The 45,938-nt window shown below is 68.0% G+C and carries 43 protein-coding genes; 16 read left to right on the top strand and 27 right to left on the bottom strand.

The window, feature by feature from the left end; translation table 11 throughout:
• Positions 1-423: 423 nt before the first annotated feature.
• The 4 genes from ACZ7KI_RS19430 to ACZ7KI_RS19415 form a co-directional block, all read right to left on the bottom strand.
• Positions 424-1,146 (bottom strand): DedA family protein, encoded by a 723-nt coding sequence (locus ACZ7KI_RS19430; protein ID WP_470274507.1) that lies wholly within the window; start codon positions 1,144-1,146, stop codon positions 424-426.
• A gap of 53 nt (positions 1,147-1,199) precedes the next feature.
• Complete coding sequence (locus ACZ7KI_RS19425) at positions 1,200-1,616, bottom strand: hypothetical protein (RefSeq protein ID WP_470274506.1); 417 nt, start codon at positions 1,614-1,616, stop codon at positions 1,200-1,202.
• A 24-nt stretch (positions 1,617-1,640) separates the two neighbouring features.
• Positions 1,641-2,843, bottom strand: coding sequence for an N-acetylglucosamine-6-phosphate deacetylase (gene nagA, locus ACZ7KI_RS19420; RefSeq protein WP_470274633.1), 1,203 nt, complete (start codon positions 2,841-2,843; stop codon positions 1,641-1,643).
• 91 nt (positions 2,844-2,934) lie between these two features.
• Positions 2,935-3,510, bottom strand: a complete 576-nt coding sequence (locus ACZ7KI_RS19415; RefSeq protein WP_061981841.1) for a SigE family RNA polymerase sigma factor — start codon at positions 3,508-3,510, stop codon at positions 2,935-2,937.
• A 140-nt stretch (positions 3,511-3,650) separates the two neighbouring features.
• Here ACZ7KI_RS19415 and ACZ7KI_RS19410 point away from each other — a divergent pair, with 140 nt between their 5' ends.
• Positions 3,651-3,935, top strand: coding sequence for a YciI family protein (locus tag ACZ7KI_RS19410; protein WP_470274505.1), 285 nt, complete (start codon positions 3,651-3,653; stop codon positions 3,933-3,935).
• A gap of 4 nt (positions 3,936-3,939) precedes the next feature.
• Here ACZ7KI_RS19410 and ACZ7KI_RS19405 read toward each other — a convergent pair whose 3' ends face one another.
• The 6 genes from ACZ7KI_RS19405 to ACZ7KI_RS19380 form a co-directional block, all read right to left on the bottom strand.
• The gene (locus ACZ7KI_RS19405; protein WP_470274504.1) at positions 3,940-4,935 is read right to left on the bottom strand and encodes a PDR/VanB family oxidoreductase; all 996 of its coding nucleotides are present in this window, start codon (positions 4,933-4,935) and stop codon (positions 3,940-3,942) included.
• A complete protein-coding gene (locus ACZ7KI_RS19400; protein WP_470274503.1) occupies positions 4,932-5,798 on the bottom strand; it encodes a metal-dependent hydrolase in 867 nt (288 codons plus the stop codon). The genes ACZ7KI_RS19405 and ACZ7KI_RS19400 overlap by 4 nt, the downstream gene beginning before the upstream one ends.
• Positions 5,795-7,267, bottom strand: coding sequence for a flavin-containing monooxygenase (locus ACZ7KI_RS19395; RefSeq protein ID WP_470274502.1), 1,473 nt, complete (start codon positions 7,265-7,267; stop codon positions 5,795-5,797). Before ACZ7KI_RS19395 ends, ACZ7KI_RS19400 begins: the two co-directional genes overlap by 4 nt.
• An 81-nt stretch (positions 7,268-7,348) precedes the next feature.
• On the bottom strand, positions 7,349-7,822 hold the full coding sequence (locus ACZ7KI_RS19390) for a pyridoxamine 5'-phosphate oxidase family protein (RefSeq protein WP_470274501.1): 474 nt from the start codon (positions 7,820-7,822) through the stop codon (positions 7,349-7,351).
• Between the two features lie 6 nt (positions 7,823-7,828).
• Positions 7,829-8,728: an SDR family oxidoreductase gene (locus ACZ7KI_RS19385; protein WP_470274500.1), complete on the bottom strand. Its 900-nt coding sequence runs from the start codon at positions 8,726-8,728 to the stop codon at positions 7,829-7,831.
• A gap of 147 nt (positions 8,729-8,875) precedes the next feature.
• Positions 8,876-9,787, bottom strand: coding sequence for an aldo/keto reductase (locus ACZ7KI_RS19380; protein WP_470274499.1), 912 nt, complete (start codon positions 9,785-9,787; stop codon positions 8,876-8,878).
• A gap of 50 nt (positions 9,788-9,837) precedes the next feature.
• Here ACZ7KI_RS19380 and ACZ7KI_RS19375 point away from each other — a divergent pair, with 50 nt between their 5' ends.
• Together ACZ7KI_RS19375 and fbaA are read left to right on the top strand one after the other, a co-directional pair.
• A complete protein-coding gene (locus tag ACZ7KI_RS19375; protein ID WP_470274498.1) occupies positions 9,838-10,659 on the top strand; it encodes an LLM class F420-dependent oxidoreductase in 822 nt (273 codons plus the stop codon).
• Between the two features lie 83 nt (positions 10,660-10,742).
• A complete protein-coding gene (gene fbaA / locus ACZ7KI_RS19370) occupies positions 10,743-11,774 on the top strand; it encodes a class II fructose-bisphosphate aldolase (RefSeq protein ID WP_005152430.1) in 1,032 nt (343 codons plus the stop codon).
• 94 nt (positions 11,775-11,868) lie between these two features.
• Here the strand turns inward: fbaA and ACZ7KI_RS19365 are convergent, their stop codons facing one another.
• Entirely contained in the window at positions 11,869-13,086 is a 1,218-nt protein-coding gene (locus ACZ7KI_RS19365; RefSeq protein ID WP_470274497.1) for a hypothetical protein, read from the bottom strand.
• 232 nt (positions 13,087-13,318) lie between these two features.
• On the opposite strand from ACZ7KI_RS19365, the gene ACZ7KI_RS19360 reads away from it, so the two are divergent.
• Positions 13,319-13,726 (top strand): DUF3151 domain-containing protein, encoded by a 408-nt coding sequence (locus tag ACZ7KI_RS19360; protein ID WP_470274496.1) that lies wholly within the window; start codon positions 13,319-13,321, stop codon positions 13,724-13,726.
• A 68-nt stretch (positions 13,727-13,794) separates the two neighbouring features.
• Here the strand turns inward: ACZ7KI_RS19360 and ACZ7KI_RS19355 are convergent, their stop codons facing one another.
• Positions 13,795-15,021, bottom strand: coding sequence for a lipase family protein (locus ACZ7KI_RS19355; RefSeq protein ID WP_470274495.1), 1,227 nt, complete (start codon positions 15,019-15,021; stop codon positions 13,795-13,797).
• A gap of 134 nt (positions 15,022-15,155) precedes the next feature.
• Between ACZ7KI_RS19355 and ACZ7KI_RS19350 the strand changes: the two genes are divergently transcribed.
• On the top strand, positions 15,156-15,737 hold the full coding sequence (locus ACZ7KI_RS19350; protein WP_470274632.1) for a TetR/AcrR family transcriptional regulator: 582 nt from the start codon (positions 15,156-15,158) through the stop codon (positions 15,735-15,737).
• Here the strand turns inward: ACZ7KI_RS19350 and ACZ7KI_RS19345 are convergent.
• The 4 genes from ACZ7KI_RS19345 to ACZ7KI_RS19330 all read right to left on the bottom strand — a co-directional run bounded on the left by ACZ7KI_RS19345 (position 15,734) and on the right by ACZ7KI_RS19330 (position 20,233).
• Positions 15,734-17,047: a GGDEF domain-containing protein gene (locus tag ACZ7KI_RS19345; protein ID WP_470274494.1), complete on the bottom strand. Its 1,314-nt coding sequence runs from the start codon at positions 17,045-17,047 to the stop codon at positions 15,734-15,736. The genes ACZ7KI_RS19350 and ACZ7KI_RS19345 overlap by 4 nt on opposite strands.
• A 202-nt stretch (positions 17,048-17,249) precedes the next feature.
• Entirely contained in the window at positions 17,250-18,503 is a 1,254-nt protein-coding gene (locus tag ACZ7KI_RS19340; RefSeq protein ID WP_470274493.1) for an MFS transporter, read from the bottom strand.
• A 145-nt stretch (positions 18,504-18,648) separates the two neighbouring features.
• Positions 18,649-19,110: a GNAT family N-acetyltransferase gene (locus ACZ7KI_RS19335; RefSeq protein WP_470274492.1), complete on the bottom strand. Its 462-nt coding sequence runs from the start codon at positions 19,108-19,110 to the stop codon at positions 18,649-18,651.
• A complete protein-coding gene (locus ACZ7KI_RS19330; RefSeq protein WP_470274491.1) occupies positions 19,103-20,233 on the bottom strand; it encodes an LLM class flavin-dependent oxidoreductase in 1,131 nt (376 codons plus the stop codon). Before ACZ7KI_RS19330 ends, ACZ7KI_RS19335 begins: the two co-directional genes overlap by 8 nt.
• Positions 20,234-20,355: 122 nt before the next feature.
• Between ACZ7KI_RS19330 and ACZ7KI_RS19325 the strand changes: the two genes are divergently transcribed.
• Positions 20,356-22,251, top strand: a complete 1,896-nt coding sequence (locus ACZ7KI_RS19325) for an FAD/NAD(P)-binding protein (protein WP_470274490.1) — start codon at positions 20,356-20,358, stop codon at positions 22,249-22,251.
• A gap of 508 nt (positions 22,252-22,759) precedes the next feature.
• Here ACZ7KI_RS19325 and ACZ7KI_RS19320 read toward each other — a convergent pair.
• The 8 genes from ACZ7KI_RS19320 to ACZ7KI_RS19285 form a co-directional block, all read right to left on the bottom strand.
• Complete coding sequence (locus tag ACZ7KI_RS19320; RefSeq protein WP_470274489.1) at positions 22,760-23,878, bottom strand: glycosyltransferase; 1,119 nt, start codon at positions 23,876-23,878, stop codon at positions 22,760-22,762.
• A gap of 10 nt (positions 23,879-23,888) precedes the next feature.
• Positions 23,889-24,929: an LLM class flavin-dependent oxidoreductase gene (locus ACZ7KI_RS19315; RefSeq protein ID WP_470274488.1), complete on the bottom strand. Its 1,041-nt coding sequence runs from the start codon at positions 24,927-24,929 to the stop codon at positions 23,889-23,891.
• On the bottom strand, positions 24,926-26,503 hold the full coding sequence (locus ACZ7KI_RS19310; RefSeq protein WP_470274487.1) for a dipeptide ABC transporter ATP-binding protein: 1,578 nt from the start codon (positions 26,501-26,503) through the stop codon (positions 24,926-24,928). Before ACZ7KI_RS19310 ends, ACZ7KI_RS19315 begins: the two co-directional genes overlap by 4 nt.
• Positions 26,500-27,312: an ABC transporter permease gene (locus ACZ7KI_RS19305; protein WP_044853508.1), complete on the bottom strand. Its 813-nt coding sequence runs from the start codon at positions 27,310-27,312 to the stop codon at positions 26,500-26,502. Before ACZ7KI_RS19305 ends, ACZ7KI_RS19310 begins: the two co-directional genes overlap by 4 nt.
• The gene (locus tag ACZ7KI_RS19300) at positions 27,305-28,192 is read right to left on the bottom strand and encodes an ABC transporter permease (protein ID WP_470274486.1); all 888 of its coding nucleotides are present in this window, start codon (positions 28,190-28,192) and stop codon (positions 27,305-27,307) included. Before ACZ7KI_RS19300 ends, ACZ7KI_RS19305 begins: the two co-directional genes overlap by 8 nt.
• 59 nt (positions 28,193-28,251) lie before the next feature.
• Positions 28,252-29,859 (bottom strand): ABC transporter substrate-binding protein, encoded by a 1,608-nt coding sequence (locus ACZ7KI_RS19295; protein WP_470274485.1) that lies wholly within the window; start codon positions 29,857-29,859, stop codon positions 28,252-28,254.
• Positions 29,860-30,066: 207 nt separating this feature from the next.
• On the bottom strand, positions 30,067-30,705 hold the full coding sequence (locus ACZ7KI_RS19290; RefSeq protein ID WP_470274484.1) for a GmrSD restriction endonuclease domain-containing protein: 639 nt from the start codon (positions 30,703-30,705) through the stop codon (positions 30,067-30,069).
• Between the two features lie 293 nt (positions 30,706-30,998).
• Positions 30,999-31,679 carry a hypothetical protein gene (locus ACZ7KI_RS19285; RefSeq protein ID WP_470274483.1) on the bottom strand — a complete coding sequence of 227 codons (681 nt, stop codon included), beginning with the start codon at positions 31,677-31,679 and terminating at the stop codon, positions 30,999-31,001.
• A 54-nt stretch (positions 31,680-31,733) separates the two neighbouring features.
• Here ACZ7KI_RS19285 and ACZ7KI_RS19280 point away from each other — a divergent pair, with 54 nt between their 5' ends.
• Positions 31,734-33,020 (top strand): adenylosuccinate synthase, encoded by a 1,287-nt coding sequence (locus ACZ7KI_RS19280; RefSeq protein WP_037306069.1) that lies wholly within the window; start codon positions 31,734-31,736, stop codon positions 33,018-33,020.
• A gap of 69 nt (positions 33,021-33,089) precedes the next feature.
• On the opposite strand, the gene ACZ7KI_RS19275 is transcribed toward ACZ7KI_RS19280, so the two are convergent.
• On the bottom strand, positions 33,090-33,587 hold the full coding sequence (locus ACZ7KI_RS19275; protein ID WP_470274482.1) for an OsmC family protein: 498 nt from the start codon (positions 33,585-33,587) through the stop codon (positions 33,090-33,092).
• 122 nt (positions 33,588-33,709) lie between these two features.
• On the opposite strand from ACZ7KI_RS19275, the gene ACZ7KI_RS19270 reads away from it, so the two are divergent.
• Positions 33,710-34,645, top strand: a complete 936-nt coding sequence (locus tag ACZ7KI_RS19270; RefSeq protein ID WP_470274481.1) for a TIGR03564 family F420-dependent LLM class oxidoreductase — start codon at positions 33,710-33,712, stop codon at positions 34,643-34,645.
• 74 nt (positions 34,646-34,719) lie between these two features.
• Positions 34,720-35,937, top strand: a complete 1,218-nt coding sequence (locus tag ACZ7KI_RS19265; protein ID WP_470274480.1) for an MFS transporter — start codon at positions 34,720-34,722, stop codon at positions 35,935-35,937.
• Here ACZ7KI_RS19265 and ACZ7KI_RS19260 read toward each other — a convergent pair.
• Both ACZ7KI_RS19260 and ACZ7KI_RS19255 read right to left on the bottom strand, forming a co-directional pair.
• On the bottom strand, positions 35,921-37,459 hold the full coding sequence (locus tag ACZ7KI_RS19260; protein WP_470274479.1) for an amino acid permease: 1,539 nt from the start codon (positions 37,457-37,459) through the stop codon (positions 35,921-35,923). The genes ACZ7KI_RS19265 and ACZ7KI_RS19260 overlap by 17 nt on opposite strands.
• A 173-nt stretch (positions 37,460-37,632) precedes the next feature.
• The gene (locus ACZ7KI_RS19255; protein WP_470274478.1) at positions 37,633-38,751 is read right to left on the bottom strand and encodes a glycerophosphodiester phosphodiesterase; all 1,119 of its coding nucleotides are present in this window, start codon (positions 38,749-38,751) and stop codon (positions 37,633-37,635) included.
• A gap of 175 nt (positions 38,752-38,926) precedes the next feature.
• Between ACZ7KI_RS19255 and purD the strand changes: the two genes are divergently transcribed.
• From purD to ACZ7KI_RS19220, 7 genes are all read left to right on the top strand, one after another.
• Entirely contained in the window at positions 38,927-40,189 is a 1,263-nt protein-coding gene (gene purD / locus ACZ7KI_RS19250) for a phosphoribosylamine--glycine ligase (RefSeq protein WP_470274477.1), read from the top strand.
• 136 nt (positions 40,190-40,325) lie between these two features.
• Positions 40,326-40,712 carry a hypothetical protein gene (locus tag ACZ7KI_RS19245; protein WP_470274476.1) on the top strand — a complete coding sequence of 129 codons (387 nt, stop codon included), beginning with the start codon at positions 40,326-40,328 and terminating at the stop codon, positions 40,710-40,712.
• The gene (locus tag ACZ7KI_RS19240; RefSeq protein ID WP_470274475.1) at positions 40,696-41,304 is read left to right on the top strand and encodes a DUF3558 domain-containing protein; all 609 of its coding nucleotides are present in this window, start codon (positions 40,696-40,698) and stop codon (positions 41,302-41,304) included. Before ACZ7KI_RS19245 ends, ACZ7KI_RS19240 begins: the two co-directional genes overlap by 17 nt.
• Before the next feature lie 10 nt (positions 41,305-41,314).
• Entirely contained in the window at positions 41,315-42,997 is a 1,683-nt protein-coding gene (locus tag ACZ7KI_RS19235) for a PPE domain-containing protein (RefSeq protein ID WP_470274474.1), read from the top strand.
• A gap of 4 nt (positions 42,998-43,001) precedes the next feature.
• Positions 43,002-43,772 (top strand): ESX secretion-associated protein EspG, encoded by a 771-nt coding sequence (locus ACZ7KI_RS19230; protein ID WP_470274473.1) that lies wholly within the window; start codon positions 43,002-43,004, stop codon positions 43,770-43,772.
• Positions 43,773-43,939: 167 nt separating this feature from the next.
• On the top strand, positions 43,940-44,251 hold the full coding sequence (locus ACZ7KI_RS19225; protein ID WP_470274472.1) for a hypothetical protein: 312 nt from the start codon (positions 43,940-43,942) through the stop codon (positions 44,249-44,251).
• Positions 44,252-44,295: 44 nt separating this feature from the next.
• Positions 44,296-45,411 carry a transglycosylase SLT domain-containing protein gene (locus ACZ7KI_RS19220; protein WP_470274471.1) on the top strand — a complete coding sequence of 372 codons (1,116 nt, stop codon included), beginning with the start codon at positions 44,296-44,298 and terminating at the stop codon, positions 45,409-45,411.
• Positions 45,412-45,938: the final 527 nt, after the last annotated feature.

Genomic DNA, 45,938 nt, shown 5'->3' with positions numbered 1-45,938 from the left:
GGTCGTGAGTGGCGTTTCGTGTTCTAGCCCGAATCGCCACTCACGACCGGGGCCGAGTGGGTGGTTTCGCGTGGCTGGATGGATGGCGCGTGTGATCCGACGGAGGACACGTGTGACTGGGTGGATGACACGCGGGAGCGGCAGGTTTCGTCGGGTGTTCTCCGTTCACTCACGCGTGCCCTCCGTCGGATCACGCGTGTCGCCCGATGGTAGGTACCTAAGACAGCAAGTGGCCCTCACCCGAATCGCCACTCACACCATTCCTCCGAAACCGCACCTGCAGCCCTGCAGCATCCAGAATCAAGCTCCGCCACTGGTGCGCGGCCCGTGACAGTGCAGGAATAGTCGCCTGACCTGCAAGACCGCGACTTTGCCGGGGCCTTGCCTTCAGGGTAAGGAAGGAGGCCTTCACTACTGCCTGGGTCAGTCGCGGATCCGCGGGATCTGCTGCGTGATGTCCTCGGCGGTGTCGGCGACGATGCCGGTCGCGGTGGCGCCGTGCTTCTTCTCGCGGCGCGACTTCAGGTACTCGAGCACGATCGGCACCACCGACACCAGCACGATCAGGATGAAGATCGCGTCGATGTTGTCGCGGATGAACGGGATGTCGCCGAGCAGGTGGCCGAGCGCGGTGATCCCGGCTGCCCACAGGATGCCGCCGATGACGGTGTAGGTGAAGTACTTCTTCGGGTCCATCTTGCCGATGCCCGCGATCCAGGTGATGAACGTCCGCACGAACGGCACGAACCGCGCCAGCACGACCGCCTTCGGCCCGTGCTTCTCCAGGAAGGCGTGGGTCTGGTCGACGTACTTCTTGTTGAAGAACTTGGAGTCCGGCTTGCGGAACAGCCAGGGGCCGACCTTCCAGCCGAGGCCGTAGCCGAGCAGGTTTCCGAGCAGCGCCGCGACCGTGACCAGGACGCAGACCAGCCAGAGCGGGGCCTCGATCTTGTCGGATGCGATCAGCAGGCCCGCGGTGAACAGCAGGGAGTCACCGGGCAGCACCGGGAAGACGCTGCTCTCGATGAAGATGATCAGGCAGAGCACCGTGATGACCGGGACGGTCAGCCCGCTCAGCAGGTGCATCGGGTCCAGCCACTCGGGCAGGAGCCCCATCGTCGTCACGTTGTTCTGCGCCAGGATCACACCAAAACGGTACAGGGTGACGCTGCGTGGCCTGACCCGACGGGGAAGGCGGCTCAGATCAGCGTGAGCAGCCCGATCACCGAACCGGCGGCCAGTCCCAGCAGCACCGCGAGCAGCAGCACCCAGTACGCGGGCAACGGCGCACTGCCGAGCGAAGGGGCCGGAGGGGGCGTCGGCCGCTCCGCCAACCTGGCTGTTTCCGCGTCCTCCAGCGCGACGCGCTCGCGTTCGAGCGAGTCGGCGCCGGCACCGGAAAGCAGCCCGTATTGCAGCGGCAGCTCGCCCTCCCCCGGAGCCGGAGAGGGCTCGGTCGCGGCCGCGACCTCAGCGGTGCCCGAATTACTCTCGGTGTCCGATTCGACCGGTTTCTCGGTGGAGGCCTCGGCGATCCGCTCCGCGGAAGGCGCGAAGACGGCTTGAGCGCGCAAGGCGTCGGCCAAGAGCTTCTCCGGGTCCTTGGGCTCGCTCATCCGCCGTCCTTGCTCCTCTCGCCGCTACCCGTCGCTGACCGACACACCGCCTTCGACCGCGCCGCTCAGCGGGGCCGTCGCGCTCAATGTAGCCGCCGCCTCGTCCTTGACCCATTCGCCCTGGCGCAGCACCTTGGCCGGTCGCAGGTCGCGGTCGAGCACCACGACGTCGGCCGCGAGCCCGGCGCGCAGCGACCCGGTCCGGTCGGCGATGCCGAGCAGTTCGGCGGGCCTGCCGGAGGTCGCGCGGACGGCGTCGAGCAGGTCGATACCCGCGCCGCGGACCAGGTTGCGGAAGGCCGCGTCCATGGTCAGCGTGCTGCCTGCCAGTGAGCCGTTCCCGGCCAGCGTCGCGACGCCGTCGCGGACGTCGACCTCGAGACGGCCGAGGATGTAGCTGCCGTCGGCGGCGTCGGTGGCCGACATGGCGTCGGTGATGAGCACCGTCCGGCCCTTGCCCGCGTGGTGCGCGGCCAGCCGCAGCACCGTCGGGTGCACGTGGACGAGGTCGCAGATCAGCTCCACGGTGATCCGCTCGTCGTCGAGGAGCGCGCCGATCGGACCCGGCTCGCGGTGGTGGAGCGGGCGCATGGCGTTGAAGAGGTGCGTCGCGACGGAGGCGCCGGCGTCGATCGCCGGGACGATCTGGTCTTCGACACCGTCGGTGTGCCCGATGGCGGCGATGACGCCCGATTCGGCCAGTTGCCGGACTGCCTTGATCCCACCGTGTAGTTCGGGGGCGAGGGTGACCATCCGGATGTCACCGCGGCCCGCGGTGAGCAGCGCGTTGACCGTCGCCGTGTCCGGTTCGATCAGCGTCGCCGGATCATGTGCCCCGCAGCGCGCCTTCGAGATGAAGGGGCCTTCGAGGTGAATGCCGGCAAGTTCACCCTCTTGGACCAGCTCCCGAAGGGCCGCGATCTGGTCGCGGAGCACCGGAATGGGGTCCGAGACGAGACTGCCGAGCATGGTCGTGGTCCCGTGTCGCCGATGCGCGCGGACGGCGCGGTACAGCTCCTCGGGGTTCGCGCTGGAAAACGACCCGCCCCCACCGCCATGGCAGTGGGTGTCGACGAAGCCGGGCACGACCAGGCACCCGTCGACGTCCACGCGGTCGATGTCCGGGGGTGTCCCGGACCCGACTTGGACGATCTTGCCGCCGGCGATAGCCAGCCAGCCGTCGTCGAGTACACGGTCCGGGGCGACGACCCGGCCGCCCACGATCACGAAATCTCCGGCGCCTCTCACGCCCCCCAGCATATATTGGTCTGGACCAAGCATGGCGGCACAACCCAGCGCTCGAGATTGGGGCCGGGTGTCAGTTCGGCGACTGCATCGCTTTCTGCAGTGCCTCCAGCGCCCGGCTGGCGGTTGACTTAACGGTACCTTTCGAAATCCCGGCGGCCTCCGAGATTTCGGCCTCACTCAGCCCACCGTAGTAACGGAGTACCAGAACTTCACGCTGACGCGGGGGCAGTTTGGACAAAGCGCTCACCACGGCCTGATGTTCACTCGACAGCATGGCGAGGCTTTCGGCCGAACGCGCGTTGACCGCGTGCGGCGCGACGTACTCGCGAGCGGTCTTGCGGCGGCGCAGCACGCTGCGTGATCCGTTGACCACGGCGGTGCGCAGGTATCCGACGGCCGCGGCGGCGTCGCGTAGGCGTCCCCAGTTGCGATGCAGCCCGGTGAACGCCTCCTGCACGACGTCCTCGGCGGTGGCCGGTTCGTCCACGAGCAGGATGGCCAGCCGGACGAGTCGCATCCGATGCTGGCGATAGAGATCCTCAAGGGTCAGTGGTGCCGCAGGCGGCGGTGGCGTGACCGGTCCGTCCATGGTGCGCAGATGGCCGAGGGTCACCTCGACACTGCGTTCCGCGTTGCCCTCGAGCATGTACCCCTACCTGTTCATTTACCCCTTTGAAGCACAACCTGTGCGTGGCGCACGATCAGCGTATCGGGTGGGGCGGGAGTCCTGCCTGATCGGATCCTGAGAAGCTGGGGCCGTCTGTTGGAACGACCTTGGAGATGTCGATGGCCTGGTTCCTGGTGGAGATCACGTACGTGCAAGAGAAGCTGGCGGACGTGCGTCCCCGGCACCGGGAATTCCTTTCCCGCCTCGCCGAGGAGGGCGTCGTCGCGCTCGGTGGCCCGCTGGGCGACGGCTCCGGCGGCATCTCGATGTACCAGGCGGCGGACGAGGCGGCGCTGCTGGAGATCATCGACCAGGATCCCTACCACCTCGAAGGTGTCGTCGCGGAGCGGTCCGTGCGCGAGTTCAAGCCGGTGATCGGTTCCTGGATTCCCCAGAAATCCTGACGGCTCAGAGGTCGAGGGTGACCGGTTCGCGGTCGACGCAGACCCGGACGAGATCGCCGGTCACCGTCGGCAGCTCGCAGGTCCCGCAGAACCCCTGACGGCACGAATACGCGATACCGGGCACGGTTTCGCGCAGGACGTCGAGCGTCGTCCGGTCGGCGGGCACGTCCAGCGTCACGCCGCTGCGGGCCAAGGTGACCTGGAACGGCTTGCCACCGACGATCGGCGGCGTCGAGAACCGCTCGAAGAACACCGGACCGGACGTGCGCAATGCCGCGTCCGCGCGGACGCCGACGATCATCGGAACCGGCCCGCAGCAGTAGATCGGCGCACCTTCCGGCGCCCCTTCGAGAAGTTCGGCGCCGGAAGCGGGCATCCCGTAGTCCGTGTCCGGCCGGATCCAGACCCGGTCGCCGAACCCGGACAATTCCTCCAGGAACGGCATCGAAGCCTCGTCGCGACCGGTGTAGACCAGTCGCCAGTCCGCGCCGGAGGCGGCGGCTTGCCGCACCATCGGCAGGATCGGCGTGATCCCGATGCCGCCCGCGACGAACAGGTAGGCCGGGCTCGCGACGAAGGGGAAAGCGTTACGCGGTCCGCGCACGGTGATCCGCGCGCCCTTCTTCAACCCGTGCACCGCCGTGGATCCCTCGCCGAGCAACCGGACGCCGACGCGGTAGGCCGAGCGGTCGTCCGGGTCGCCGCACAGCGAGTACTGCCGGACCAGCCCCGGCCGCGGTGAGAGGTCGACGTGCGCGCCGGGCCGCCAGCGCGGCAGAACCTCGCCGCGTTCGTGCACCAACCGCAGGCTGACGACGCCTTCGGCTTCGGCGCGGACGTCGTCGACCACCAGCGGGAGATCACGGTCGACGGCGAGCACCGGGGGACGACGGCGCCCGCTGACTCCGCTGAGCCTGCGGTACACCGCGACGACGCCGGTCAGCGACGCCATCAAGCGGTCGGTCCGCCCGCTGCCGTCGAGCCGCAGCGGGCGCGTCATCGTGGTTCGTCGGCGGCCAGGGCGGCCGGGGAATTCGCGAGATACGCGACGGCCTGGTCGGTGTCGCCGGTTTCCGTGGGGTGATAGGACTTCCGGAAGTAAGGCAGGATTTCGCGCCGCAGCTGCCTTCCCGACGGCAGGAGCCCGAGCTTCGCCACGCGCAGATAGGTGCGGAAAGTCGTCTTGCCCGGCCGGGTCGGGTCGTTGCGCATCAGGAACCTGGTGCCCCGCAAGAAGACCCACGCGAGTACCGGAGTCACCACGAGCATGCTGCGCACGCGGCGGCCGTAGCGACCGTCGAGGTGCATGAACAGGTCGAAGGCGACAGAGCGGTGCTCGACCTCTTCGGCGCCGTGCCAGCGCAGGAGATCGAGCATCGTCGGATGGGCACCGGCGGCGTCGAGTGCTTCGGCGTCGAGGATCCACTGCCCGAGGAACGCGGTGTAGTGCTCGATCGCGGCGACGATGGCGAGCCGTTCGATCAGCCATTCCTCACGCCGCTTGGCGGACAGCGGGCGATCGCCGAGCAGGCGGCGGAACATCCATTCCATCTGCGCGATGAACGGCCGGACGGGCACGCCCGCCGCTTCGAGGTGATCGGCGGCGCCGTCATGCGCCTCGGCGTGCATGGCCTCCTGGCCGATGAAACCGAGGACGTCTTCCTTCAGCCGCTCGTCGCGGATCAGCGGCACGGCCTGCTTGAACACCTCGACGAACCAGCGTTCGCCTTCCGGCAGCGCCAGATGCAGCACGTTGATCGTATGCGTCGCCTGCGGTTCACCGGGGATCCAGTGCATCGGCAGCGAACCCCAGTCGAACTTGACGTCGCGTGCGTGCAGGACGATCTGCTCGTGGTCCGTCATGACGCGCGCCCGCTGAGTTCGAAGTCGCTCGGGTCGACCTTGCGGGTTTCGAGCCAGTAGCGCCAGGTGAACCCGGGCCAGATCGTGCGGTTGACGCCCTTGGCGTCGAGGTACCAGCTCTTGCAGCCACCCTGGGTCCAGACGCCCTTGACGAGCTTGTCCTGGATCTCGCGCTGGAACTTCTCCTGGACACCGGCGCGGACGTCGAGCGCCTCGGCGCCGCGCGAGTCGGCGAGCTTGATCGCGTCGACGACGTAGCGCGCCTGCGATTCGATCATGAACACCACGGAGTTGTGGCCCAGCGCGGTGTTCGGGCCGAGGAGGAAGAACAGGTTGGGGAAGCCGGAGACGGTGATGCCCTTGTGCGTGCGCATCCCCTCGGCCGCCCATTCCTTGGCGAGGTCACGGCCGTCGATCCCGGTGATGTCCAGGTATTCCAAGGCATCCGTGACCTTGAACCCGGTGCCGTAGACGATCGCGTCGACCTCGTGCTCGACGCCGTTGCCGTCGACGACGCTGTGCGCCTTGACCTCGCGAACGCCATCGGTGTTGATGTCCACATTGGACCGATTGATCGCCGGGTAGTAGTCGTTGGAGATCAGCACCCGCTTGCAGCCCATGGTGTAGTCGGGAGTGACCTTCTTGCGCAGCTGGGGATCCTTGATGGCCTTGCCGATGTGGCGCTTCGCGATCACCTCGCCCGCTTTCATGATCGCGGGGTGGCCGTTGAAGCCGACGGCGCGCACTTCGAGGAACCAGTACAGCGCGTTGCGGTAAAGCCGCTGCACACCGGGGATACGGCGGAAGGCGGCCTTGGCCCAGCCGGGCATGGCGTGGTCGGGCTTCGGCATGATCCACGGCGGAGTGCGCTGGAACAGCGTCAGCTCGTCGACCTCGGGGGCGATCCGCGGGACGAACTGGACCGCGCTGGCGCCGGTACCGACGACGGCGACCTTCTTGCCGCGCAGGTCGTATTCGTGGTTCCACTGCGCGGAATGCCAGGTCTGGCCCTTGAACTTCTCGATCCCGGGCAGCGTGGGGATCTGCGGGATGTGCAGGCCGCCGACGCCGGAGACGACGAACTGGGCCTCGATGTCCTTGCCCGACTTCGTGTGGACGTGCCAGCGGCGCGTGGTGTCGTCCCAGGTGGCGCCGGTGAGTTCGACGCCGAACCGGATCTTGCGGCGCAGCCGGTACTTGTCGGTGACGTCCTTGAGGTACTGGAAGATCTCCGGCGCCGGTGAGAACGACCGCGACCAGTCCGGGTTCTGCTCGTAGGAGAACGAGTACATGTGGGACTGCACGTCGCAGGCGCAGCCGGGGTACGAGTTGTCCCGCCACGTACCGCCGACTTCGTCCGCCTTCTCCAGGATCACGTAGTCGGAGATTCCGGCTTTTTCGAGCTGGATGGCCTGGCCGAGCCCGGAGAACCCGGTGCCCACGATCACGACCTTGAATCGCTCGGTCATCTGGCAATCCTCCACTTCGAGGCGTTCGGGCCCAGATGACGTTACCGGAAGTAACAGTTACTTGCTAGTACTACCTACCTGTCAGTACGTCCCGCCGAGCTTCGTGTGATCCCAGCTCACGATCTTGGTCGGCCGGAAAATCAGCCCGATTCGCTTTGGGGCCTGCTTGCCGATGAAGCCCGTGAGCTCGTCGGGCACCGGATCGCCCGGCTTCGCTCCCGCGTAGCGCTGCATGAGCTGGATACCCATCTGGGTGACCGCGGCCGTATCGGTGACGACCTCGACGTCGGCCTCGAGGGAGATCCCGCGGAGCTTGTCGTAGCTGTCGCCGTCCTCGATGAGCATGGTGGCGTGCGGATCGCGCTCCAGGTTCTTCGCCTTCTGGGACGAGCCGTAGGTCCACGTCGCGATGCCCGCTTCGTGCGGGTAGTACCAGAGCGGCGCCAGATGTGGGCGGCCGTTCGGGCCCATCGTCGCGACGTTGATGACCTTCTGCTCGTCGAGGAACGCGGTGAGCTCGTCGGATGTCATGCGGATCTGGTCGCGACGGGACATATGTGGTCAGCCCTTCGGTTTCGACGCTGTGGCGGCCCGGCCCGCCTGGCCGGTTATCGAAGATTCGTACGCGCCGCGCCGCTCGATGTCCACGAGTGCGGCCGCGTCGGCCTTCTTGATCCGGCCCCTCGCGCCGATCTCGATGATCGGCGGCAGGAACGCGCGGATCAGCTTGAGGCCGCCGACCCAGCGGGGCACGTGGACGGTGCGGGCGCGTTTGTTGATCCCGGCCTGCAGGTGGTCGAGCGCGACGGACAGCGGATAGGTCTTGCCGAGCAGGCCCGGCATGCCGGTGCGGAGCTTGCCGAAGACCGGGTGCTTGTCGGCGCTCTCCACGAGGTCGGTGCGGATCCAGGTCGGGTGCGCGACGCCGACCTTCACGCCGAGGTGGGCGACTTCGGCGCGGAAGCTGTTGCAGAACGCCTCGACACCGGCCTTCGCGGCGGCGTAGTTGGCCATGCCGGGCGCGTGGGTGATCGCGGCCAGCGAGGAGATCGCGAGCAGGTAGCCCTTGCGGTCGATGACATGCGGAAGGGTGACGCGGAACGTGCGCCAAACGCCCAGCAGGTCGACCTCGATGACCTTCTCGAAGGCGGCCGGGTCCACCGACCGGACGAAGCCGGAGGTCGCGATACCGGCGTTCGCGATGACGATGTCGATGCCGCCGAAGTGCTCGACGACGCCGGCGGTGGCGCGTTCGAGGTCGTCCCAGCTGGTGACGTCGGCTTCCCAGGCGTGGGCGCTGGGGCCGATCTTCTCGGCGACCGCCTTCTGTTCCTTCGCTTCGATGCCGACCAAAGCGACCTTCGCGCCCTGCGCGGCCAGGCGTTCGGCGAGCCCCGCGCCGATCCCCCGTGCGGCGCCGGTGATCAGGACGACCTTGCCGTTCACGCTGTTCTTGGCCACGTTGCCTCCTCGTCCGAGCCCTACGGCATTCGGACGGTACCCCAACCTACCCGGAGTAAGCTACCCGCAAGTAAGTACGCGTTTCGTCCTCTGGCTGCGGTCGTTGGTAGTGCGAACTACCGCATTCAGAGGACGAAACGCGGGGGTTCAGGCCGAGGCGGCGGTGAGAGCGTCGACCTCCTCGGTGGTCAGGGCGAGGTCGGCGGCGGGCAGGAGATCGGTCAGCTGCTCGACCGAGCGGGCGCTCGCGATGGGCGCGGTGACGGTCGGCTGGGCGAACAGCCACGCGAGCGAAACCGCCGCGACGGAGACGCCACGCGAGGCCGCGATCTCGTCGAGCGCGGACAGGACCCGCTCGCCACGTTCGTCCAAATAGGACGAGGCGCGGGCGGCACGGGGGCTATCGCCGAGGTCCTCCTTCGAGCGGTACTTCCCGGCGAGGAAACCCTTGGCCAGCGCGAAATATGGCAGGACGGTCAGGCCTTCGCGCTGGACCGTCGGCGCCAGATCGCGTTCGTAGTCTCGCTCCACGAGGTTGTAATGCGGTTGTAGCGCGACGAACTTCGCGAGGCCCTCACGGTCCGAAATGGACAGTGCTTCGCTCAGTCGTTCCGCGGAGTAGTTCGACGCCGCGATGTAGCGCACCTTGCCCGCGCGCACGAGCTTGTCGAAGGCGCGCAGCGTCTCTTCGATCGGGGTCTCCGGATCGTCGATGTGCGCGTAATAGAGGTCGATGTGATCGGTCTGGAGCCGTCGCAGCGAGTCCTCGGCCGCCGCCGCGATGTTCGCCGCCGACAGCCCCTTCCGTTCTTCCCACATCCCGGTCTTGGTCGCGATGACGACGTCGTCGCGGCGGCCTCGCCTGGCCAGCCAGTCGCCGATGATCGTCTCGGAGCCGCCGCCCGAATAGAGGTCCGCGGTATCGATGAAGTTGCCGCCCGCCGCCGTGTAGGCGTCGAGGACGGCGAAGGACTGCTGCTCGTCCGCGGTCCAGCCGAAGACGTTCCCCCCGAGGTTGATCCCTTGAACGTCGAGGTCCGTGCTGCCGAGTTTCGCCATACTTCGAACTTAAGGGAAGACATCGGCGGAGGCAGGCGTTGGCTCGGGTCATGGGAATTGAACTCGGCAGGTTCGGTGTCTGGCAGCTGGAGAGCAAGATCTCTCCGGAGATCGCGGTCGAGCTGGAGAAGCTCGGCTACGGCGCGATCTGGCTCGGCGGTTCGCCTCCGGGCGACCTCGACGCCGTCGAGGCGCTGCTCGACGCGACCACTTCGATCACCGTCGCCACCGGCATCATCAACATCTGGCAAGTCGACGCCGCCACCGTCGCCAAGTCGTACCACCGTGTCGCCGCGAAGCATCCGGACCGCTTCCTCCTCGGCGTCGGGGCGGGCCACCCCGAGCAGGATCAGAAGTTCGTCAAACCGTACGGGGCGCTCGTCGAGTACCTGGACGCGTTGGACGCCGCCGGGGTGCCGGTCGAAGCCCGCGCGCTCGCCGCGCTCGGCCCGAAGGTGCTCAAGCTGGCGGGCGACCGCACCGCCGGTGCCCACCCGTACCTGATGACGCCCGAGCACACCCGCCAGGCGCGCGAGGTCCTCGGCCAGGGCCCGCTGCTGGCGCCGGAGCACAAGGTCGTCTTCGACACCGATCCGGAGCGGGCCCGGGCCCTCGGGCGGCAGACCGTCAAATTCTACCTGGGCCTGGTCAACTACACGAACGCCTTGCGCAAACTCGGCTTCACCGACGAGGACCTGGCGGGTGAGGGCAGCGACAGGGTGGTCGACGCGCTGGCACTGCACGGCGACGCGAAGACGATCGGGCGCGGGCTCAGCGCCCACATCGAGGCCGGGGCGGACCACGTCACCATCCAGGTACTGGACTCCGACCCTCTGCCGGCCTACCGGGCGCTCGCCGAGGTCCTTCTCTGATACGACGGCTGTAGGCACCTCCCGGCCGACCTCGTACGATTCGGCCGAGAGGTGCACCAGCCTGCTTCGAGGAGGAGTAAACGATGCCCATCGCCACCCCCGAGGTCTACGCGGAGATGCTCGACCGGGCGAAGGCGAACGAATTCGCCTACCCGGCCATCAACGTGACCTCGTCGGAGACCCTGAACGCCGCGATCCGCGGGTTCGCCGAGGCGGAGAGCGACGGGATCATCCAGTTCTCCACCGGCGGCGCGGAGTTCGCGTCCGGCCAGAAGGTCAAGGACATGGTGACCGGTTCGGTCGCGCTCGCCGAGTTCGCCCAGGTCGTCGCCGCCAAGTACGACGTGAACGTCGCGCTGCACACCGACCACTGCCCGAAGGACAAGCTCGACGGCTTCGTCCGCCCGCTGATCGAGATCTCGGCCGAGCGGGTCAAGAACGGCCAGCACCCGCTGTTCCAGAGCCACATGTGGGACGGCTCCGCGATCGACCTCGACGAGAACCTCGAGATCGCGCAGGAACTGCTCGCCAAGGCCGCGGCCGCGAACATCATCCTCGAGGTCGAGATCGGCGTCGTCGGTGGCGAGGAAGACGGCGTCGAGGCCGAGATCAATGAGAAGCTGTACACCGCCGAGGGTGACTTCCTGAAGACGATCGACGCGCTCGGCTCCGGCGAGAACGGCCGCTACCTGCTGGCCGCGACCTTCGGCAACGTGCACGGCGTCTACAAGCCCGGCAACGTGAAGCTGCGCCCGGACGTGCTCAAGGGCGGCCAGGAGGCGGCGTCGAAGAAGCTCGGCCTCCCGGCCGGATCGAAGCCGTTCGAGCTGGTCTTCCACGGTGGTTCCGGCTCGCTGCCGGAGGAGATCCGCGAGGCGGTGTCCTACGGCGTCGTGAAGATGAACGTCGACACCGACACGCAGTACGCCTTCACCCGCCCGATCGCGGACCACTTCTTCAAGAACTACGACGGTGTGCTGAAGATCGACGGCGAGGTCGGCAACAAGAAGGTCTACGACCCGCGTAGCTACCTCAAGGCCGCTGAAGCCGGTATGGCCGCGCGCATCGTCGAGGCCGCGCAGTCGCTGGGTTCGGCGGGCAACAAGCTCTCCTGACCAGAACGCATTTAGTCCTCTAAATGCGGAAGTACGTGAAGGCCCCCTTCATTGCGTCTAGCGCGGTGAAGGGGGCCTTCATGTACTCAGCGGCTCAATCGGCCGGGAGCGCCGTCTTCTCGCGGCGCTTCGCCAGTAGCGAGCTCACCGCCCGCGTTCCCGGCCCGGCGGCGGACCACAACGCGCCGACGCCGACCAGGCAGACCGCGGCCGTCCAGTAGGCGACCGGCGGCGCCGATTCCGTGTGCGCGTCGCCGAGCAGCCACGGCCGGAACTGCGACTGCACCCACAGCATCCCGTAGCCGAAGGCCGTCACCAGCAGCGCGCCGACACCCGCCGTCAGCAGCGGATGATCACGGCCGATGCGGAACGCCAGGTCCACCGCGAGGCCGACGGCGAGCAGGTAGAACGGCACGACCGAGACCGGGAAGCCCATGCCGAGCAGCAGCGGCCACATCACCAGCCGGTAGCCGAGGTAGATGGCGGCGACCGTCGTGCCCGCCCAGCGGAAACCGGTCGTGTACCGCGCCAGCGCGAAGATCAGCGCCATCACGCCGATACCCCACAGCGGGTAGACCCAGTCGGCGATCGGCATCGTGAAGTGCTCGACGGCCACCCGGTCGACCGCGTGGCCGATCTGGTTCGCGGCGAAGCTCAGCAGTTCAGGCTCGGCTTCGGGCGCGCCGCGCTCCCAGGCGCGCAGCCCGAGGATGCCGTACTCCTGCTGACCGTTCGGGAAGAACGTGTTCTCCAGGAAGAACGCCCACAGTCCGAGCAGGACCCCGGTACGCCTCCGGCCGGGCTTGGCGTACTTCAGCCAGCCCATGATCACGCCCGCCTGCATGATGCCCGTGCCGATGTAGAGCATCATGTGCGACGGGCTCCACGCGGTCAGGTCGAGGCCGTTGACGCGGTGGTTGATGACGTCCAGCGGCGCCGCGATGAGGAAGACCACGAGCCCGATCTGCATCAGCCGCAGCGAACGCCGGTCGGCGCCCAGCCCGGTGTAGCTGTGGATCGCGACGAGCACCATGATGATCACCGTGCCGACGGTGTTGATCAGGTGCGGCGGGGCGAGGTCGTCCCGGAGCCACATGAAATGCCACGACATGTCCCAGGACGAGCCCACCAGCTTGAAGGCGAACGCGACGAGCCACATGCCGTAGCAGAAGTTCAGCACCCAGTCCGGCGTCGCCTGTCCCGGCGCGCCGCGGTGCCAGTGGAGCTTGAAGAACAGCCTGGTCTTCGCGATCGGGCTGCGGGGGATGACACCCGGCGAAAGGTCCCCGGTCACTTCTGTCGCCTTTGTCATACGGGACATCTTCCCTGCTCCAGATCACGGGACGGGCATTCGGGGTCGAAAATCGGGGTTCACCCGTAGGGGTGGCGGATTTGCGATCAGCGTGCGAAGCAGGGCAAGGTGTGCCGCCATGATGCCGAAACGACTTGTCGCGGCGGTACTCGTCGCCGCTCTGGTGCTCGCCGGTGGGGGCATTCTCGGGAGCCTGTTCTTCTAAGCGGAGGCTGTCGGCACAATGGCCGGTATGACGAACCTCCTCGGCCCCCAGCCGACGCACCTTCCCGAGCACACCGCCGCGCAAGCGGCGCTGGACGCCGGGAGCGACCCGGCCGCCGTCGCCGCCGAGCACCCCGACTACAGCGAGGCGTGGGCCTCGCTCGCCGAGAAGGCGCTCGAAGCCGGTGAGACCGTCGCCGCCTACGCGTACGCCCGCACCGGTTACCACCGCGGCCTCGACCAGCTCCGCCGCGCGGGCTGGAAGGGACACGGTCCGGTGCCGTGGGCACACCGCCCGAACCAGGGCTTCCTGCGCTCCCTCGCCGTCCTCGGCAAGGCCGCCGGCAAGATCGGCGAGACCGAGGAGTACGACCGCTGCAGGACCTTCCTCAGCGACTCGGACCCGGCTGCCGCGGAAGCGACCGGCCTCAAGTAGCGCGCTATGAAAGGTCCTTTCCTTGCAAATTTCGCAAGGAAAGGACCTTTCATGGCACTTGGTGACCCCTAGAACAGCCCGCAGTTCCCCGGAGCGGGCAGCCCCGCGAAGCGCCCTTCAAGCCAAGCGAAAGCCTCCGGGAAAGCCCGGATGGCCCCACCGACATGCGTCGGAACCAGCGAAGTCGAGAACTGCACCTTCGCCCCCTTCGCACACCACGAGCGTGCCATGGTCCGGCCCTGCGGGTAGGGCACGATGTCGTCGAGTGCACTGTGGACGACCAGCGTCGGCGTACCGGGCTTCCGTGCCCCGATCAGCTGCTCGCCGACCCGCGTCTTGTACGGCTCCTCGCCGAGGTACGCGGTCAGCGGCCTGCCGTCGTTGGTCAGGTCCTTCGACTGGGTGAACGCGTGCGCGAAGATCGCGTCGGCCGTGCACTCCTGCTTGACCTTCTCGAACGCCTCCTTACCCTTGGCGTTGAGCAGGTTCGGGAGGTTCAGCTCCGGATACGCCGCGTCCATGCTGACCAGCGTGAACCCGAGGAATCCGAACGCGTAGTGCCCGTCGATGTTCTTGCCGACTTCGGCCAGATCCGCCGGGACCGCGCCCGCGTACGAGCCCTTCAGCTTGAGCTCGGGGGCGTACGACGGCTGCAGTTCGGCGGCCGACGCCGACGCTCCGCCGCCCTGCGAGTACCCCGCGGTCGCGACGGGGCCGTTGTCGGGAAGGTTCGCTTCGGGCAGCCGCTGTGCCGCGCGGATCGAGTCGAGGACGGCGTTGCCCTCGGCGACACGGTTGACGTAGGTGTGGACGCCGGGAGTGCCGAGGCCTTCGTAGTCGGTGACGACGATGCCGTAGCCACGAAGCAGCAGCCCGGCGATGAAGGGCCCTTCGTACTCCATGCCCGCGGCAAGGGCCTTCGACGGCGCGCACTGGTCGCCGACGCCCTGCGTTCCGGCCGCGTAGCCGACGACCGGCCGCTCACCGGGGCCGGTCCACGCCTTCTTCGGGGTGAGGACGGTGCCGGTGACGGCGTTGGGCCTGCCGTGGGTGTCGGTGCTGCGGTACATGATCCGCTGGACGTCGGCGTCGGCCTTGATGAGTTTCACGGGATCGACGTAGAAAGTGGACGGTTCGTGCCGGATGATGTCGCCGGGAGCACCCGCTGGCAGCGGCGACGGGGGATCGTAGAAGGACGGGGCGGCGACGGCCTGCGGTGCCCCGAAGGTCAGCAGTGCCGCGACGGTGGCCGCTGAGACGGCGGCGGACACACCGCGCCGGGATCCTGGACGCATGCTTGCTCCTCGTTGAGCACAAACATTTTCGACAGAGGTGTCGAAAAAGAGAGTCAGTGAGGTGGCGCACGATGTCAAGCCCTGTGCCGAGAGGGCGGCCCCGCAAGCTCCCGATCGGCGAGCAGCGCGCACGGGTGCTGAGCTCGGCGGCCGGGGTCTTCGCCGCGCACGGCGCGCAGGCCGCGACGATCGAGCAGATCGCCCGCCGGGCCGGCGTATCGCGCCAGGCCGTCTATGAGCAGTTCGGCGATCGCACGACGCTGTTCGCCCAGGTCGTGACGGATATCGAGGAACGCGCCTTCGAGGCGATCGGCGCGCCCGCCCTCGACTCTTCGCAGCCCGAACTCCGGGCTTGGGCGCGCGCCAACTACGCCAACATGTTCGCCTTCGTCGCGGCGAACCCCGAGGCGTTCCCGGTCCTGCGCGAGGCGGAACGCATGGGCGATCCGGCCCTCACGCGGCTGCGGGAGCGGCTCGCCGGTGTCTACACCGAGGCGAGCAGGCAGCGCTGGGCGAGCCACGGCGTCGAGTCGGGTCGCGCGGACAAGGCGCTGGTCACCCTGTTCTTCGCGATGACCGAAGCGCTCGTCCAGGCGAGCTGGGACGGTGAGCCGCCCGACGCGGACGCGCTCATCGACCTGCTCGCCGAATTCACCGTCGGAGGCGTGGTCCGTCTTCGGACCACGGCCGCCTACGTGATGGAACGGTTGCGCTAGGCCGCGACGGCCTCCAGCGCGGGCTCTTCGACGGTCGCCGTCAGATCCGGCGAGGACACGACGCGGTTGCGCCCGTTGCGTTTCGCCGCGTAGACGGAAGCGTCCGCCGAAGCCATGACCTCTTCGATCGTCCTGCCGTCGAGCGGGAAGGTCGCGACGCCGACCGAAGCGGTCCGCTGCTCGATGACCACGTGGTTGCCTTCGTTGTCCTGAGTCTTGATCACCATCTCGCTGATCCGCTGGCGGATGCGCTCGGCGACCGCGACGGATTCCTGCTTCGACGACGATGTCAGGAGCACGACGAACTCCTCCCCGCCGAACCGGCCGGCGAGGTCCTGCGTCCGGGTTTCGGCCTTGACCAGCGCCGCGACCCCCTTGAGCACGTCGTCGCCCGCCAGGTGGCCGTAGGTGTCGTTGATGCTCTTGAAGTGGTCGAGGTCGATCATCAGCGCGCCGAACTGGCCGTTCTCGCGCTCGGCGCGGGCGACCTCACGGACGGCGCCCTGCTGCCAGGTGGTGGCGTTGAGCAGCTGGGTCTTCTGGTCGGTGGTGGCGAGCTGCTCGAGCTGCTTGATCAGCACCGAACGCTGCAGCAGGTACAGCGGCAGGAAGACGAGCAGGACGAGCACCGGCTGATGCGGCAGCACGGCGAGCACCAGCGCGCCGATGCAGACGGTGGAGGCTTCCAGGATGTTGTCGTCCCAAGAGCCGAGGAGAGTCTGTACCGAAGCCTTCGCCGGCGCCGCGAAATAGAGGCCGGTGCCGGTGAAGACGGCGTTCATCAGGAAGAACGCCAGTCCGGCCGCGCAGATCGACGTCACCGATTCCGGGGCGGCCCCGACCACCTGCACGGCGGCCCACGCGGCGAACGCGGTCAGCGTCATCGATGTGGCGTTCGCCACAGTTCGGTGCGGGTTGACCGTCCGGAGACCCGCCCAGCTGCGGTATCCGAGGTGCAGATAGATCACGGCCACGAGAAGCGCGGTGAGCTGCGGCGGAAGCAGGATCGCGCCGGGCAGCACCCAGACCGAGGTCATGTTGATATGCGGGGTGACGCTCATGCTGCGCCGCTGCCGCTCGATCCGGCGGGTCGCCTCGGTGTGCGCGATGGCGAGGCCCGCGAGCAGAAAACACAACAGGACCTGCGAAGACGTGATGGAAATGGATGCGGCGAAGACCCCCGTCAGTGCCAGCATCGCCGCCACGGAAAGCCCGGTGTAGGCGATCCAGTGTTCAGGCCTCTTCCAGAGCTCCCACGTCGCTACCGTGAGAGCCGAACGATGTCCAGCGCGTTCCTCCGATGTGATCATCTTTCCCCCTGACTCTTGCGTGATTCTCCGAAACCCCCTACTTACCGACAGCTTCCACCGACTTGCGGGCTGTCGACAAGCTCCCTAGGTGTGTACTTTTCTCTGAGAGGGTCGAGGGAAAGGTGCCAGCGATGGCCGGTAGGGATCAGTGAACTGGGGCGCAGGCCAACGGCCGCGCGAGTGAGCCGGCGCGTGGAACACCTCAATGTTCCGCGCGTGCGGCGTCTTTTTCCTGCCATCTGTCCGGGTCCTTGGTGAGGTTCCGCCACCAGCTCAGCGCGAGCGGAATCGTCAGCACCAATCCCGCAAGACCGAAGACGCCGACCGTCGACGGCGGACCGATCTGATCGGCGAGGACGCCGCCGATCAGCGGGCTGACGCCCATGGTCGTGGTGAGACCGGTGTTCGAAAGGCCCATCACCTGAGCCCTGCTTTCGTCCGGCACCGCCAGCGTCAGTGACGCCGTCGCCTGCATGAGCGCGACAGTGCCGAAGCCACCGCAGACCACGAACAACACGATCGACGTCGCCGGGCCCGGCTGCAGGAAGCACAGCAGCAGCGGGATCGCCGTGAGCGCCGAAAGCGGTCCGATCAGTTTCGGCCGGATGTGCGCCGGCACCCAGCGCGAGTAGATGTACGCGCCGATCACACTGCCGAGCGGATCGGCCGCCAGCAGCAGGCCGATGACCTGTGGACCGCCGCCCGAGGCTTCGGCGTAGGGCGCGGCGATGCCCTCGTACACCGGCAGCAGGCCCATCAGCCAGGTGAACAGCAGCAACGCGCGCAGTCCCGAGCTGGCGAAGATGATCTTGCCGCCCGAGCCGATCGACGCGAAGAACGACTTGCGCTTCTCGCCCGTCGCCGCGGCGGGCCGGGCGGCCAGCCCGAGCCGGACGAACAGCGCCGAGATCAGGAACGTGATCGCGTCCAGCGCGAGGGCGATATGGGGTTCGAGCGCGGTCAGCAGGAAACCGCCGCCGGCGAACCCCGCCAGCTGCGCCGACTGGACGGTCATGCTGCGGACCGCCATGCCGACGACGAATCGGTCGCCCTTGAGGATCTGCGGCAGCAGCGCCAGCTGAGCGGCCTTGAACGGCGGGTTCAGCAGCGAGACGGCGCCGACGAGGACGCACAGCACCCAGAACGGCAGCACCGGAACGGCGACCAGCGCGATCAGCGCCGCCCGCAGCAGGTCCACGACCACCATCACGGTCCGGCGGGGGAAGCGGTCCGCGAAGCCGGTGAGGAAGATGCCGCCGAGCAGTGAAGGCGCGTACGTCAGCGCGTAGGTGAGACCGGTCAGGGTCGCCGAGCGGGTTTCGGTGAAGACGAGGACCGAGAGCGCGACTCTGGCGAGTTGATCGCCGAAGATCGAGAAGAGTTCGGCGAACCAGAGCGAACGGAACTCGGCTACCCCGAACACCTCGCGGTAAGTGACCCGTCCGGCCGAAGCCATGTTGCCCCCAATAGGGTCCTTATGATGCGACAAACTCGTGACCGAGAGTAACGCGGTCACGAGCTCGTCACGAAGCGTCATTCGTTCACGTAAGTGTCTCCTGACTGTTGGTGATTGGCTAGGTTCTTTCGCCGGGTTTCTGTGGTTAGAGATCTTTTTCGAAGGCCAACAGCCCGACCCCGCCGGGATCGACCGCGTCCGTGGCGATGTCCCGGTAGCCGGTACTGCGGTACAGACCAGCGGCTTCGGGCTGTTTGGGGCCTGTCGTCAGGAAAATCCGGGTGTAGCCGCGTCGTTTGGCTTCGGATTCCAGCTCCGCGACGATGAGCCGCGCGAACCCGCGCCGCCGGTGCGCGGAGTGGGTCCAAACGCGTTTCAACTCCGCAGTGTGATCGTCGTAACGTTTGAACGCGCCTCCGGCGACGCTGACGCCATCCGCCAAAAGGATGAGTAATGCGCCATCCGGTGGAGTGAACGACTCGGCCGGGTAGCGGTTGATCTCCGTGGTGTCGCCGTAGCGGTCGAAGTACTCCTCCGCGAGCTCGGCGAGCAGCGGTTCGACCTCGGGATCGCCGACCGAGAACGGCCTGATTTCGAACTCAGCCATCGACCGCGAGCACTTCCCGCGCCGAAGCCGCCTTCGCGGCGTCGCGCTTGGCGACCTCTTCGCGCACGATCGGGATGACGTGGCGACCGAAGTCGATCGTGTCGCCGAGCATGTCGTAGCCGCGCGCCGAGAGGATGTCGACGCCGAGGTCGTAGTAGTCGAGCAGGGCCTGCGCGACGGTCTCGGGTGTGCCGACGAGCGCGTTGGAGTTCCCGGCGCCGCCGGTCGCGGCCGCGGTGGGGGTCCACAGCGCCCGGTCGAAGCGTTCGCCCTCGGCGGCGACCGCGAGCAACCGCCGCGAGCCGGTGTTCTCCGGGTTCGTGAGCGAATGCCGTCTGGTCAGCTGCTTGCCCCCACTCGTCCGGGCCTTGATGGCGTCGACCGTGCGGTAGGCCTTCTCCCAGGCGAGTTCCTCGGTCGGCGCGATGATCGGGCGGAAGGCGACCTGGATCCGCGGGACGTCGGTCCGCCCGGCCGCCTTCGCCGCGGCCTTGACGGACTCGATCTGCTCGGCGGTCTGCGCGAGCGGCTCGCCCCAGAGGCAGAAGATGTCCGCTTCGGCCCCGCCCGCCGCGTACGCCGCCGGAGACGAGCCACCGAAGGACACGCCTGGACGCGGCTGCTGCACTGGACGGGCATCGAGGACGAAGTCGGCGAAACGGTAGTGCTCGCCTTCGTGGTCGAAGGGCTCTTCGGACGTCCACGCCTGCTTCACGATCTGGATGTACTCACGCGTGCGTGAATAACGCTCGTCCTTCGTGAGGTAGTCGCCTTCGCGCTGCTGTTCGTGGTCGCTGCCGCCGGTGATGAAGTGGACGGTGAGCCTGCCGTCCGAGAGCTGGTCCAGCGTGGCGAACGTCTTCGCCGCGAACGTCGGATACGAGACGTTCGGCCGGTGCGCCAACAGGATCTGGAGTTCGTCGAGCTTCGACGCGACGTACGCCGCCGCCTGCGCCGGGTCCGGCCCGCTGGAGCCGTACGCGAACAGCACGCGATCCCAGCCGAAATCCTCGTGCGCCCGCGCGAGGCGCAGGGTGTAGTCCTTGTCGAAGACGGCTCCCGACCGCGGATGCGTCTCCGAACCGTCGTTGGTGCCTCCGATACCCAGGAATTCGACCGGCATCGTCCGTCCCTTTCGTTGGCTTCCCCCGATCGACGAGTACGCCAGTTCTCCCAGCTGTGGCAACGAGTTCCGCTCCTTGAGAAGGCGCGCACGCACCGGATTCGCGGCGTAGCTTCGGCCTCGTGAGTACCGCAGACCTCCCCTACGTGCTCGCGGTGGTCGGCGCCGGTCCGCGCGGGGTGGGCGTACTCGAACGGCTCGGCGCGAACGCCGCCGAGCTGCTCGGTGAGCGGCGCCTGGTGGTGCATCTCGTCGATCCGTTCCCGCCCGGTGCCGGGCGGGTCTGGCGGTACGAGCAGTCGCCGTTGCTGCGGATGAACTCCATGCCCGAGGACGTCACGGTCTTCACCGACGACACGGTGAAGATCGACGGTCCGATCCGGCCCGGTCCTTCGCTGATCGAGTGGGCGCGGCTGGTCCGCGCGGGCGCGCTCGACGTCGGGATCGACGACAGCCTGCGCGCCGAACTCGAGACACTGCAAAGTGATCACTTCCCGACGCGACGGCTGCAGAGCGCCTATCTCTCGTGGTTCCACCGTGAGGTCCTCGCGGGGCTCCCGGCGGGGATCGAGGTCGTCGAGCACCGGACCCGAGCGGTGCGGCTCGACGACGGCGAGCCGCAGTCGCTGTGGCTGGAGGACCGTGCGGAACCCCTCGAAGTGGACGCGGTGCTGTTCACCGTCGGGCATCTCGACGCCGAACCGGACGAGCGCGAAACCGAACTCGTGGACTTCGCCGCACGCCACGACCTCGCGTACTACCCGGCCGGCTACACCGCCGACGTCGACTATTCGGCCATCGAACCGGGGGAAACCGTGCTGGTGCGTGGTTTCGGCCTGGCGTTCGTCGATCTGATGCTGTTGCTGACCGAAGGCCGTGGCGGCCGGTTCGAAGAACAGGCGTGCGGTGGGCTGAAATACCACCCCAGTGGTGCCGAGCCCGTGCTGCACATCGGATCGCGTCGCGGAGTGCCGTATCACGCGAAGATCGGCTACCGGCTGCGCGGGAAACCGTTGCAGCTGCCCAGATTCTTCGACGCGTACGCCATCGAAAGGCTCTGCGCCGTCCCCGGACCGCTCGACTTCCGCCGCGACGTCTGGCCGCTGATCTCGAAGGAGATCGCCTGGGCCTACTACAGCGAGCTGTTCACCGCCCATCCCGAACGGGTGCGCATGGACTTCGCCGTCTTCGCCGACGCCTTCGCGGACGCGGCGCCCGGCGAACTCGGCGCGCTGGTGGCGCGCGCGGTCCCGGCGCCGGACGATCGGCTCGATCTGGACCGGCTCGACCGGCCGATGGCGGGCGTCCGGTTCGGCACCGCCGAGGAATACGGCAAGGAACTGCGCGAATACGTCGAAGCGGATCTGAGCCGCCGGGCGGACGCCGAGTACAGCGCGGATCTGGGCGCTTTCATGGCGTTGTTGTCGGTGATGGGCCAGTTGCCCGCGCTGCTGCAGACCGGACGACTCGACGCGGCGTCTCAACTGTCCGATTTGGACGGCTGGTTCCTCGGCTTCTTCTCGTACTTCGCCAGCGGTCCGCCGCCGCGACGGCTCGAAGAACTGCTCGCGCTGCAAGAAGCGGGACTGGTTTCCTTCCTGGGCGCCGAAATGCGAGTGGTGGCCGACGAGGCGCGCCGGATGTTCGTCGCCTCCGGGGCGAGCTTCCCTGGCGAGACCGAGGCGCGCACGTTCGTCGAGGCGCGGCTGCCGGAACCGAGCATCACGCGTGCGTCCGATGTCCTCTTGCGACAGTTGCGTGACGACGGCGGGCTCGCCGAGGAGGCCGTGCTCGACCCGGTCACCGGCGACAGGCTGCTCGCCGGCCGGATCCACACCCGGCTCTCCGACGGCCGGATGCTGGACCGCGACGGCCGCCCGCAGCCACGCCGGTTCGCACTCGGCCCGCATACGTCGGCGCGATCCGCCGGGGCGTTCACGCGCCCCCGGACCAACGCGCTTCCGTTCCGGCAGAACGACTCCGTCGCCCGGGAGATCTTGCGCCTCGCCGCCTCTTGAGTGGCAATGAGGGTTCTATTGAGGGGTAAGGCAAACGTGGCGCGATCGGCTCGCTGTCTGGCGGCAGGCGATGAGCTCCCCGCTGAGGCGGGGCGCGTCGCGCGACTGTCCACAAGGGACGCCTTTTCGAAGAATCGGTGTCCGATTGATGACGCCATGCACGGTTCCGCGTGGGGGTCGTGAGTGGCAAAGAGGGTTATTGAGGGGAAAGTCAAACGTGTCGTGTCGCGGGCTGTGGTCGCTGCTGCCTACGCGTTTCCCTGGTGGTGAAGGCTTCCTTGCCTACGCTGACGGTAGTGAAGGCCCCCTTCACTACCGTCAGGCGTGATCCCTGGTGACAGTGGGACGGCTGTGACATCAACGTCCCGTCTTGAAGTCCGTGAAGGCCTCCTTGAGGGACCCAGAGTCCCTCAAGGAGGCCTTCACGGACTTACCACCCACCACGCCACCTTTGCCTTACCCCTCAATAACCCTCTTTATCACTCACGACCACCCGGCCTACCGCTCCCTAGCGCGCGGCGAATTCCTCCAGCCTCCGCACGACCTCGGCGGGCGACGGCATGGCGGCGATCTCGTGCCGCAGCTTGGCCGCGACCTCACGCACCCGCCGGTCGTCGAGGAGCGTCTTGGCCCGCTCCTCGACGGCGTCCGCGGTGATCTGGTCGCCGACCAGCGCTCGCCCGGCGTTCGCCGCCTCCAGCGATTCGGCGTTGACGAACTGATCCGCGCCCTGCGGCAGCACCAGCTGCGGCACCCCGGCCGACAGCGAGCCGAGTACGGTCCCGGTGCCACCGTGGTGCACCACGAGATCGGCCCGCGGCAGGACTTCGGCCTGCGGCACGAAGCCGGTGACGTGGACGTTCGCGGGTACCTCGCCCACGTCGGCCGGGTCGCCGGGGCCGCGGGCGACCAGGACGTCCACGGGCAGCCGGGAAAGGCCGTCGATCGCCGCGCGCAGCACGTCCATGGCACCGAAGGCGACCGTGCCCAGCGTCAGGTACACCAGCGGCCGGTCGCGACCGTCGAGCCACGACGGAAGGGTGCCGGGTTCGTTCCAGGGCACCGGCCTCAGCCGGAAAAGCGTGGGGATACCCGCCAGTTCCGCGTCGCGGAGGCTGTCCGGCCACAGGTCGATCCCGGCGTCGCCCAGCATCAGGTTCGCGGGGGTCGCGCCGTCCCACAGCGGCGCGAGCCGGTCGGCGGCGGCCGCCATCAGCTCGGCGGGCATCGAGCGGCCGATGACGTGGGACAGCACCGGGATCCCCGCCCGGCGGGCGGCGGTGGCCGCGCCGATGTCGCTCATTTCGTAGACGACCAGATCCGGCCGCAGGTCGGCGAGCAGCGGGGTCAGGTCGGCGATCGTGGCCTGCGGCAGGATCTCGCCGAACATGGCGAGGACGACCTCGATCGGGTCGCTCTCACCGTGTCTCCGGGTCGCCTCGTCACTGGCGGTTTGGATCGATTCGCCGACCTTGTGCGTGTCGAAGCCGAGCGCGCGGACCTTGGCCACGAAGGCTTCACCGGTACCGAAGACCACCTCGTGCCCCGCATCTCGGGCGGCGATCGCGAGCGGCATCAGCGGGTACAGGTGGCCGTAGGCCGGGCGGCACGAGAAGAGGATGCGCACGTGCCCGAACTTACTGGTTTTCCCAAACCCGCGAGGGCAGTTCTTCGCGCACGACGGGGATGACATCGGAGGCGAAGAGCTCCAGGACGTCACGCGCCTCTTCGGACGTCAGCCCGTCGACCGAGACCGCCTGCACCTCGTGCCCGAAGGACGCGTGGTAGTCGCCGATCTTGTCGATCACCTGTTCCGGGCTCCCGACCAGCGCGGAACCATTGGCGATCTTGTCCTCCAGCGTGGTGAACTCCGACTTGTTGTGCCGGTACGCGGGCGTCTTCATCAGCGCCTCGAAGTACGGCCGGTAGCCGTCCAACGCCGCCTGCGAGGTCTTGGCGACATACAGCCCACCAGCCCCCGAGCCGACGAGCGCGTCCGCCGGGTCGTGGCCGTGGTCGACCCACCGCCGCCGGTAGTGGTCGATCAGATCGGCGTACTTCTTCTTGGGGTGGAAGCCGTTCGCGGTGAACAGCGGATCGCCGAACTTCGCCGCCAGTTCGGTCGACTCGGTGCTCGACGCGCTTCCGTGCCAGATCCTCGGCCGCGGGTGGAACGGACGCGGCTGCGTCGTGACGTCCGTCAGCGGCGCGCGGAACTCGCCGTCCCAGGTCACCCCTTCCTCCAGGAAGAGGCGGCGCAGCAAGGCGAACTTCTCGGCCTGGTACTCCCACTGCCGCTCTTCTTCGAGGCCGAACAGCGGGAAGTGCCGGGGATCGTTGCCCTTGCCGATCATCAGTTCCAGCCGTCCGCCGGAAAGCTGGTCCAGCGTCGCGTAGTCCTCGGCGACCCGGACCGGGTCCAGCACACTGATCACGGTCAGCGTGGTCAGCAGCCGGACGCGTTCGGTGCGCTCGGCGATCGCGGCCAGGATCACCGGTGGCGCCGAGGAGAGGAACGGCTCGCCGTGGCGTTCACCGACGCCGTACGCGTCGAACCCCAGTTCCTCGGCGAACACCGCTTCGTCGACGACTCGGCGCAGACGTTCGTGTTGCGTCGGCGTCACCCCGGTCACCGGGTCGGGATGATTCGCGACGAGCGAGAAGAGCCCGAATTTCACCGTGCCTCCAACGGTTTGCGGCCGGGAATCGCGGCGAGCAGCTCCCGGGTGTAGTCCGCGCTCGGCCGGTACAGGACGTCTTGCGCCGGGCCGAGTTCGACGAGTTCGCCACCGCGCAGGACCCCGACGGTGTCCGCGACCTGGCGGACCACCGCGAGGTCGTGCGAGATGAACAGGTAGGTCAACCCGAGTTCTTCCTGGAGATCGACGAGCAGCCGCAGGATCTGCGCCTGCACCGAAACGTCCAGTGCGGAAACGGGTTCGTCGGCGACGATCAGCTCCGGGCGCAGTGCCAGCGCTCGCGCGATCGCCGCCCGCTGACGTTGCCCGCCGGACAGCTCGGCGGGTTTGCGTTTCAGCACCGAGGATGGCAACGCGACCTGGTCGACGAGCTCCGCCGCTCGCGCCCGTCGCTCGGCCTTCGTGCCGACACCGAAAGCCCGCAGGGGTTCGGAGACGACGTCCTCGATGCTGAACTTCGGGTTCAGTGAGGCGTACGGGTTCTGGTACACCAGCTGGAATCGGCGCCGCAGCCGCCGCAGTTCCTCGCCGCGTGACGAGGTGATGTCCTGGCCGTCGAACTCGATGGTGCCGTCGGTCGGGGTCTCCAGGCGCAGGAGCATCCGCGCCGTCGTCGACTTCCCCGAGCCGGATTCGCCGACCAGCGCGAGGGTTCGCCCGCGGGCGATGTCGAACGAGACGCCGTCGACGGCACGGACGGCTCCGAAGGTCTTCCCGAGGTCGCGAACCGAGACGAGGATGTCGGACGACGGCGGCTTCGGTTCCCGCAGCGGCGTATCGGAGAGGCTGGGCGCGGCGGCGAGCAGGTCGCGCGTGTACTTCTCCGACGGGGCGGACAGGATCTCGCCGGTGGTGCCTTCCTCGACGACGCTTCCCTGCGACAGCACGACGACCCGTGAGGCTCGATCCGAGGCGACGCCGAGGTCGTGCGTGATCAGCAAGATCGCGGTGCCCGCTTCCGTGGCCAGTTCTTCGAGGTGGTCGAGGATCTGCCGTTGCACGGTGACGTCGAGCGCGCTGGTCGGCTCGTCGGCGATGATGAGTTTCGGCCGCCCGGCCAGCGCCGCGGCGATCAACGCCCGCTGGCGAAGGCCGCCGGACAGCTCATGCGGATACTGCCGCGCCCGCGCCTCCGGATCGCTGATCCCCGCCTTGCGCAGCAGCTTCATCGCCTCCGTGCCGGCACCGCGCCGGTCCGCCAGGCCGTGGATCAGCAGGACTTCGGCGACCTGGTCGCCGATCCGGTGGACGGGGTTCAGCGAGACCGTCGGGTCCTGTGGCACCAGGGCGATCTCACGCCCGCGCACGGATCGCCAAGCGCGGTCGGACAGCTTGGTGAGATCGCGGCCGTCGAAGGTGATCTCGCCGCGTTCGATCCGGCCGCCGCGCGGGAGCAGGCCGATCGCCGCGTGCGCCGTCGTGCTCTTGCCGGAACCGGACTCGCCGACCACCGCGACGATCTGTCCTTTGTGGATGGACAACTCCACGCCGTCCACCGCGGGCACGTTCTTGTAGGAGACCGCGAGGTCGCGGATGGTCAGCAGTTCGCTCATCGCACGTCTCCTTCGATCGCCCGTGACAGCCGGTTCGCGGACAGCACCACGGCCGCGACGGTCAATCCGGGGAAGGTCGTCATCCACCAGGCGGTGGCCAGGAAGCCGCGCCCGCCCGCCACGAGCGAGCCCCACTCCGGCGTCGGCGGGGTGGCGCCGTAGCCGAGGAAGCTCAGCGCGGACACCTCCAGCACCGCGGTACCGAAGGTGAGCGTCGCCAGCGCGAGAACCGGACCGAGCGCGTTGGGCAGCACGTGCCGTCCGAGCACACCGGTCCAGCGCACGCCACCCGCCCGCGCCGCCTCGACGAACACGCCACTGCGGACGCGCAGCACTTCGGCGCGCATCAGCCGGGCGAACTGCGCGAGGTTGGCGACCCCGACGGCGATCGCGACGTTGGTCGTGCCGAAGCCGAGCGCGGTGACCAGCGCCAGCGAAAGCAGGATGGACGGGATCGCCAGCAGGACGTCGACCCCGCGCATGATCGCCGAATCGAGGGCGCCGCCCCGGAATCCGGCGAGCAGACCCAGCGCGGAACCGGCCGCCAGCGCCACGACGACGGCGATCACCGTCGCCTGCAACGAAAGCGCGGCGCCGTGCACCACACGCGCGAAGATGTCGCGTCCGGTCTCGTCGGTGCCGAACAAATGCGCGAGCGAGGGGCCTTGCATCTTTTCGGCGGGGACACCGGCGAGCGGGTCCTGGCCGGTGAAGAGGCCCGGGACGAGCGCGGCGAGCAAGGCGAACGCGAGAACCGCGACCGCGACCACCAGGCCGGGTCGGCGGGTGCGCACGAGGACGTCAGGCATCGGCCTTCTCCCGGTGTTCGATCCGCGGGTCCAGCAGCGGATACACGAGGTCGACGAGCAGGTTGATCACGACGAACACCAGTGCCGCGAGCACGATCACCGCCTGCACCACCGGGATGTCCTGTGCGGTGACCGCCGCCGACGTCACCCGCCCGAGGCCGTCGCGGGAGAACACCGTCTCGGTGATCACCGAACCGGCGATCAGATTGCCCGCGACCACCCCGGCGATGGTCAGTGTCGGCACCGCGGCGTTGCGCAGTATGTGTCCGAAGTGGACTCTCAACCGGCTGGCCCCTTTCGCCAGCGCGATCTCGGTGTAGGGCTCGGCGAGTTGCGTGCGGAGGCTCTTCGCCAGCACCTGCCCGATGATCGCGCCGGTCGGGATGGCGAGGGTGATCGCGGGCAGGATCAGCGACTCGAAACCGTTCGACCCCAGTGCCGGCACCAGCCTGAGCTGGAAGGAGAAGAACTGGATGAGCAGCAGCCCGACCCAGAACGGCGGCAACGAGATCCCCAGCGGTGGCAGCGCGAGCAGGACGTTGCCCAGCCAGCGATGCCGCGTGTAGGTCCCGGCGATGGCGACGCCGCCGCCGAACAGGATCGCGAGCAGCAGCGCGAATCCGGTGACCGCGAGGGTCGGTGGCAACGCCGAGACGACCATGTTCGTGGCGTCGTCCCCGGTGGCGATCGAGCGGCCGAAGTCGCCATGGAGTGCGGCGACCAGCCGTTTTCCGTACTGCACCGGCAGGGCGTCATCGAGGCCGTATTCCGCCTTCGCCGCGGCGAGTTGTTCCGGTGTCACCGAAATCCCGGCCTCACCTCCGCCCAGTTTCGCGCTGATCGCGTCGCCCGGAAGGAGGTAGAGGATCACGAAGGACACGGTGAACGCGGCCTACAGGACGAAGACCGCCTGAAGGATCCGACGGAGCAGGTACCTGGTCACGAGCCGGACACCCAGGCGTCGAACAGCTGCAGCCGGGACGATGCTTCGAAGCCGATGCCGTGCGCGTTCGGCCCGTGCGCGAGTACCTGGGTCAACTCGAAGACCGGTGCCGAATAGCCGTTCTCGATGATCAACCGCTGCGCCTGCTCGGCCGCGGGCTTCCGTTTCACCGGGTCCACAGTGGACGACTGAGCGTCGAGCGGCGCGTCCAGCGGGTTGCCCGGCGCGAGCTTGCTGCGGTTGTTCGCCTTGGTGGAGAACAGGTTGCGCAGGATGTCCGGATCCGCGCGCGTGGTGTTGTACCAGAGGTACTCGTAGTCGCCACTTTGCGTGATCTGCACGGTTTCAGCGGTGGTGTGCTGTTCGATGCGAAGGTCGAAGCCGATCTTGCGCAGCTGCTGCTGTACGAGTTCGAGCACGCTCTTGTTCTGGTTGAACACCAGGGAGAAGACCACCTTCGCGGTCAGTCGCTGGCCGTTCTTCGTGCGGATCCCGTCGGGACCGGGCACCCAGCCCGCGCTCTCCAGCAACGACGTCGCACCGGCCGGGTCGTAGGCGAGCAGGGCGGAGAGGTCGGCGTGGAACGGCGTGGCGGAGCCGAGAATGCTCGTGGCGGGCTTGTAGTTCGGCGTCAGCACGGTGTTCGTGACCTCGGGCCGGTTGATGCCCTTGACCACCGCCTGGCGGACCTTCTCATCGGTGAGAACGCCCTTGGTGACGTTGGCGTGCAGGTTGAACACGACGCCGGGATTCGGGCGGACGGGTTCGGTGAAGCCGTTGCCGGTGAACTGCGGTTCGTCGACCGGCTGGACGTCGGTGATGGCGTCGAGCTGCGCGGAGGCGAGGCTGCCGGTGCGGACGCCGGGCTCCGGTACGACCTTGTACGCGATCTTGTCGAGGTAGGCCTCGCCCTGGTGCTTGAACAGCGACGAGCCCCAGGCGTAGCCCTTGCGCTTGGCGACGACGATTTCCTGGTTCTGCTTCAGGCTTTCGAAGACGAACGGACCGGAACCGACCAGGCCGTCACCCTGGCAGCGCTGTTCGGCCGTCTTCTTGTACGCGGCAGGTGCGAGGATGCCGAGCGACATCGTCGAGCTGGCCTGCAGGAACTGCGCGCTGGGAACGGAGAACTCGACCCTCACCGTCTTCGGATCGACCACCGTCGTTCCTTTGTAGACGGCCAGATAGCCGGAACCCAGCTGGGATTTCGCGCCGAGCGCCTTGACGCCGTCCAAGCTCGTCTTGACCGCGGCGGCGTCGACGGGGCTGCCGTCGGAGAAGGTCGCACCGTCACGCAGATGGAAGGTGAACGCGGTCGAATCCGCGTTGCTCTCCCATTTTTCGGCCAGCCACGGCTTGATCTCGCCGGTCGTGGGATCCTGATCGGTCAGCGAATCGACCAGCTGGCGGCCGACGTTGAGCGAGGCGTTCGTGCCGACCTGTTGCGGGTCGACGCAGTCCGGGCTCGACGAGATCCCCAACCGCAGTGTGCCGCCGGGTTTGGGCGGTCCGGCGTCGGCGCCCGTCGTCCCGCCCGCCGAGGAGCAGGCGGTGAGAACGAGGGCGGACAAGGCGAAAAGGGTTGTGGCGGCGGTACGGGACACCGGGTGGCCTCCAGCGGGGAACGGGAGCGCTTTTGCTTGCGCCTACCCGATTCACGCTAATCACGGCCTTGAGGCCCGCCCACATACTGAGTTCGGCTCCCAGTCCGCGAAACGTCCCACCTTTCCGCTTGACAGCAAGGAAAGTACGTGAAGGCCCCCTTCATGTACCTAGGTGCAAGGAAGGGGGCCTTCATGTACTCGCGGAGGTCAGCAGCGGTTGAGCATGTCGGTGAGCGCGGTCTTCTCGGCCGACTTGATGGTGAGCTTGTACTTGTACTTCACCGTGGTCCACATCTTCGCGTAGGTGCACCAGTAGCCGACGGTCGGCGGTTTCCAGGCGTCCGGCGACTTGTCGCCCTTCTCCTGGTTGACGTTGTCGGTGACGGCGATCAGCTGCGGCGCGCTGAGGTCGTTCGCGAACGCCTGCCGCTGCGCGGTGGTCCACGACGAGGCCCCGGTGCGCCACGCGGCGGCGAGCGGCACGACGTGGTCGATGTCCACATCGGACGCCGCGGTCCAGGTGGCGCCGTCGTACGGGCTGAACCAGCTGCCGGAGACGGCGGCGCAGCTGCTGTCCTGTTGCACGTTCGTACCGTCCCGCTTGAGCACGACCTCGCGGGTGTTGCAGCTGTTGCCCTGGTCGGACCAGTGCGGGAACTTGTCGCGGCTGTACCCGGTCGACGAGCCGTCGGGCTGGACGGTCAGCCCGGCGAGCTGCGTCTTGGCGGTGTCGGCGGACGGGATGCCCGGCGGGGTCGCTTCGGCGACGCCGACGACACCCGCCGAGACGATCGCCGAGACGGCGAGAACGGTGAAGGAGCGACGAACAGCAAGCGCAGTTGGCATATTGCTGCCTCCGTGTCAGGTTTGGGGACCTGGTCACCTTGAGGGACGGAAATGGCCCACGCAACACCGTCGAGTGACACACTGCTGGACATTTGTGAACGTCGAGTGACCAACACGCTGCGTTTCGTCCTCTTAAGCGGTCCTTGCGTGTGCAACTACCGCATCCAGAGGACTAAATGCGCAGGTCGGGGCCTCGCGACAGCTGGGACGGCCAGCGCGAGGAGGTCGGGGACGCCGCTTGAAAGAGTTTCGGAAAGTCCAGCGGAAGGTTCTGGGCCGATCGGGGGAACGGCCTACATCAGGCCGCGGACCAGCCGGAGATCCTCGGTGTGCCGGTACCAGGTCCACCGGCTCATCGCGCGCGGGTGGATGACGCCGTCGCTGCTCGGCCGGGTCGGGATGCAGCCGAGCTGGAACGCCCGCGCGTACTGCGTCGAGGGCCGTTTGAAGAGCGTCCCCTTGGTCACCCGGACCATCAGACCCGGTCCGCTCGCGTCCGGCTCGACCTCGATCGAGCGCGCCGGTCCACGCAGCACGGTGTGCTCGTCGCAGTAGGCCACTCCGCGCACCATGCCGACCACGCCGCGGCCGACGAGTACGCCGCCGGTGTCGTCCCGGATCAGCGGTACCGGGTCGACCTCGCCGCGCAGCGCGAGCCCGAGGGCGCGCAGCGGCTGGGTCGGGAGGCTCCAGATGCGGGCGACGTCGGAGTCCGGCGACGACGGCACGAAGCCGAGCGACACGCCGGAGAGCTGTTCCTTTCGTAACAGTCGAAGTGCGACCGCCGCGAGATCGGCGTCGGTGCCCGCGACCACGAGATGATCGTGTTCGCCCAGCAAGGGGTCGATATCCGCCTTGCCGGGACGGCTCGGGACGCGCACCATTTCGACGTCGTCGATCTCCGGCAGGGTGGGCTCGCCCGCCGGACAGACCACCACTATTCCGCGCACCCGAAGGCCCTCCGTTACGCTCATGCACCGGCATTTACCAGCGCCAAACCACAAGTCGCCGAACACCTGGAGTGTCACATGCCGGCCATCGTGCTGATCGGGGCCCAATGGGGGGACGAGGGCAAGGGCAAGGCCACCGACCTGCTCGGCGACCGCGTCCAGTGGATCGTGCGTTACCAAGGCGGTAACAACGCGGGCCACACCGTAGTCCTTCCCGACGGGCAGAACTTCGCGCTGCACCTCATCCCGTCCGGGATCCTCACCCCGGGCGTCACCAACGTCATCGGCAACGGCGTCGTCATCGACCCCGCCGTGCTGCTCGACGAGCTCGCCGGGCTGGAGGAGCGCGACGTCGACACCAGCAAGCTGCTCATCTCCGCCGACGCGCACTTGATCATGCCGTACCACGTCGCCATCGATAAGGTCACCGAGCGTTACCTCGGCAGCCGCAAGATCGGCACCACCGGCCGCGGCATCGGCCCCTGCTACCAGGACAAGATCGCCCGCGTCGGCGTCCGCGTGCAGGACCTGCTCGACGAGAAGATCTTCCGGCAGAAGGTCGAATCGGCACTGGAGTTCAAGAACCAGGTGCTGGTCAAGGTCTACAACCGCAAGGCGCTCGACGCCGACCAGGTCGCCGACGAGGTGCTGGCCGCCGGCGAGAAGTTCGCCCACCGCATCGCCGACACGCGGCTGCAGCTCAACCAGGCCCTCGAACGCGGCGAGACCGTGCTGCTCGAAGGCTCGCAGGGCACGCTGCTCGACGTCGACCACGGCACCTACCCGTTCGTGACGTCGTCGAACCCGACGTCCGGCGGCGCCAGCGCGGGTTCGGGCATCGGCCCCGGCAAGATCACCACCGTGCTGGGCATCCTCAAGGCCTACACCACGCGTGTCGGCTCCGGCCCGTTCCCGACCGAGCTGGACGACGAGTCCGGCGAGTACCTGCGCAAGCAGGGCGGCGAGTTCGGCGTCACCACCGGCCGCTCGCGGCGCACCGGCTGGTTCGACGCGGTCATCGCGCGGTACGCGGTGCGGGTCAACGGCATCACCGACTACTTCCTCACCAAGCTGGACGTGCTGTCCGGGCTGGAGAAGGTGCCGGTGTGCGTCGGCTACGAGGTCGACGGCTTCCGTACCTACGACATGCCGATGACGCAGACCGACGTGCACCACGCGCTGCCGATCTACGAAGAGCTGCCGGGCTGGTTCGAGGACATCTCGGGTTGCCGGACCTTCGAGGAGCTGCCCGCGAACGCGCGGGCCTACGTCGAGCGCCTCGAGGAGCTTTCGGGTGCGCGGATCTCGGCGATCGGCGTCGGTCCGGGCCGGGAGCAGACGATCGTGCGGCACGAGTTCGTCTGACGCCCTTACGCGTGAGATGAAAGGTCCTTTCCTTGCAAAATTTGCAAGGAAAGGACCTTTCATTGCGTCTCAGGCGAGCGAAGTCTTCACCGGAGTGGGGTTCCGGAACAAGTCCAAGACCGGGCAGTGCTCGTCCACCTGACGCTTCAGGTCCTCGTAGACCTCCGCCCCGGCGGGCCCGCTCAGCTCGACAGAGACCCGTACATCGCCGAAGCCGGGCCGGGTCGACTCCGAGAACCCGAAGAACCCGTGCAGGTCGATGTCGCCGTCCACGGTCACCTTGACCCCGTCGAGCGGCACCCCGAGTTTCGCCGCCCAGAACTGATACGTGATCACCTGGCACGAACCGAGCGCGGCGAGCGCGTATTCGACCGGGTTGGCCGAGGTGTCGGTGCCGCCCAGCGCGGCGGGTTCGTCGACGGTGAGCGAGTGGTCGCGCACGCGGACGTCCACCTGCGTCGCGGTTCCGGGGATCAGCGCGTTGGCGACACTGAACGAGACGGCGGCGTTGCGCGGGTCGGCGTCGACGGCGGTTTTGGTTCCTTCGATGACATCGGTCAGCGACATCGGGTCACTCCAGGATCGAGGTGTCGGACGCCGCCCAGGGTGGGCCACCACGGGAAACCGTGCGCGTGATCTCAGCTGGTGAGCACCGAAATATCCTTTCGACAGCGCGGTTAGCGTTGAACATGACCATTGGAGTCGCTCTCCCGTCCGGGGATACCGCGGACGCCGTCAACATCGTCGACGAACTCGTCACGCAGACCGCTCAAGCCGCGGACGCGGGCCTGACGTCAGTCTGGTTCTCCCAGCAGATGGAGCACGACGCGATCACCGTCGCGGCTCTCGCGGGCCGAGCCGTCCCGGGAATCACCGTCGGGACCGGCGTCGTCCCGATCTATCCGCGGCATCCCTTGCTGATCACCGGTCTCGCGCAGACGGCGCAGGCCGCCGCCGGGGGCCGGTTCGTCCTCGGCCTCGGAACCGGCGCGAAGAACTGGCTCGAACCGGCGTACGGCATCGAGTACCCGTCGCCGATCAAGCACCTTCGCGAGTACCTCACGATTCTCCGCCAGGTGCTCGACGGCGGCGAAGTCGACTTCCACGGCGAGACCGTCCGGGCACACGCCAAGGGCTTCGCGGCTTCGCTCTCTGTCGCGGGATCTTCGGACATCCCGTTGATCATCGCGGCGATGGGGCGGCAGGCGCTGCGCGTGACCGGCGAACTCGCCGACGGCACGATCCCGTTCCTCGCCGGGCCCAAGGCGCTTTCCGAGCTGATCGTCCCGGAGATCACCAAGGCCGCCGCCGGTCGCCCGGCGCCGCGGATCATCGCGATGGTGCCGGTGGTGGTGACCGACGATCCCGGCGCCGTCCGCGCCATCGTCGACCGGCAGTACGCGTTCTTCCGCGACATCCCCTCCTACCGCGCCGTCTTCGCCGCGCAGGGCGTGGATTCCGCGGGGGAACTGGTGATCGCCGGGGACGAAGAGACCGTCGCCGCCGAGATCAGCCGCTACTTCGACGCCGGGGCGACCGAGGTCGTCGCGACCCAGTCCGGCATCAGGAATTCCGAGGAGCGGCTCCGCACTTGGCGCGTGCTCGGAGACCTCGTGAAGCGCTGAACGACCAGTGGCCTTGCTCACAGCGTTCGGATTGTGCATACTCGTGCGCATTGCGAACACAGCTGGAGGTCTCCATGTCCCCTGCCGCGGCCCGTTCGTGGGTGGTCCCGCTCGCCTGGACGGCGGTACTGCTCGACGGATTCGACCTGGTCGTCCTGGGCACGGTGCTGCCCGCGCTGCTCCGTGACCACGTCTGGGGGCTGACCCCCGGCACGGCGTCGGTGATCTCGACGTTCGGCCTGATCGGGATGATGATCGGCGCGATGGCGATCGGCACGATCACCGATCTCATCGGCAGGCGGAAGGCGCTGATCATCGCGGTCGCCGCCTTCTCGGTGTGCACCGCGCTCTGCGCGATCGCGCCATCGGCGTTCTTCTTCGGGTTGTTCCGCTTCCTCGCCGGACTGGGCCTCGGCGGTTGCCTGCCGACGGCGATCGCGCTCGTCACCGAGTACGCCCGCAAGGGCAAGGGTGGCAGTGCGACCACCACGGTGATGACCGGCTACCACGTCGGCGCGGTGCTCACCGCCCTGCTCGGCATCTGGCTGATCCAGCCGCTCGGCTGGCGCGCGATGTTCGTCGCCGGTGCGCTGCCCGCGCTCGTACTGGTCCCACTGATGGTCAAGTACCTGCCCGAATCGGAGTCCTTCGAACGGGCGCGGGAAACACAGGAGAAGTCCGCGGGGGAGGTCGTCGGCGGGCTGTTCCGTGGCGGTCTGCTGCGGGCCACCCTCGCGTTCTGGGTGACGTCGTTCATGGGACTGCTGCTGGTCTACGGGCTCAACACGTGGCTGCCGGAGATCATGCGGCAGGCCGGATATCCGCTCGGCGCGGCGCTCGGCCTGCTGCTCACGCTGAACCTCGGCGGCGTCGCCGGCCTGCTCGTCGCGGGCCGGGTGGCGGACAAGGTCGGCGTACGGCCGTCGGTGATCTCCTGGTTCCTCGGGGCGGCGGTCTTCCTCGCCCTGCTGAGCGTGAAACTGCCCGCGGCCGGGCTGTACGTCGCCGTGTTCCTCACCGGCGGTTTCGTGTTCAGCGCGCAGGTCCTCGTGTACGCCTACATCGGCAAGACGTATCCGGCCGCCATGCGGGCCACCGGAATCGGCTGGGCGGCGGGGGTCGGCCGGATCGGCGCGATCTGCGGCCCGATCCTCGGTGGTGCCTTGCTGACCGCGGGGATCGCCTACCCCTGGGGCTTCTACGCCTTCGCCGCTGTCGGTGGGCTGGGCGCGGCGGCGGTGACCGGAGTCCGCGCCGGCCGCGCCCAGGAGTCCGCTACCCCAGTTCCTTGAGTTCCCGTTCCACGGCGGCGAGTTCTTCTTCGGAACCCTGCACCTTCGGGCCTGTGAACCACTTGCGTGCCGAGGCGAACCACCACACGGCCGCACCACCGAGAACGACGAGGAAGGCGATCGGCGTGTAGTTGAAACTGTCGATGGTGACCGGTGATCCCTGCGGGAGCATGAACAGGACGAAGATGAAGCAAACCCAGACGGTCGCGATGGTCCCGATGAGCTTGCCCCACCGGCCGAGGTTCCACGGCCCTGGTTCGAAGTCGTCGCCCTTGCGCACCCGCAGGAACACCGGGATCACGTAGGCCACGTAAAGGCCGACGACCGCGATCGAGGTCACCGCCGCGTAGGCGGTCGCGCTCCACAGGTACGGCAGGGCGAGCAGGAGCGCGCCGCCCGCGGCCAGCCACACCGCGTTGGTGGGTGTCTGGGTGCGCTTGTTGATGCGGTGCCAGAGCTTCGAACCCGGGATCGCGCCGTCGCGGGCGAAGGCGTAGATCATCCGCGAGTTCGCGGTGACCGACGCCATCCCGCAGAACAGCTGCGCGCCGATACAGATCAGCAGCAGGAACTTGCCGGTCGTCGCGCCCGTCGCGTCGATGAAGATCTGCGCGGGCGGCACTCCGGTTTCGGAGGCGACGGCGCCGTCGTAGTCCTGGATGGCGAAGGTGAGGCCGATCAGCAGGACCCAGCCCGCGACCAGTGAGACGAGGATCGAGTTGATGATGCCCCGCGGCCCGGCCTTCGCCGCGTTCTTGGTCTCTTCGGTCATATGTGCCGAGGCGTCGTAGCCGGTCAGCGTGTACTGCGCGACGAGCAAGCCGAGTAAGAAGACGTAGACCGGGGACGCCCAGCCTGTGTTGTTCACGAACTCGCCGAAGACGAACGACGCGTCCTGGTGCTTGGCGGGCACGATGATCAGCACCCCGACGATGACCAGCACGCCGACCAGATGCCACCACACGCTGATGCTGTTCAGCAGTGCCACGATCTTGACGCCGAAGGTGTTCAGCAGGCCGTGGATCAGCAGGATGATCGCCAGCAGCAGGATCGTGTGACCCGGCGTCGCCTCAAAGCCGAACTGCAGGTCGAGGAAGGCGTTGAGGAACAGCGCCGCGCCGAAGTCGATCCCGGCGGTGACTGCGATCTGCCCGATGAGGTTGAACCACCCGGTGAACCACGACCAAGCCGCGCCGTTGCGCGGGGCGAGTTTCGCGGCCCAGTAGTAGAGGCCGCCCGCCGTCGGATAGCTGGAGCAGACCTCGGCCATGCCGAGTCCGACGAGGATGACGAACAGGCCCACCAGCGGCCAGCCCCAGATCATCGCGGCCGGCCCGCCGGTCTTCATGCCGAACCCGTAGAGGGTCAGGCAGCCGGAGAGGATCGAGATGATCGTGAAGGAGACGGCGAAGTTGGAGAAGGTCGACATCGTGCGCCGGAGTTCCTGCGCGTAGCCGAGTTGGTGGAGCCGGGCACTGTCTTCGTCTGCGGGTTCAGCGGCCTGCTTGGCTGGGACATCCATCGGGCACCCACTTAAAAGGTATGCGGACAGACCATTGAGATCCGCCGAAATTAGGCCCGCCGACCTGCGCATGTCAAGGTCCCGTCAAGACCTGGCCCCCTCCGGACGCCAGGAAAGGTCCTTTCCTCGCAAATTTCGGAAGGAAAGGACCTTTCCTGGCACTTGAGGGAGGGTCAGCGCCCCTGGAACGCCTTCACGGCCTCCAGTGCCGTGTCCGGGTGGTCGGCGAAGTACCCGTCGACGCCCGCCTTGAGGAACGCCTCCTGCTCGGCGAACGCGTTGCCGTACTCGGCGAGGTTCGCCGACGAGCGCAGGTTCTGCGGCAGGAAGTTGTTCTCGTTGCGGAACGTGTACGGCCCGACCTTCAGCCCGGCCTGGTGCGCGTCGGCGACGAGCCGGGTCGGCTGCCCGAGCGCGCCGTTCACCACCGGGATGACCTGTGCCTTCTCCGGCCCCAGGTAGTCCGCGTACTTCGAGATCTCCTTCAGTCCCGCCGGCGTGACGAGGTCGGCGTACGTCCGCGGGTCGCCCTTCGCGACGAAGTCCGCCGGAGCGCCGGTCGCCGAGGTCAGCTGCAGCAGCGGCACCCGCACCTGCCGCGAAAGCGCGATCAGGTTCGACACCTCGAACGATTGGATGATCACCGGCGCCTTCGGGTGGTTGAGCCCGTTGCGCTTGAGCAGCTCGACCAGCTTCGGCTCGGTCGGGTTCTTGATCGACGAGAAGTACGTCGAGTGCTTGACCTCCGGGTAGGTTCCCAGCTCACGGCGCAGTTCGCGGCCAAGGCGGCGCGTCAGGTCGAGCACCTCCTGGTAGGTGGCGATCCGGTAGCGGCCGTCGTAGATCTTGTTGTTCGGCCGCAGCTGCGGGATCCGCTCGGTCGCGCGCAGGGTCTTCAGCTCGGCGAGGGTGAAGTCCTCGGTGAACCAGCCGGTGAACGACGTGCCGTCGATGACCTTCGTCGTCTTCCGGTTCGCGAACTCGGGGTGCTTCGCGACGTCGGTGGTCCCGCCGATCTCGTTCTCGTGCCGCGCGACCAGCTGGCCGTCCTTCGTGGGCACGAGGTCGACGTCGACCCAGTCGACGCCCTGGCGGTAGGCGAGCTCATACGAGGCGAGCGTGTGCTCCGGGCGGTAGCCGGGCGCGCCGCGGTGTCCGACGATCACCGGCCCATCGTGGCCCTTCGCCAGCGCCGACACATCTTGGGCGCTCGGCTCGGCGGCGCCCGCCAGCCCTGTGACGCTGAGTACGGCGAGTCCGGACAGGGCGAGCACGCCCAGGCGCTTTCGCATGTGGATGACCTCTTTCACTTGAACTCGGGGTACCGCGCAACCCTTGACGCAGGAGGCGTCCAGGCGGCGAAGACGGACCGGCGGAGCGCTGACCGCCGGGTGAACGCCGGATGGAACCACCCGCTCGAGGACGGCGACGTCTTCGTAGCTCACCGGCACGGTTACCCTGTGCGTCGTGCGCGTACTGGTAATCGGGTCCGGCGCCCGTGAGCATGCACTTGTCCTCGCGGTCGCGGAAGACCCTTCCGTCACCGCACTGGCTTGCGCTCCGGGCAATGCCGGCACCTCTTCGGTGGCTGAGCAGCTCGGCGTGGAGGCGGCTGACCCCGAGTCGGTCGCCGCCCTCGCCAAGCAGTGGCAGGCGGATCTGGTGGTGGTCGGCCCGGAAGTCCCGCTGGTGGCCGGGGTCGCCGACGCGGTCCGGAAGGCGGGCATCGCCTGCTTCGGTCCGTCCGCGTCCGCCGCCCGGATCGAGGGCTCGAAGGCGTTCGCGAAGGACGTCATGGCAGCCGCCAACGTGCCGACGGCGCACTGCGAGGTGGTCGACACCCCGGCCCGCCTCGACGCCGCGCTCGCCCGCTTCGGCCCCACCTGGGTGGTCAAGGACGACGGTCTCGCCGCGGGCAAGGGCGTCGTGGTCACCACGGACGTCGACGTCGCCCGCAAGCACGCCCTGATGCTGCTCGACGGTGGTCACCCGGTGCTCCTGGAGTCCTTTTTGGATGGCCCGGAAGCCTCGCTCTTCTGTTTCGTCGACGGCCGCACGGTCGTTCCGCTGCTGCCCGCGCAGGACTTCAAGCGCGTCGGCGACGGCGACGCGGGCCCGAACACCGGCGGCATGGGTGCCTACGCGCCGCTGCCGTGGGCACCGAAGGACCTGGTCGACGACGTCGTCGCACGGATCGTCCAGCCCGTGGTCGACGAACTCGACAACCGCGGCGCCACCTTCTCCGGCCTGCTCTACGCCGGTCTCGCGCTGACTTCCGAAGGCCCGCAGGTCATCGAGTTCAACTGCCGCTTCGGCGACCCGGAGACCCAGGTCGTCCTGGCGCTGCTGCGCAGCCCGCTCGGCAAGGTCCTGCACGCGACGGCGACCGGCAAGCTCGCCGAGCTGCCGCCGCTGGACTGGGACTCCGGCGCGGCGGTCACCGTCGTCATCGCCGCCGACGGCTACCCCGGCAAGCCGAGGACGGGCGACGTCATCACCGGCGGCGAGATCGAAGGCGTGCTGCACGCCGGCACCCGCCGCCGCGACGACGGCGCCGTGGTCTCCTCCGGCGGCCGTGTGCTTTCGGTCGTCGGCACCGGCAAGAACCTGAAGGCCGCTCGCAAGAACGCGTACGCGACGGTCGAGAAGGTCCACCTGGCAGGCTCGCACCACCGCACCGACATCGCCCTGCTCGCCGCCAAGGGAGAGATCGCCACCCCGGTCTCGTGAACTTCGGACGGAACCGTTCCGCTCCCTGGCGCGTCCAACCCGGTATTTCCTGCAAAGCTTAGGCAGCCGATACATCCGCGTTGGTAGCCTCAGGCAGGACGAACGGTCACCGTGCGCAATGTCCAAGGGGTGGGGAATGGCAGCATCGAGCAAGGTCCAAGACCTCGCGTCGGCGGTTCCGGCGCCGCCGTCGGTGGCCGACATCAGGGTCGATCCGTCGAAACTGCTCGAAGTGGCGAAGATCGTCGAAGAGCAGGTCGACGCACTCCAGGACAAACTCCTGACGCGGCTCGACCAGCTGCGGATCGACACTCCGGCCGACGACACCGTGAGCGTGCACGCGACCAGCGTCTGGAACGAGCTCGTGGCCGACGGCGACACCTCGTACGCCGCGCAGGTCCGGGCGTATGTCGCCGGACTGCGGGGGCTGGTCAAGCAGCTCCGCACGGCGGCGAAGGAGTACAAGACCAGCGACGCCGACAAGGCCGCGGCGTTCGGGGACCGCGGTGCGCACCCGGCGTGACGGCCGTGCGCTGGTGTTCGGCGGGGTGCTGACCTTGGCGCTGGCCGGCTGCACCACGGACACGGGCGGGCAGCCGTTTCCCAACGAACCGGCGCTGGCTTCGGCCACGCGGGACGCCAAAGCGTCCGCACTTCCCACCAGGCCGGCCGAGCTGAGCCTGCAGGGCGTCGACCCGTGCGCCCTGCTGGCCGCTCCGCAGCTCGACCAGCTCAAGATCAACAGCGAACCCCGCGCGGCCGCGGAACCAATCGACGGCCCGACCTGCGTCTTCGACTCGGACGCCGTGGAGCCCTTCCACACCTATTACGTCCGCACGGTCACCGCGGACGTGGAAGAGTGGATCACCGGCAAGCGCCGCAAGAACAGCATGACGACCGAACCGAAGGCGATCGGCGGGTTTCCCGCCATCACGAACTATCGCGACGCCGGGCAACCGGGCGACTGCGAGACGCTCGTGGGTGTCGCCCGAGGACAGACGCTGGCGGTGCGGGCCATCACCGTCACCGCCGGCGCCTTCACCATGCCGCAGCTGTGCGAGATGTCCGCGCAGGCGGCCGATCTGGCTTTGCAGACCTTGAAAGCACGCAACTAGGGAGGGCGCCGTGAACGTTTCCGACCTCGCGGGCAAGCTCCGCGATCTCCGGTTCGACGGCTACACCGACACCGGGATCGCGACCGAGATCGAGCGCTTCCGCAGCGGTGACGGCACCGGAAGCATCGGCACCGCCGTCGACGCGCTGAAGGCCGTCGCGTCCGCGCTCGCCGACACCGACAAGACGTTGCGTGACGAGCTGGGCAAGCTCGGCGTGGAATGGCAGAGCGAGGCGGGTGGCGCCGCCGGACAGGTGTTCACCGAGCAGGCCGGTTTCTCCCAGGACGCGAACTCGAAGGTCTCGCACTCCGCGGAGATGATCTTCGCCCAGGGTGAGGCCTTCAACCGCACACTGCACAAGCTCCCGGATCCGGAAGTGGTCCGGAAGGGCGCCGGCGGGTTGACCCTCGGCGACGTCGTGCTGAGCCTCATCGGCTTCGAGACCGACCACGCCAAGAGCGTCAACGCGGCGGGCAACGCGCGGGCACAGGCGCAGGAGGCGTTGAACGACTACGCCAAGACGAGTGGCGAGAACCTGCTGTCGACCGACACGCTGGCCGACCCGCAGTCGATGAACCTGACCCAGAACACGACCGCGGCCGGGGTCGGTGGCGGTTCCGGCACGCTCGACCTCGCGGGTACGGCCACCGAGCTGACCCCCGACGGCAGCGTCCGGCCCGCGTCGGCCGCCGTCGAGTCGAAGTACGTGCCGCCGCCGGTCGCGCAGCCCATCAGCAACCCGAAGGCGCCTTCGTACGACGCGCCGACTCCCGCCTACGGTGTCGCCGTCGGCGGAGGCGGAGTGGCCAGGAAGACCGCTTCCTCCACGTCGTACGGCGGTGCCACGGCACCCGCGGCCGCCGCGCCGACGACGCCGTCCGGCACCTCCCGGCCCGCACCCGCCCCTGGCGGCGGCTGGGTGACCCCGAACCGGCCCGGCCCGCAGCCCGAACCGGGCAGGCCGTCGTATCCGACCACCGGCTCGCCCGCTTCCCCGCCGTTCGTCCCGCCGGGTGCGCCGAACCTGCCGCCTCCGGGCTCCACCTACGTTCCCCCTGGCCAGTCCACCGGAAGCCTGCCGCCGAACAGCAGCTCCACGTCGGCGCTGCCGCCGGGCAAGTCGTTCGGCACCGGCCCCGGTGCCGACGGCGCCCTCGGCAAGGGCCCCGGCTCCAGCTCCGGCCCCGGTGTCTTCGGCGGCGTCGGCGGTGGTGCGGGCGGCGGGGACCAGGCGCTCGGCAAGGGCCGCTCGGTCGGCTCCGGACCGCAGGCACCCCTGGCCACCGGCAACGAGTCCGGCCGCGGCTTCCCCGCTGTCCCGAAGATCACCGGTCCGGCCGCGGGCGACCTGGGTGCCGGTGCCGCCGCGCTCGGCGCCGGTGTCGCCGGTGGTGCGCTGAGTGGCGACAAGGAACGCGATCGCCGTCCGCGTCAGGAAGGCGGCGGCAAGCCGACCCGTCAGCTGCCGATCGGCGAGCTTCCCGAAGAGGAGGCCATGCGGCGTTCGGAGAAGATCGGCGCGAAGCAGCCGAAGACCGAGCCGAAGTTCATGGAGCGCGCGGCCACCCAGGACGTCGAAGAGGACGCGGAGCACATCCGCCGTTTCGGCGTCGACGACAAGGATCTGTTCACCGACGAGCGCATGGTTTCGCCCGACGTGATCGGTGAACACGGCAACCGGGAAGCGCGCTGAACCTGTGCCGAACGACACCGGCAGCCTCGTGCTGTCCGCACTCGAGTTCGAGATGCTCTGGGAAGCCGAACGGCTGCCCCGCCGCCATGTCGCACTCGACGTGCCGAGCCCCGGAACGACCCATACGGAGCGGGCCGCACTGATCGAAGAGGCCTGGGAATCCCTGCGCGCGCGAGGCCTCGCGCGGGGACACCAGGCGTCGGGCGAGCTGGTCGACATGCTGAACCTGTTCGCGCACCCCCGGGTCGCGATCGACGTCTGGGTGTGGACCGACCGCGAGATCAAGGGGCAGGCCGTCAGCGTCGGCAACCAGGCGCTGCTCGGCGTCATCGACTCAGGCCAGGTGTGGCTGATCCCCGCCCGCGAAAGCTCCCTCGCCGAGGCCGCCGTCTCGGTCGCGGGCGATCTCGCCCCCGGCGTCGGCCAGTCGATCAGCATCCCGCACGACGTCCTCCGCGACGCCGACGCCGCCGCCCGCGGCGACGCGAAAGCACTGGTCACCTCCCTCGAAGACCTGGATGTCCCGCTGTGGCAGGCCCAGGAACTGGCGGGCATGCTGCTCGGACAGGAGGCACGCGGCCAGTTCGGCGTCGAACGCGCGGGCCGGGACGGCCGTCCCCGCCGCGCGGACAGCGTGGTCGCCTTCTACGACACGGACGCGGGGCGCTATCTGTTCCAGGTCGCGCGCAACCGCGACGGGCGGGATTGGGCGACCATCACCCCGGCGGACAACCAGCTGCTGGCGACGCGGATCCGGGAAGTCGCCGATTTCTGACTTGCCCGATTCGGCTGTTTCGCGAAGTCGATATCGGCGGGGTGGAAGTTGGCGTGGATACGCACACGGCCCGCTGTCGAGGTCTTACAGTATGCGCGGGAACCGTCCTGATCGGCTGCGCGTCTGATCGGACGGATACGAGTTTTCCGTGAAGGGGATGACGAACCGTGCCTGTGTACGACCCGGATTCCATGGGGATCGCCGCCGGTCAGGTGGAGAAGCTCAAGGACGAGTTCGAGAAGACCAAAAAAGGCGTCACCGGCATGGATGACGAGAAGGAAAACCCCTTCGGCGGAGTGGACGAGCACGGTGACGCGCACGGTGCCGTCGGCAAGTTCAAACAAGGGGTCCACAACGAATTCGATTCGGCCGGTCAGTTGATGGAGGCCACGGCCTTCGTGCTGCGCAAGGCGGCGGGGTTGATCAAAGAGACCGAAGAGGTCCACGTGGACAACCTGAAGGTGCACGGAGACCTGTGACGATTCGCCAGGCCTGGGGGCCGGATACCAAGGGGGCTTGAGCAGTGGGTTTGAACAACGTCGGCGCCGGCACGCCGGACGGCTGGGATGGACTCGTCAAGAAGGCCGACCAGGTCGCCAAGGTGAACCTGGAAGCCATTCACAACGCTTCGGTCCAGTTCAAGACGGCCGCCGACAACGCGGGTGACCACAGCGCGGCGCTCTCGCGTTCGACCGAAGCGTTGAACAGCGGCGTTTGGGTCGGTCCCGCCGCGGACGCCTTCTTCGATTACGTCAAGTCGATCACCAAGGCGGGTCAGAACGTCGAAGCCCAACTGGGCAAGGTCGTCGACGACCTCGATCGTGTCCACACCGATCTCGGCAACATCAAGACCCAGGTCGCTGACGCCTACAAGGGCGCCGAAGAAGCGGTCAACAAACGGAACACCAAGGCGGAGACGGACAAGAACGCGGCGATCCAGGCCGCCGCGCAGGCCGAGAAGGACCACAAGCCGGCGCCGAGTCCGTCGGCCGCCGAGATCATCCAGCAGGCGAAAACCGACATCAACAAGATCACCAGCGACGCGGACACCCGGGTCAAGGGCCTGCTCGATCAGGCCAACCAGATGATCCAGAAGTCGCAAGAGCTGATGAAGAAGGACATCGAGGGCGGCTACTCGAAGGTCCCGATGCCGGGCAAGGACGGCACCGTCCCCAAACGCACCGGTGGTCTCCACACCGGTGGTGGTGGTGGCGGAGGCGGCGGTGGCGGTGGGGGCGGCGGCCTCGGACCGAGCGGCGGTCCGCCGTCGACGACGCCGCCCGGCAACGTGCAGCAGTGGATCCAGGAAGCCATCAAGATCCTGCAGGCCAACGGGATCCCGGTGACCGAGGCGGATATCCAGAAGATCTGGACGATCATCGAGAAGGAGTCCGGCGGTAACCCCAACGCCATCAACAACTGGGACTCCAACGCGGCGAAGGGCACCCCGTCCAAGGGGCTGATGCAGTGCATCGACCCGACCTTCAACGCGCACAAGCTTCCCGGGCACGACGACATCTACAACCCGGTCGACAACATCATCGCGGGCGTGCGGTACACGTTCTCGCGGTACGGCGGCTTCGAGGGGCACCCGGGTCTGAAGTCCATGGCCGGTGGCGGCGGCTACCAGGGCTACTAAGGACACCATTCCGATCGGAGTGTCCGTGAAGGCCTCGTTCCCTACTCTCAGGGCAGGGTCCCGGCAAAGTCGCATAACTACTGGTCGACCCACCTCTATAGCGGGACAAGGGGAAGGTTTCGTGGCAGACCCGGCGGGAGCGGGCTCACGCAAGGGGCCTCGCCGGGCCCTTGACTGTCCACAAGGGACACTTTTTGAAACGATCGTGCCCGATTTGGGCGAAGAGCCCGGTATAGCGAGGTGGTCGTGAGTGATTTGGGTCGTTCTAACCCTCATTATCACTCACGACCCCGCGCGGAAACGTGCATAGCGTCATCAATCGGACACTCAATCGCCCGGCGATGTCCCTTGTGGACACTGAAGCCCCGCCGGTGTCCGGAATCAGGCCTGCCCACCTCGACTTTGCCGGGCCCCTACTCTCAGGGCAGGGTTCCGGCAAAGTCGGGATCGTGCAGGTCGGTGACCTCTTGGTCATGGCGCAGGCCGACGTCTATGAAGGAATTGGGACGTTGAGTGGCCCAATTCCT

This window comes from Amycolatopsis sp. NPDC039088, from assembly GCF_055598845.1.
The sequence above is the reverse complement of the archived record's forward strand: the minus strand, read 5'-3'. Positions and strand labels throughout refer to the sequence as shown.

Bases quoted from the DNA above. Each gene is read 5' to 3' on its own strand.
- ACZ7KI_RS19245 (WP_470274476.1), top strand. From the start codon at position 40,326: ATGGCAGCATCGAGCAAGGTCCAAGACCTCGCGTCGGCGGTTCCGGCG.
- ACZ7KI_RS19425 (WP_470274506.1), bottom strand. From the start codon at position 1,616: ATGAGCGAGCCCAAGGACCCGGAGAAGCTCTTGGCCGACGCCTTGCGC.
- ACZ7KI_RS19365 (WP_470274497.1), bottom strand. From the start codon at position 13,086: ATGACAAAGGCGACAGAAGTGACCGGGGACCTTTCGCCGGGTGTCATC.
- ACZ7KI_RS19390 (WP_470274501.1), bottom strand. From the start codon at position 7,822: ATGTCCCGTCGCGACCAGATCCGCATGACATCCGACGAGCTCACCGCG.
- ACZ7KI_RS19270 (WP_470274481.1), top strand. From the start codon at position 33,710: ATGACCATTGGAGTCGCTCTCCCGTCCGGGGATACCGCGGACGCCGTC.
- ACZ7KI_RS19360 (WP_470274496.1), top strand. From the start codon at position 13,319: ATGACGAACCTCCTCGGCCCCCAGCCGACGCACCTTCCCGAGCACACC.
- ACZ7KI_RS19400 (WP_470274503.1), bottom strand. From the start codon at position 5,798: ATGACGGACCACGAGCAGATCGTCCTGCACGCACGCGACGTCAAGTTC.
- ACZ7KI_RS19335 (WP_470274492.1), bottom strand. From the start codon at position 19,110: ATGGCTGAGTTCGAAATCAGGCCGTTCTCGGTCGGCGATCCCGAGGTC.
- ACZ7KI_RS19305 (WP_044853508.1), bottom strand. From the start codon at position 27,312: ATGCCTGACGTCCTCGTGCGCACCCGCCGACCCGGCCTGGTGGTCGCG.
- ACZ7KI_RS19285 (WP_470274483.1), bottom strand. From the start codon at position 31,679: ATGAGCGTAACGGAGGGCCTTCGGGTGCGCGGAATAGTGGTGGTCTGT.
- ACZ7KI_RS19405 (WP_470274504.1), bottom strand. From the start codon at position 4,935: ATGACGCGCCCGCTGCGGCTCGACGGCAGCGGGCGGACCGACCGCTTG.
- ACZ7KI_RS19355 (WP_470274495.1), bottom strand. From the start codon at position 15,021: ATGCGTCCAGGATCCCGGCGCGGTGTGTCCGCCGCCGTCTCAGCGGCC.
- fbaA (WP_005152430.1), top strand. From the start codon at position 10,743: ATGCCCATCGCCACCCCCGAGGTCTACGCGGAGATGCTCGACCGGGCG.
- ACZ7KI_RS19310 (WP_470274487.1), bottom strand. From the start codon at position 26,503: ATGAGCGAACTGCTGACCATCCGCGACCTCGCGGTCTCCTACAAGAAC.
- ACZ7KI_RS19275 (WP_470274482.1), bottom strand. From the start codon at position 33,587: ATGTCGCTGACCGATGTCATCGAAGGAACCAAAACCGCCGTCGACGCC.
- ACZ7KI_RS19265 (WP_470274480.1), top strand. From the start codon at position 34,720: ATGTCCCCTGCCGCGGCCCGTTCGTGGGTGGTCCCGCTCGCCTGGACG.
- ACZ7KI_RS19375 (WP_470274498.1), top strand. From the start codon at position 9,838: ATGGGAATTGAACTCGGCAGGTTCGGTGTCTGGCAGCTGGAGAGCAAG.
- ACZ7KI_RS19395 (WP_470274502.1), bottom strand. From the start codon at position 7,267: ATGACCGAGCGATTCAAGGTCGTGATCGTGGGCACCGGGTTCTCCGGG.
- ACZ7KI_RS19410 (WP_470274505.1), top strand. From the start codon at position 3,651: ATGGCCTGGTTCCTGGTGGAGATCACGTACGTGCAAGAGAAGCTGGCG.
- ACZ7KI_RS19415 (WP_061981841.1), bottom strand. From the start codon at position 3,510: ATGCTCGAGGGCAACGCGGAACGCAGTGTCGAGGTGACCCTCGGCCAT.
- ACZ7KI_RS19290 (WP_470274484.1), bottom strand. From the start codon at position 30,705: ATGCCAACTGCGCTTGCTGTTCGTCGCTCCTTCACCGTTCTCGCCGTC.
- ACZ7KI_RS19280 (WP_037306069.1), top strand. From the start codon at position 31,734: ATGCCGGCCATCGTGCTGATCGGGGCCCAATGGGGGGACGAGGGCAAG.
- ACZ7KI_RS19330 (WP_470274491.1), bottom strand. From the start codon at position 20,233: ATGCCGGTCGAATTCCTGGGTATCGGAGGCACCAACGACGGTTCGGAG.
- ACZ7KI_RS19380 (WP_470274499.1), bottom strand. From the start codon at position 9,787: ATGGCGAAACTCGGCAGCACGGACCTCGACGTTCAAGGGATCAACCTC.
- ACZ7KI_RS19255 (WP_470274478.1), bottom strand. From the start codon at position 38,751: ATGCGAAAGCGCCTGGGCGTGCTCGCCCTGTCCGGACTCGCCGTACTC.
- ACZ7KI_RS19260 (WP_470274479.1), bottom strand. From the start codon at position 37,459: ATGGATGTCCCAGCCAAGCAGGCCGCTGAACCCGCAGACGAAGACAGT.
- ACZ7KI_RS19345 (WP_470274494.1), bottom strand. From the start codon at position 17,047: ATGATCACATCGGAGGAACGCGCTGGACATCGTTCGGCTCTCACGGTA.
- ACZ7KI_RS19340 (WP_470274493.1), bottom strand. From the start codon at position 18,503: ATGGCTTCGGCCGGACGGGTCACTTACCGCGAGGTGTTCGGGGTAGCC.